The sequence below is a fragment of the Pedococcus sp. P2_D9 genome (assembly GCF_056404275.1).
Genome location: NZ_JBFUEI010000008.1, coordinates 1 through 57325 on the forward strand (window position 1 = coordinate 1; position 57325 = coordinate 57325).

The 57325-nt window shown below is 66.0% G+C and carries 49 protein-coding genes and 2 pseudogenes (1 of these 51 cut by a window edge); 17 read left to right on the forward strand and 34 right to left on the reverse strand.

The annotated features are described in order from the left end of the window. Window positions 1-184: pseudogene (locus tag AC1DXJ_RS13265) on the forward strand (hypothetical protein); the annotation flags it as partial. Between the two features lie 723 nt (window positions 185-907). Then, entirely contained in the window at window positions 908-1582 is a 675-nt protein-coding gene (locus tag AC1DXJ_RS13270; protein ID WP_477637159.1) for a hypothetical protein, read from the forward strand. 321 nt (window positions 1583-1903) lie between these two features. On the opposite strand, the gene AC1DXJ_RS13275 is transcribed toward AC1DXJ_RS13270, so the two are convergent. The 9 genes from AC1DXJ_RS13275 to AC1DXJ_RS13315 form a co-directional block, all read right to left on the reverse strand. Further along, complete coding sequence (locus tag AC1DXJ_RS13275) at window positions 1904-2974, reverse strand: glycerate kinase family protein (protein ID WP_477637160.1); 1071 nt, start codon at window positions 2972-2974, stop codon at window positions 1904-1906. Next, window positions 2892-3935 (reverse strand): 2-hydroxyacid dehydrogenase, encoded by a 1044-nt coding sequence (locus AC1DXJ_RS13280; protein WP_477637161.1) that lies wholly within the window; start codon window positions 3933-3935, stop codon window positions 2892-2894. The genes AC1DXJ_RS13275 and AC1DXJ_RS13280 overlap by 83 nt, the downstream gene beginning before the upstream one ends. Before the next feature lie 14 nt (window positions 3936-3949). Then, window positions 3950-4978 carry an ABC transporter ATP-binding protein gene (locus tag AC1DXJ_RS13285; RefSeq protein WP_477637162.1) on the reverse strand — a complete coding sequence of 343 codons (1029 nt, stop codon included), beginning with the start codon at window positions 4976-4978 and terminating at the stop codon, window positions 3950-3952. Beyond that, window positions 4975-5958 (reverse strand): ABC transporter ATP-binding protein, encoded by a 984-nt coding sequence (locus AC1DXJ_RS13290; RefSeq protein ID WP_477637163.1) that lies wholly within the window; start codon window positions 5956-5958, stop codon window positions 4975-4977. Before AC1DXJ_RS13290 ends, AC1DXJ_RS13285 begins: the two co-directional genes overlap by 4 nt. A gap of 2 nt (window positions 5959-5960) precedes the next feature. Then, a complete protein-coding gene (locus AC1DXJ_RS13295; RefSeq protein ID WP_477637164.1) occupies window positions 5961-7079 on the reverse strand; it encodes a M24 family metallopeptidase in 1119 nt (372 codons plus the stop codon). Window positions 7080-7151: 72 nt separating this feature from the next. Then, window positions 7152-7955, reverse strand: a complete 804-nt coding sequence (locus AC1DXJ_RS13300; protein WP_477637165.1) for an ABC transporter permease — start codon at window positions 7953-7955, stop codon at window positions 7152-7154. Between the two features lie 100 nt (window positions 7956-8055). Next, window positions 8056-8973, reverse strand: a complete 918-nt coding sequence (locus tag AC1DXJ_RS13305; protein ID WP_477637166.1) for an ABC transporter permease — start codon at window positions 8971-8973, stop codon at window positions 8056-8058. 1 nt (window position 8974) lies between these two features. Then, window positions 8975-10318, reverse strand: a complete 1344-nt coding sequence (locus tag AC1DXJ_RS13310) for an ABC transporter substrate-binding protein (RefSeq protein ID WP_477637167.1) — start codon at window positions 10316-10318, stop codon at window positions 8975-8977. Between the two features lie 298 nt (window positions 10319-10616). Next, window positions 10617-11789 (reverse strand): M24 family metallopeptidase, encoded by a 1173-nt coding sequence (locus AC1DXJ_RS13315; protein ID WP_477637168.1) that lies wholly within the window; start codon window positions 11787-11789, stop codon window positions 10617-10619. A 205-nt stretch (window positions 11790-11994) separates the two neighbouring features. Here AC1DXJ_RS13315 and AC1DXJ_RS13320 point away from each other — a divergent pair, with 205 nt between their 5' ends. Beyond that, window positions 11995-12759 carry a FadR/GntR family transcriptional regulator gene (locus AC1DXJ_RS13320; RefSeq protein WP_477637169.1) on the forward strand — a complete coding sequence of 255 codons (765 nt, stop codon included), beginning with the start codon at window positions 11995-11997 and terminating at the stop codon, window positions 12757-12759. A gap of 173 nt (window positions 12760-12932) precedes the next feature. On the opposite strand, the gene AC1DXJ_RS13325 is transcribed toward AC1DXJ_RS13320, so the two are convergent. The 4 genes from AC1DXJ_RS13325 to AC1DXJ_RS13340 all read right to left on the reverse strand — a co-directional run bounded on the left by AC1DXJ_RS13325 (window position 12933) and on the right by AC1DXJ_RS13340 (window position 17371). After that, window positions 12933-13898, reverse strand: coding sequence for a transketolase family protein (locus AC1DXJ_RS13325; protein WP_477637170.1), 966 nt, complete (start codon window positions 13896-13898; stop codon window positions 12933-12935). 5 nt (window positions 13899-13903) lie between these two features. After that, entirely contained in the window at window positions 13904-14764 is an 861-nt protein-coding gene (locus AC1DXJ_RS13330; protein WP_477637171.1) for a transketolase, read from the reverse strand. Between the two features lie 145 nt (window positions 14765-14909). After that, a complete protein-coding gene (locus AC1DXJ_RS13335; RefSeq protein WP_477637172.1) occupies window positions 14910-15929 on the reverse strand; it encodes a glutamate cyclase domain-containing protein in 1020 nt (339 codons plus the stop codon). Between the two features lie 86 nt (window positions 15930-16015). Next, the gene (locus AC1DXJ_RS13340) at window positions 16016-17371 is read right to left on the reverse strand and encodes an MFS transporter (RefSeq protein ID WP_477637173.1); all 1356 of its coding nucleotides are present in this window, start codon (window positions 17369-17371) and stop codon (window positions 16016-16018) included. A gap of 81 nt (window positions 17372-17452) precedes the next feature. Between AC1DXJ_RS13340 and AC1DXJ_RS13345 the strand changes: the two genes are divergently transcribed. Then, entirely contained in the window at window positions 17453-18145 is a 693-nt protein-coding gene (locus AC1DXJ_RS13345) for a TetR/AcrR family transcriptional regulator (RefSeq protein ID WP_477637174.1), read from the forward strand. Between the two features lie 203 nt (window positions 18146-18348). Here the strand turns inward: AC1DXJ_RS13345 and AC1DXJ_RS13350 are convergent, their stop codons facing one another. After that, window positions 18349-18666: a PH domain-containing protein gene (locus AC1DXJ_RS13350; protein WP_477637175.1), complete on the reverse strand. Its 318-nt coding sequence runs from the start codon at window positions 18664-18666 to the stop codon at window positions 18349-18351. 267 nt (window positions 18667-18933) lie between these two features. On the opposite strand from AC1DXJ_RS13350, the gene AC1DXJ_RS13355 reads away from it, so the two are divergent. Together AC1DXJ_RS13355 and AC1DXJ_RS13360 are read left to right on the forward strand one after the other, a co-directional pair. Then, complete coding sequence (locus AC1DXJ_RS13355) at window positions 18934-19401, forward strand: hypothetical protein (RefSeq protein WP_477637176.1); 468 nt, start codon at window positions 18934-18936, stop codon at window positions 19399-19401. A gap of 1485 nt (window positions 19402-20886) precedes the next feature. Beyond that, a complete protein-coding gene (locus AC1DXJ_RS13360; RefSeq protein WP_477637177.1) occupies window positions 20887-21984 on the forward strand; it encodes an esterase/lipase family protein in 1098 nt (365 codons plus the stop codon). 286 nt (window positions 21985-22270) lie between these two features. Here the strand turns inward: AC1DXJ_RS13360 and AC1DXJ_RS13365 are convergent, their stop codons facing one another. Continuing rightward, window positions 22271-22834 (reverse strand): HIRAN domain-containing protein, encoded by a 564-nt coding sequence (locus tag AC1DXJ_RS13365; protein ID WP_477637283.1) that lies wholly within the window; start codon window positions 22832-22834, stop codon window positions 22271-22273. Window positions 22835-22897: 63 nt separating this feature from the next. Further along, window positions 22898-23299, reverse strand: a pseudogene (locus tag AC1DXJ_RS13370) (DUF2510 domain-containing protein); the annotation flags it as partial. Between AC1DXJ_RS13370 and AC1DXJ_RS13375 the strand changes: the two are divergent. After that, a complete protein-coding gene (locus tag AC1DXJ_RS13375; RefSeq protein ID WP_477637288.1) occupies window positions 23219-23632 on the forward strand; it encodes a hypothetical protein in 414 nt (137 codons plus the stop codon). The pseudogene AC1DXJ_RS13370 and the gene AC1DXJ_RS13375 sit on opposite strands and share 81 nt — an antisense overlap. A gap of 214 nt (window positions 23633-23846) precedes the next feature. Here the strand turns inward: AC1DXJ_RS13375 and AC1DXJ_RS13380 are convergent, their stop codons facing one another. The 7 genes from AC1DXJ_RS13380 to AC1DXJ_RS13410 all read right to left on the reverse strand — a co-directional run bounded on the left by AC1DXJ_RS13380 (window position 23847) and on the right by AC1DXJ_RS13410 (window position 31769). Beyond that, window positions 23847-24623 (reverse strand): ABC transporter permease, encoded by a 777-nt coding sequence (locus tag AC1DXJ_RS13380; protein WP_477637178.1) that lies wholly within the window; start codon window positions 24621-24623, stop codon window positions 23847-23849. After that, window positions 24620-25591, reverse strand: coding sequence for an ABC transporter ATP-binding protein (locus AC1DXJ_RS13385; protein ID WP_477637179.1), 972 nt, complete (start codon window positions 25589-25591; stop codon window positions 24620-24622). Before AC1DXJ_RS13385 ends, AC1DXJ_RS13380 begins: the two co-directional genes overlap by 4 nt. Window positions 25592-25781: 190 nt before the next feature. Beyond that, a complete protein-coding gene (locus AC1DXJ_RS13390) occupies window positions 25782-27029 on the reverse strand; it encodes a serine hydrolase domain-containing protein (RefSeq protein WP_477637180.1) in 1248 nt (415 codons plus the stop codon). A gap of 561 nt (window positions 27030-27590) precedes the next feature. Beyond that, window positions 27591-28406, reverse strand: a complete 816-nt coding sequence (locus tag AC1DXJ_RS13395) for an ABC transporter permease (protein ID WP_477637181.1) — start codon at window positions 28404-28406, stop codon at window positions 27591-27593. Further along, window positions 28403-29326 carry an ABC transporter ATP-binding protein gene (locus tag AC1DXJ_RS13400; protein WP_477637284.1) on the reverse strand — a complete coding sequence of 308 codons (924 nt, stop codon included), beginning with the start codon at window positions 29324-29326 and terminating at the stop codon, window positions 28403-28405. Before AC1DXJ_RS13400 ends, AC1DXJ_RS13395 begins: the two co-directional genes overlap by 4 nt. 334 nt (window positions 29327-29660) lie before the next feature. Further along, a complete protein-coding gene (locus tag AC1DXJ_RS13405; protein WP_477637182.1) occupies window positions 29661-31052 on the reverse strand; it encodes an alpha/beta hydrolase family protein in 1392 nt (463 codons plus the stop codon). Between the two features lie 81 nt (window positions 31053-31133). Beyond that, a complete protein-coding gene (locus AC1DXJ_RS13410) occupies window positions 31134-31769 on the reverse strand; it encodes a hypothetical protein (RefSeq protein WP_477637183.1) in 636 nt (211 codons plus the stop codon). Between the two features lie 419 nt (window positions 31770-32188). Between AC1DXJ_RS13410 and AC1DXJ_RS13415 the strand changes: the two genes are divergently transcribed. From AC1DXJ_RS13415 to AC1DXJ_RS13430, 4 genes are all read left to right on the forward strand, one after another. Further along, on the forward strand, window positions 32189-34900 hold the full coding sequence (locus AC1DXJ_RS13415) for a winged helix-turn-helix domain-containing protein (RefSeq protein ID WP_477637184.1): 2712 nt from the start codon (window positions 32189-32191) through the stop codon (window positions 34898-34900). Between the two features lie 131 nt (window positions 34901-35031). After that, window positions 35032-35715 carry a hypothetical protein gene (locus tag AC1DXJ_RS13420; RefSeq protein ID WP_477637185.1) on the forward strand — a complete coding sequence of 228 codons (684 nt, stop codon included), beginning with the start codon at window positions 35032-35034 and terminating at the stop codon, window positions 35713-35715. Between the two features lie 151 nt (window positions 35716-35866). Continuing rightward, window positions 35867-36160: a hypothetical protein gene (locus tag AC1DXJ_RS13425; protein WP_477637186.1), complete on the forward strand. Its 294-nt coding sequence runs from the start codon at window positions 35867-35869 to the stop codon at window positions 36158-36160. Between the two features lie 262 nt (window positions 36161-36422). Further along, a complete protein-coding gene (locus AC1DXJ_RS13430) occupies window positions 36423-37184 on the forward strand; it encodes a DUF2306 domain-containing protein (protein WP_477637187.1) in 762 nt (253 codons plus the stop codon). A 334-nt stretch (window positions 37185-37518) separates the two neighbouring features. Here the strand turns inward: AC1DXJ_RS13430 and AC1DXJ_RS13435 are convergent, their stop codons facing one another. Then, on the reverse strand, window positions 37519-38187 hold the full coding sequence (locus AC1DXJ_RS13435) for a response regulator (RefSeq protein WP_477637188.1): 669 nt from the start codon (window positions 38185-38187) through the stop codon (window positions 37519-37521). Beyond that, on the reverse strand, window positions 38184-39308 hold the full coding sequence (locus AC1DXJ_RS13440) for a sensor histidine kinase (RefSeq protein ID WP_477637189.1): 1125 nt from the start codon (window positions 39306-39308) through the stop codon (window positions 38184-38186). The genes AC1DXJ_RS13435 and AC1DXJ_RS13440 overlap by 4 nt, the downstream gene beginning before the upstream one ends. Window positions 39309-39482: 174 nt before the next feature. On the opposite strand from AC1DXJ_RS13440, the gene AC1DXJ_RS13445 reads away from it, so the two are divergent. The 6 genes from AC1DXJ_RS13445 to AC1DXJ_RS13470 all read left to right on the forward strand — a co-directional run bounded on the left by AC1DXJ_RS13445 (window position 39483) and on the right by AC1DXJ_RS13470 (window position 44316). Next, complete coding sequence (locus tag AC1DXJ_RS13445; protein ID WP_477637190.1) at window positions 39483-40238, forward strand: head GIN domain-containing protein; 756 nt, start codon at window positions 39483-39485, stop codon at window positions 40236-40238. Window positions 40239-40242: 4 nt separating this feature from the next. Further along, entirely contained in the window at window positions 40243-40641 is a 399-nt protein-coding gene (locus tag AC1DXJ_RS13450) for an NINE protein (protein WP_477637191.1), read from the forward strand. A 148-nt stretch (window positions 40642-40789) separates the two neighbouring features. Beyond that, window positions 40790-42004 (forward strand): serine hydrolase domain-containing protein, encoded by a 1215-nt coding sequence (locus tag AC1DXJ_RS13455; RefSeq protein WP_477637192.1) that lies wholly within the window; start codon window positions 40790-40792, stop codon window positions 42002-42004. Next, the gene (locus AC1DXJ_RS13460) at window positions 42004-42543 is read left to right on the forward strand and encodes a hypothetical protein (protein ID WP_477637193.1); all 540 of its coding nucleotides are present in this window, start codon (window positions 42004-42006) and stop codon (window positions 42541-42543) included. Before AC1DXJ_RS13455 ends, AC1DXJ_RS13460 begins: the two co-directional genes overlap by 1 nt. A gap of 556 nt (window positions 42544-43099) precedes the next feature. Then, window positions 43100-43429 (forward strand): hypothetical protein, encoded by a 330-nt coding sequence (locus AC1DXJ_RS13465; RefSeq protein WP_477637194.1) that lies wholly within the window; start codon window positions 43100-43102, stop codon window positions 43427-43429. A 392-nt stretch (window positions 43430-43821) separates the two neighbouring features. After that, complete coding sequence (locus AC1DXJ_RS13470) at window positions 43822-44316, forward strand: hypothetical protein (protein ID WP_477637195.1); 495 nt, start codon at window positions 43822-43824, stop codon at window positions 44314-44316. A gap of 72 nt (window positions 44317-44388) precedes the next feature. Here the strand turns inward: AC1DXJ_RS13470 and AC1DXJ_RS13475 are convergent, their stop codons facing one another. From AC1DXJ_RS13475 to AC1DXJ_RS13515, 9 genes are all read right to left on the reverse strand, one after another. Next, window positions 44389-47079 carry a response regulator gene (locus AC1DXJ_RS13475; RefSeq protein WP_477637196.1) on the reverse strand — a complete coding sequence of 897 codons (2691 nt, stop codon included), beginning with the start codon at window positions 47077-47079 and terminating at the stop codon, window positions 44389-44391. A gap of 236 nt (window positions 47080-47315) precedes the next feature. Beyond that, the gene (locus AC1DXJ_RS13480) at window positions 47316-48185 is read right to left on the reverse strand and encodes an FHA domain-containing protein (protein ID WP_477637197.1); all 870 of its coding nucleotides are present in this window, start codon (window positions 48183-48185) and stop codon (window positions 47316-47318) included. Continuing rightward, window positions 48182-49459: a vWA domain-containing protein gene (locus tag AC1DXJ_RS13485; RefSeq protein ID WP_477633499.1), complete on the reverse strand. Its 1278-nt coding sequence runs from the start codon at window positions 49457-49459 to the stop codon at window positions 48182-48184. Before AC1DXJ_RS13485 ends, AC1DXJ_RS13480 begins: the two co-directional genes overlap by 4 nt. Further along, a complete protein-coding gene (locus AC1DXJ_RS13490) occupies window positions 49440-50639 on the reverse strand; it encodes a PP2C family protein-serine/threonine phosphatase (protein WP_477633498.1) in 1200 nt (399 codons plus the stop codon). Before AC1DXJ_RS13490 ends, AC1DXJ_RS13485 begins: the two co-directional genes overlap by 20 nt. Beyond that, complete coding sequence (locus AC1DXJ_RS13495) at window positions 50636-52867, reverse strand: serine/threonine-protein kinase (protein ID WP_477633497.1); 2232 nt, start codon at window positions 52865-52867, stop codon at window positions 50636-50638. The genes AC1DXJ_RS13490 and AC1DXJ_RS13495 overlap by 4 nt, the downstream gene beginning before the upstream one ends. Then, entirely contained in the window at window positions 52864-54081 is a 1218-nt protein-coding gene (locus AC1DXJ_RS13500) for a hypothetical protein (protein ID WP_477637198.1), read from the reverse strand. The genes AC1DXJ_RS13495 and AC1DXJ_RS13500 overlap by 4 nt, the downstream gene beginning before the upstream one ends. Next, window positions 54078-55097, reverse strand: a complete 1020-nt coding sequence (locus AC1DXJ_RS13505; RefSeq protein WP_477637199.1) for a glutamate ABC transporter substrate-binding protein — start codon at window positions 55095-55097, stop codon at window positions 54078-54080. The genes AC1DXJ_RS13500 and AC1DXJ_RS13505 overlap by 4 nt, the downstream gene beginning before the upstream one ends. Further along, complete coding sequence (locus AC1DXJ_RS13510; RefSeq protein ID WP_477637200.1) at window positions 55094-56515, reverse strand: hypothetical protein; 1422 nt, start codon at window positions 56513-56515, stop codon at window positions 55094-55096. Before AC1DXJ_RS13510 ends, AC1DXJ_RS13505 begins: the two co-directional genes overlap by 4 nt. Then, window positions 56512-57325, reverse strand: the 3' portion of a protein-coding gene (locus AC1DXJ_RS13515) for an AAA family ATPase (protein ID WP_477637201.1). 683 nt of this gene lie beyond the right edge of the window; 814 of the gene's 1497 nt are visible here — the last part of the coding sequence; its start codon lies beyond the right edge, outside the window; its stop codon occupies window positions 56512-56514. Before AC1DXJ_RS13515 ends, AC1DXJ_RS13510 begins: the two co-directional genes overlap by 4 nt.

Here is a 57325-nt window from a genome sequence, read left to right on the forward strand (position 1 = left end):
CCAACAGGTCTCCGTCGGACGCCACCGGGCCGGTGAACGCTGCGACGTCCACGTCGGCCCCGACACCCTCCAGTTCTGGATCGGCAACGAGCTGCTGCGCACCGTGCGACGCGACAGCACCGGCCCCGTCCGCAACAAACGACCCTTGGGAGGTGCACTGACCAAGACCCGCAGGACAAACTGACGTAAGGAGTGTCAAGGATCAACCGACGTAAAACCGTCAACCATCAGCCGAATGCCTACAAGGGCACATCAACCGTCAGCAGCCGGCATCATCACTGTCAGTCCGGAGCGCCCTGACTGTCCGTTGTAATCGTGGCGTGGGAAAGCGGGTGTCGACATTCTCGGCCGTTCAGGCGCGGAGGTGTTACCGGTCGACTCGACAAGGCAGGGCGGGAGCCAGAAGCCCGGACAGATGACCGTCTCCGTGTCAACGACTTTCAAGCTACCCCAAGAGGCAATGGTCAGCCGACTCGCAGTTCGGGATAGCGCCGCGAGCCGGGGGGTCCACAACGTCCAGCGCCTTGGCGGAGCACGCCGGGCCGTCTGGATTCGCTCTCACAGAGGCGCCGTGCCGTAGGCGCCTTCCTTAACGGTTCCGTCCCGGCTTCCGCGGGTCGTCTCGCGGTCCACACCAAGATCGCCCGCAGGGCCACACCGGCGGACTTTGAGGCCGACGCGGACGGGTCACCCGGAACTTCATGATGCAGGAAGCCACCACCCGAGCAACTACGAAGGGAAGCCGAGGAACCAAGCATGGAACGAACACCCCTAACCCGAACTTCGCTGGAGCGTTCCCCTGGCCTTGCTTGCCTGCTCGCCTCAGCAGGTACCGCATCTCAGCAAGGTCAGTCAGCCGACTCATTGTTGTCGACGGAGCCCTTCCAGCCAACGGACGGAGCGGACAATGGCCAACGTACGCGTTGATGCGCGGGGAATGGTCATTGAGATCAATCATGACGAGTCCACGGGTCTCATCGGTGTCATGGCAAGTGCCGATGCCGTTGCGATTGCCAAGGTCGTCGCGGCATTCGGGATCGCAACGTCGACAGCGGGTTGGATCGGCGGGGCGATCGCCCTCCACATCGCGTGGGAGTTGGTGACATTCAAAGCCACCGAAAAGGGCGACGGGCTGATCCTCTATGTCGACCCGCTGACCTTGAGCGGTATTGCACCGCTCGGCATCGTCATCGCCCACACGCGCATAACCCCCGAGAATCCTGACCCGTGGGCAACCCACGAGGATGGGGTCTTCAAGACCGCTTATGCCGACGAGATTCATTACCACATCGACCGAGGCGCGGGCGCGCAGGACGACTGCAAGTTTGTCCTGGTCAACGAGTGTGATTGGGACAAGGCGTTCGCCATGCGCATCGGCAACGACCACTACATGGTGCTAGCTCCCGGTCATGACAACGCAGAGAACGGATCATGGTTCGCCGACCTAAGCAATACCGCCATCGAGTTCATGAAGCCCCAGTTCCTCGGCAGATGGGGACCAGTCGGGCTGACACTGAGCAACTTCGACGGCCTCCACGCCGCCGACATCACCACATTTACTTGGACGAAGGACAGCACATAGAAAGTAGCCTCGCGGGTGAAGACACACGGCGGTCACGGCCTGCTGAAGGACGACAAGCAGCCGGGACGTACGCAGCGACCTCACGAGTTTCGCTACTACCTCAAGGGAAGAACGGCGGCACTGCCGCCGTTCTAGCCCTGCTCCGTGATAGGGCCCGTACCCGCCCTATCGGGCCAAACACCCTACGAGCGACTGCGCCTGAAGACCCAGTCCCGGCCGTAGCCGATCACCGTCAGTTGCACACTTTCCATTCATGGGGGGAAGCTCTAGTCCATCTTCGAGCGCCGCAGACGGAGCCTTCAGGTCCGCAAGATGGGAGAGTCACCCATCGCGGGCCGGACGCAGCCCCTGGATGATCCGCATGCCAGCATCACGCATTTCGGCCAGGTCTCGGGCGATCAGAATTTTCTCGAGCCCCGTCACGCGATCTGCGCCCTCCCCGACCGAGCCAACAACGGCATAGGCAGGCACCACTCCCTTGCGTCGTATGACGGCTTGGACCAACTTGCCAGCCGCGGTCTGACCGTCCAGTCGACCCTCTCCTACAACGACGGCGCAGCAACCCCGGAGCCGTTCCTCAAGGCCTACCGCATCAAGCACGTAGTCCGCGCCGGGGGCGATCGCGGCTCCAAACCACCCCCACATCCCGCCCGCCAAACCTCCTGCCGCACCGCCACCGCGGACCGACCGAGGGTCTCGAGGCATCGCGACCGCTGCGGCGCTCAAACGCTGTTCAAGCTGTTTGACCTGTTCCGCTGAAGCACCCTTCTGCGGTGCAAAAAGCGCGGCCGCATCGATGAATCGCGTTTCGACGTCAGTCAGAACGGTGAGTTCGGTACCCCGCAGTCCGCCAGACTCCCAAATAGCCTGCGCCGCGCCTGATCCGCCGTCGGTAGTAATGGACCCCCCAGCGGCGATAAGGACTTGCTTGGCTCCGCGCCGAATCGCGTCGACGATGAGCATGCCGGTGCCGCGTGTGTCTGCACTCACGGGGTCTCGCCTACCCTCGTGCGGGGTGCTGTAGCCGCTGGCGGCTGCGAGCTCGATCACGGCCGTCCGTGAGTTCAGGCCATAAGTGGCCGTCATCATGGCGCCCCATGGGTTGCAGGTAGATGTGGTGATGCGCTTAAGCCCAAGGTGGGGCGCAAGGACCTCGAGCGTGCCTTCACCGCCATCAGCAAGGGGCAGTTCGTCGGTGGAGCATCCGGCAGCGCGAATTCCGGCAGCCACTGCCTGTGCAACTTCACGTGCGGCGTATGTGCCTTTGAAGCTGTCCGGCGGGACTAGCACCCGACCTGGAGGGTGCGTTTCAACCACGACTTGGCGCTCGGCGTAGTGGACGCCACTCGGTGGCGGCCGATTCCTTTTGTGACCGGACGGCATTCCAAGCATCGGGGTTCACAGCCGTTGCAGGCAGTTCACCTCGTGCCAGCTCGATCGCGTTGGCAGCGCAGAGGCGGGCCATCTCCGCCCGCACGGTCTGAGTGGCACTACCGATGTGCGGAAGCAGCACGGTGTTCGGTAGGTCAACCAGTCCAGGCGTCAACGCGGGCTCATTCTCGTAGACGTCCAACCCGGCCGCTGCGATGGCACCAGTTCGAAGCGCCTCTACGAGCGCGCCCTCATCTACCAGCGCGCCGCGTGCTGTGTTGACCAGCACCGCGCCGGAGGGCATCGCCTCGAGGACTGGCGCGTTGATCAGGTGTCGAGTGGCCGTGGTTAGCGGCACGTGGAGCGACAGCACGTCCGAGGTGGCCACAAGTTCGTGCCAGCTGACCTCCCTTACGCGGCCTTCCAAGTCGGCCAGCTCAGGACCTGAAGAGGGATCGTTCGTGGGTGGCCGGGGGCAGTACTGAACATGCATGCCGAAGCCAAGCGCTCGTCGCGCTGTTGCCCGGGCAATACGTCCGAACCCGGCAAGTCCTAACGTGGCGCCTGCGATATCGCGCCCGAGTAGTAGGTCCGGCGTCCACCCGCGAAAGTGCCCACCGCGAAGGTACTGGTCTGCCTCAACACAACGTCGAGATGCCGCAAGCATCAGCAGAATTGCCGTGTCGGCCGTGGCGTCGGTGAGGACGTCAGGCGTGTTGGCAACGACGATTCTGGACCTTGAGGCGAGATCGATGTTCACGTTGTTCGTGCCGGCCGAGTAGAGCGAGACACCCTTCAGCCTTGCACCTTCAAGCGCGGCACCTGACAGATCATCACTCAAATGAGCAATCAGGACGTCATACCGACCAGACCTGCACAGGCGCCGAAGTTCCGTGGCGGTAGGCGATGTCTGATGCACCTCGACAGACCCGACATTGGCGAGCATGGTCATTCCTGGCTCTCGGATGGCCTGGGTGACCATGAACCTCAGTGGAGTCACCCCGATTCCCCCGAGCCCCGGCTCCCTACACTGGTCGGTCCTGCGGCAGCAGGCTGGGGGACGTGGTGACATGCGACCACACCGCCCGAGGCTTTCAGCTCGAGGGATGGCTCTTCGCTTGCACAAATATCGGTTGCCAGCGGGCAACGAGTCCTGAAATGACAGCCGCTTGGTGGGTTGGAAGCGCTGGGCAGCTCACCGGAAAGGATGATCCGGGATCGCGTCCTCTCCGTGGTTGGATCGGGCGAAGGAACCGCTGATAGCAACGCCCGGGTGTATGGATGTTGCGGCGAGCTGAACAGCTGGTCGCGAGTGGCAACCTCGACGACCTTGCCCAGATACATGACTGCGATTCTTGAGCTCACGTGCCGCACGACACTCAAGTCGTGCGCGATGAACAAGCAGGTGAGTGACAGCTCGTCACGCAACCGCTCGATGATGTTGAGCACTTGCGCCTGCACGGAAACGTCCAAGGCCGAGACCGGCTCGTCGCAGATGATCATCTTCGGTTCCAAGGCCAGGGCCCGAGCAATGCCGACTCGCTGCCGCTGTCCGCCCGAGAACTCATGGGGGTATCTGGAGGCCATTTCTGGGCGAAGACCGACCATGTCCAGCAGCTCAGCGACTCGCCCGGGACGACTTCGACGGTCACCGATTCGGTGGATGCGCAGGGGCTCGCTCAAGATCTGACCCACGCTCTTACGCGGGTCCAAACTGCTGAAGGGATCTTGGAAGACCATCTGGACTCGTCTTCTGGTCTCGCGCAACTCGCGACCCGAGACGGAGGCCAAGTCGCGACCCTCGAAAAGCACTCTGCCCGCTGTTGGCCGGTTCAACCGCACAATCGTTCGGCCAAGAGTCGACTTTCCACAGCCAGACTCCCCCACCAGCCCCAACGTCTCCCCCTCGGCAATCGAGAGAGATACGCCGTCAACGGCTCGGACCGTTCGTCGACCCGCGCCCGACTTTCCTCCTCCGACGACGAAGTGCGTTCGCAGATCGTCAATCTCAAGCAGAGCACTCATCTTGAGGTGACTCCTTCCGGGACATTGGTCCTGAGCCAGCACGCCTTGCTATGGCTGTCACTGACGCGTTCCAGCGTTGGCGTTTCTGTGGTGCACCGGGACAACGCGTGCCTGCATCGTTCGGCAAAGGCGCAACCGTTCAGCTGCGACCGAAGGTCGGGCGGCTGACCAGGAATGGGCTTCAGGGGCGTACCTGCTGGCCGGTCCAGCCGAGGGATCGACTCAAGCAGACCGGCGGTGTAGGGATGGCGCGGATCATCGAAGATCTCATCGACTGTTCCGGACTCCACGACGCGCCCGCCGTACATGACTTGAGCGCGATCACACGAACCGGCCACCACGCCCAGGTCGTGGCTGATCATGACGACTGCCATCCCAAGGTCACTTCTAAGCTGGCCAATGAGCTCAACGATCTGGGCCTGAATCGTGACGTCCAGTGCGGTGGTCGCCTCATCGGCGATCAGCAGCTTGGGCCGGCAAGCGATCGCCATGGCGATGAGAACGCGCTGACGCATTCCACCAGAGAACTGATGTGGATAGTCCAGAACGCGCGACGCAGGCTCGGCAATGCCGACCATGTCAAGCGCTTCAATCGCCCGTTGCTTAGCCTGTCGACGAGTCAGGTTCTCATGTATTTGCAACGACTCTGTGAGCTGACGCTCCACACTCAGAACGGGGTTCAGGGAGGTCATCGGATCCTGGAACACGATGCCGATCTGTGCGCCCCGGACCGACCTCATCTGCTTCTCAGACAGAGTGAGAAGATCACGCCCTTCGAACACCACCCGCCCTTCAAGCCGGGCGGCCTTCGGGTCAAGCAGTCGCATGACCGCCATGACGGTCACCGTCTTGCCCGATCCCGATTCGCCCACAACGCCAAGTGTTTCGCCCTGCTCGACAGAGAAGCTGACGTCACGCACGGCATGAACGCTTTCGCCGTGCCGTGACAGCCTCACGTTGAGATCCTTGACCTGAAGCATGGCTACCCCACGACCAGCGGGGTGGACCAGTCAATGGCTCGGGTGAGGACGCTGCTCCCTTCCTCAGTGATCACCACCATGTCCTCCACGTGGTAGATGCCATCGCTACCGACGACGAGCGGCTCGACCATGAAGACCATCCCTGCATGCAGAATGGTGTGATCGTTGATGTGCAGCATCGGGTTCTCGTGCAACCCCAGCCCGATCGAGTGTCCAACGTGCGGGAAGTCGAAGTCCACGCCGGCAGTCTTGAATAGCTCTTGAGCGTGGGCGAAGACCGCGCTGGCGGATACACCTGGACGCATGAAGGAGAAGATGCCTTGCTGAACACTCTCGAGTCGGGTGTACAGATCGAGCTGTGAACGGCTGATCGAGCCGACGAAGGCCGTCCTGGCAACGTCGGACAGGTAGTGGCCACCCCACGACATGCCGAAGTCGGCCCGCAGCACGTCACCAGCTGTGAGCCTGCGGTCACTTGCGCTGGCGTGAACCTTGAAGCCGTCTGTCCCTACCGCCATGGTCTGGTGAAGCAGGTTACGCGCTCCGAAGCCTTTAGCGGTCGACACCATCGTGTCTGCGACGGAGAACCCCGAGTCGCCAATTCTTGCGCCCTCAAAGGCCGCCCGGATCGCTGCGTCCGTGTTTCGGGCCGCGGCACCAAGCACGTCGATCTCCTGGGCCGTCTTCACCGCCCGCATGTTGTCGAAGATGTCATCAGCCGGCACCAACTCTGCGCCCGGAAGCAGAACGTCGAGGAGGGCCCGATCACGGGCGCACAGGTTTCGAAGCTCGACGCCAACCCTGCCCGAGCCGACACCCTTCTCCTTGAGCACCCTGCTGAGAACCTCGACCGGCTCATCCACGAACTCGGTGTAGCCCACGAGATCTGTCAGCCAGGACTCCTCGGTCGCATGCCCCTGCTCGATGGTGCAGTACACAAAGGTGGGTTCGGCACCATCCGCGACGACGAACGCTGTGCGCTGAGGGACCGTCTTCATCGTCGTGAAGTACGTACCAGAGCTGTAGCAAACGTTTGGAGGAGATGACGCGACGATGGCGTCGAGGGAGTGCTCCTGCAGCACCGCCGCGAGATTCGCACGGGCGTCCGATGCACTAACCATTTGTAGGCTCCTTGTCTGAGCCGGCGGACTCGCCGGCGGTGTCGTATGTGCGGCTGATAGCGCGTTGAATCGTCAGGCTCGCGGATTGAGTGTTCGGCGAAGCCCTTCGCCGAAGAGGTTGAGACTGCCAACGAGAAGGGTGACGGCAAGGCCTGGCAGGAGGGAGAGGTAGAAGTCGGTGTGGATGTACTTCTGACCATCGGCCAGCATCGTTCCCCAGGCGGGGTCGGTTAGCGGAACGCCAAGGCCGAGGAAGCTCAGACCGGCCTCAAGAAGCACCATGCGACCGACCTGCAAGGTTGTGATGACGATGATGGACGACATGATGTTCGGAAGTACATGGGCGAAGACGATGCCCAAGGGTCGCTGTCCGATCGAAATGGCCGCATTAACGAACTCCTGCTCGCGGACTGCCCGCACCACGTTGTAGAGGATTCGCGTGTAGGTGGGCCACGAGGTGACCGCCAGAACGATAGTTAGCTTCACGACACTGGTGCCGAACAGCGCGGCGACCATGAGGGCGACCAGGACTGGCGGCATCGATTGCATTGCGTCGACGGCCCGCATGACGAAACCGCTGCTTCGCCGGCCGCCGTATCCAGCCACCAGCGCCAGGGCGATCCCCACGACACCGGCCAGCACTGTCGACGCGCAGGCTACGCCGAGGGAGTACCTCGCGCCGTGCAGCAGCTGGCTGAGCACATCCCGCCCGAACGAGTCAGTACCCAACAGATGCTCCGATGAGCCGCCAGACGCCCAAGCCGGCGGCGTTAGTCGGGCGGCTAGGTCCTGCGTCATTGGTTCCCACTGAGTGAGCAAGGGAGCAAACACCGCCGCAAACACAATGCAGATGAGGATGCCGCCGCCCACCACCATGCTCGGCTGCGGTCTCGCTGATCCCGGCCGACTAAGGAGTCGTCGACGAGGGACCTCTGGCGGCGTGGCTAGCGCAGGTACCGCGGTCTCGATTGCCATTTCAGCTCACCCGAATTCGTGGATCGAGCGACGCACTGAGCAGATCGACCACCAGGTTAGTGACCATCACGACTACCGCCAGCAGCACGACCGTGGCTTCTACGACGGGCAGGTCTCGGTGCAAGATTGCCTCGACACCGAGCCTGCCCACGCCTGGCCAGCCGAACACAGATTCCGTGAGGACCGCACCACCCAGGAGGGTGCCGAGCTGCAACCCGATTGAGGCGATGATCGGATTTAGCGCGTTGCGGAAAGCATGTCTGAAGACCAACAGCCTGGGAGACAGGCCCTTTGCTTGAGCTGTCACCATGAACGGCTGTTGCAGAGCCTCGATCATCCCGGTTCGCGTGAGGAGCAGGATCTGGGGAATCAGGAAGGCGGAGAGAGTCAGGGTTGGAAGCACCAACGACGCAAAACTCGTGTATCCGGACGTCGGCAGAATCTGCAGCTTGACCGCAAACAACAGAATGAGCATCTGTCCGAGCCAGAAGCTCGGCATGGACTGGCCCAGCACCGCAACGGCGTTCACCATGGCATCGACAATTCCGCCGGAACGTACCGCCCCCAAGATACCTAGACCTACACCGAGGATCGTTGCAACCACGATTGACAAGCCTGCAAGCATGAGGCTCGCAGACAGCCTGGATGCAACGATCTGCGCTGCCGACTCGTGGTAGTACACCGAGAAGCCGAAGTCGCCACGCAGAGTGTTCCCAACGAACGTGAAGAACTGGTCCCACAACGGCCGGTCCAGGCCCAGCTGACGGGCAAGCTCAGCACGCTGATCGGCAGTGGCCTCTGGAGGCAGCAGCAGGTCTACAACATTGCCGGCTGACTGCACCAGAAGGAACACGACAAGCATCACCAGCAACAGGATCGCGGGAAGTCTCAGGAGTCGCTTGAGGGCGTAGTTGAACACGTCAGTTCGCTCCGCCCTTGGGCGCCACAGTCTTCAGAACCACCATCTCGTCGTCGCGCGCGGTGAATCCAGTCACCCCCTTGGCCAGCCCGTAGTACATGGCCGGCTGGGTCAGGAAGAGAGCCATGGCCTCGTCATTCATGTGCTGAGAGGCCTGCTCGTATAGGGACTGCCGCTGGGAGTCGTCGAGGGTCGAGGAAGCCTTGGCGATGAGGTCGTCATAGGTGTTGTCCGCGTAGTACTTGCCAAGCGTGGAGGAACTCGTGAACCAGGACGTCGACAGCGCAGGGTCGCCGAAGTCATACCAACCGATCAGGAACGCGGGACCAGCCTTCGTTGCACCAACGGACTGAATGAACGACCCGAAGTCGGTGAGGTTCGGCTTCGCCCTCACGCCAACGGCTTCCAACTGCGAGCAAATGGCGATTACCAGGTCACGGTCGGCTGGGTACTTCCCGATTGGGCCGTTGATGACCATGTCGAAGCCATTGGGGAAACCCGCCTCGGCAAGCAGAGCCTTCGCCTTGGCCGGGTCGTGCGGGAAGGCCTTGAGTGACTTGTTGTAACCCAGCGACGCCGGCGACTCGAGCTGGCCGTCCAGCGGGCGTTGGGTGTTGTTCAGGATGGTCGAGATCAACGACTGCTTGTCGACCGCGTAGTTGAGCGCCTGGCGTACCAGCTTGTTGGCAGTGGGTCCGCCGTGCGTCGTATCGAACTCGAGCAGGAGTGCTGCGCGACTGAACTCGTGCACGACCTGCGCGTTCTTGTTGGCCTTCACCGTGTCGATCGCAGCGATCGGGAGGTTCATGTTCACATGCACCTCTCCGGCCATGAACGAGTCAAGACGCGTCGAGTCGTCCGGGATGACACGCATCTCAAGACGGTCGGCCTTCGGCGCCCCTCCCCAGTAGCCCTTGTTCGCGGTGTACACGATCTTTTCACCCTGCGACCATGACTCGAACTGGAAAGGACCCGTGCCCACGGGCTTTGCCGGGGCCTTTCCTCCGTTGGCCGCTACATACTTGGGCGGCACGATGAATGCTTGCGTAAGTCCCAGCAGAAGCACAGGGAACGGCGCCTTCGTGTGGAATCGCACCGTGTGCGAGTCGACCACCTCGACGCTGTCCAGGCGCCCAAAGCGGGAGCGCTGGGTCGCATTCTGGTCTGGATTCATAATGCGATCCATTGTGAACTTGACAGCATTGGCGTCAAAAGCCTCGCCGTTGTGGAACGAGACGTTCTGACGGAGGACAAATTCCCACGTCAGGGGATCCACGTTCTTCCAGGAGGTAGCCAGCTGCGGAACGAAGTCGCCGTTCTCAAACCACACGAGCGTGTCGTACATCTGACGCCATGCGCGCAGACCGGGGCCGGTAATGCCAGGCCCGAGTGGGTCGAGTGACGAGGGTCCCGTCCCTTCGGCGTAGACGAGCGTTGAGCCTGCGCCTCCTCCGCTGGAGCTACCGCTGGGGGCGGCACAGGCCACTGCGCTCCCGCCCACCACGACGAGTGCTGAGCCGTAGGCCCCAAACCGCAGAACGTCCCTCCTGCTGAACTGCGATGAAGGCATTGGAAACGTCATTGTCGTCCTTCCTTTCAACTCGTCTGAGAAATGCGACAGGAAATGCAGAGCAGATGTTCTTTCACCATGCCGACTCCAACAGGACACGCGGCGACTTCTGCGTGAGGTTGATGGCGCCGTTCGACTTGACATGGATGAGGTCTTCGATGTGGTAAACCTCGGTCCTGCCGAAATACCCGAGTTCGATTTGTAGGGTTTGACCCTCTTTGACAGGCTCATGCACGTCAGGCCACAGCAAGGGCGCTTCCTGGACGGTCCGGCCGATTCCATGACCGACGATCCCCCATCGGAACTCAAGACCCAACTGGTCGTACCGCCGGCGCGCCAGCTGGGCAAGCTCGGACGCAAGGACTCCAGGCCGAACTGCCTCGACGACCGCGTCGTGCGCTTCCGAGATTCGCGCGAAGATATCCTTTTGGCGGGGAGACGCCTTACCTACGACGACGTTCCGGGCGATGTCGGATGCGAAGCCTCGCTCGCAGCGAACGCCCCAGTCGGTCCGGATCAACTGGCCTTCGGCCAGCTTGGTGGCACTCGGCAGGGCGTGCCATCCGGCGGCACGAGGACCAACTGCCAGAATGCCGTGGACCAGTTCAGTGGCGCCTTGTTCCCAGAGCCGACGAACGATTCTGCCCGACACTTCCCGCTCCGACTCCCCTGGGCGCGCAAGCGTGAGCTCGTGTTCGAGGGTTTGCGTGGTGACCTGGTTGATCGACACCACGGCCTGCACATCTGCGTCTGCCTTGGCGGTGACGATCTCGTCCAAGAAGTTGGATGCGTCGACCAACCCCAAGTCCGGCAGAGACCTTTGCACCTCGGCTGCGAAACCTTCCGGCAGGTGGTTGGCTTCGACGCCCAAGGCGCCGCTGGCGATTCCAAGTTCTTGCAGCACCTCCGTCACGGTTCGGGCCCCGGCCAGCCCTTCGCCGTCATATGGCCTGACATCGGCGATTGACGACGTGCCGTCCTCTGGCCCCACGAAGGTCTTATCTCCCTGACCGACCCAGTTCAGCGCGCGCGGTGCGGGCACCACAAAGATGGGCTCCCCCTTGGCCGGCCACACGACGATGTGAAGACGCTTGGGCACGTAGCGGAGATCTGGGTGGTAGAAGCCCGACAAGTAGCCAACGTTGTCGGGTCCGGCGACTACGACAGCCGCTAGATCATGACGCCGAAGGGTTGCACTGATCCAGGAGGCCCTGTCCCTGAGCTGGATGTCGGCCGTCAATGCCATGCCACTCTCCTCGGTCGATACGTTTGTTCTACAAAGTTGAACTTTAAGGAGGGCCGTCGGTGGTGTCAAGGGTTGCGCTCCAGCCGTGTCGTCGTATCCATTCGGGCCCACTGGTGATGAGCTCAAGGGGGTCGCGCCTGTCACCGGATGCGTCGCGACGTCATCTATAGTTAAATACAAGGAACTTTTAGGAGGTGGCATCGCGATGGCTCTTGACGGCTTGACGGGGAGTCGGTTCGACGTGCTGGGCGGGGCGCCGGAGCGGACGGCGCGTGACCGCGTACTGGCCCTTCTCGTGGACGCCATCCGTGCCGGCGTCTTCGAGGTAGGGGACCGCCTTCCGAATCTTCGCGACCTGGCGGACGAGCTCGGTATCAGTCATGTCGTGGCCCGCCAAGCTATTGAGGTGCTCGTGGAGTGTGGCGTACTTGATGTGCGCCCAGGTCGCGGCGGTGGCGTCTTCTTGATTAGCTCGACAGGTCTCGCGCAGGCTCTGCGCGAGATCTATGAGGTCCCTACTAAAGACGAAGCCCGGAACCTGCTCGAGGCCCGGTTCGTAGTGCAGAGGGCAGTGGTGCGAAGGGCTGTCGTCCACGCAGACGCTCGTGATCTAGCCGAGTTGGGCGCCCTTGTCTCACGCATGCGGCACACGACCATGTTCCAGGAGTTCACCGAGCTCACGGTCCGGTTCCACCTTCGACTGGCCCTGACCGCTCGCAATGTGATGCTCACCAGCTTCCTGCGCGAAGTGCTCAATCGAATGGCGCTTTACGGCATGAACCGTGCCGGACTGTTGCTGGAGGACCAGATCATTGCGCGTGGATGTGTGCTGTATGAGCAGCTTTACGCGATCCTGATTCGTTCAGAGGTTGACGCCGCAGACGCGTGGGTGGACCAGCACATTCAGTTTGTGCAGGACCTTTACGACTTTGAGGTCGACAATTCGAGGGGACTGCTCACTGCGACGTAGCCATGTGCCCGCGTTCAGTGATTCCCGAGAGCCGGTGTGGCGGCTCTTCGCTCCGGGTGCCAAAACGTCGCTCTTCCTCGACCACGGGCGATGGCTGGTTCGCACAGCCAACCGACACGGGTCGATGGTCCGCTGGTAGCGCCAGGCAGCAGGCAGGCCTCGGATGGACCCGATCACGTCTCGATGAAGGCCCGGATACGGTCAGCGATCTGACTGCCGGTCAGGGAGAAGGCGTGCAGAAGCTCGCGAGGCGCACCGCTCTCGCCGTAGCGGTCATTAACCCCAAGGCGCAGAACTCGGGTGGGAAGTTCCAGGCTGAGCAACTCCGCCACCGCTCCGCCCAGCCCGCCCGCGATCTGTGCCTCTTCGGCTGTCACGACCAGACCCGTCTTGCTGGCACTTGCAAGGATGGCCTCCTTATCAAGAGGCTTGAGCGTGGGGACGTGCAGCACCTCTGCGGCGATGCCCTGCAAAGCGAGCAAGTCTGCCGCCACGAGTAGTTCGTGCGTGAGAGTCCCCGTCCCGATCAGAGAGATGGTGTCACCCTCCCGAAGTCGGTAGGCCACCCCCAGCCGGAATGATGAATCAGGGCTGGTGAAGACGGGGGTGGCGTCGCGTGCTAGACGCAGGTAGACCGGTCCGCCTGATTCGGCGATGGCCAAGGTGGCCTTCTCCGCCTCAACGGCATCCGCTGGAGCAACAACAGTCATGTTGGGCATGACCCGCATGATCGCGATGTCCTCGAGCATCTGGTGCGTGGCTCCGTCGTACCCCACATTCAGGCCCGCATGGGAACCTACAATCTTCACCGGCATGTCGTTAAGCGCGGCGGTCGTCTTGATCTGCTCCCAGTTGCGTCCAGGGCTGAACGCCGCGTAGCTCGACGTGAAGGGAATCTTCCCGGCCCGTGCAAGGCCACTGGCGACGGTGACCAGATTCTGCTCGGCGATTCCCACCTCGACGAATCGGTCGGGAAATGCCTGTTGGAACAGATGCATCATGGTGCTCTCGGTGAGGTCGGCGCAGAGCGCGACGATGCGCTCATCGCGATGGCCGGCGGCAAGAAGACCGCGCCCGAAACCTGCGCGCATCGGCTGCTGGAGTCGGGGGGTGGCAGCCTGGTCGATGCCTTGTGGCACGGACATCAGTTTCGCGCTCCGATCTTGTCTTGAAGTGAGGTGATTGCAGCCCGGGCCTGCTCCTCGGTCGGCGGCTTGCCGTGCCATCGGTGGTCGTATTCCATGAAGGCGGCACCCTTGCCTGGAACGGTGTGCGCGATGATCATGCTCGGCTGCTGGGCGACCGCCTTTGCCTGATGGATGGCGTCAACCAGCATGGAGGGGCTATGGCCGTCGACCTCCAGGACGTGCCAACCGAATGCTTCCCATTTGCCGCGCAGATCACCTAGCGGCATGACATCCTCGGTCTGGCCGTCAATCTGAATGTAGTTTCGGTCGACGATGCCAATGAGCCGCCCGAGCTTGTACTTGCTCGCGAACATCGCGGCCTCCCAGATGTTCCCTTCGTTCAGTTCGCCGTCGCCCATCGTCACGTAGACGAACCTGTCAAGCTGCCGGTCGAGGATCTGGCTCGCATACGCGTATCCGGCAGCTTGGGAAAGTCCACTGCCAAGGGGGCCACTCGTGTTTTCCAGGCCAGGCAAGGCGTGACGCTCTGGGTGACCTTGAAGCCGTGAGCCAAGACGCCGCAGGGTGGTCAGTTCCTCCACCGGAAAGTAGCCCGCGTGCGCCAAGCTTGCGTAGAGGACGGGGGCGACGTGCCCGTTACTGAGGAAGAAGACGTCCCGGTCCTCCCACTCCGGATCGATCGGATCATGCCTCATCACATGCCGATACAGCACCGTGAGGATCTCAGCCATCCCTAGAGAGCCAGCGCTGTGCCCGCTCTGCGCTGCTGCCAGCATCGTGAGAATGGATATCCGCACCTGGTCAGCGGCGTCCTGTAGTTCACCCACCGGCAGGGGCTTCAGGTGTCTGGCGTTCATCGTTTCCTCTCAGCGGTGCCCTGGGCGCCGCAGCTGTTTCGGGATGCATGGGCGGGAGTCGAGTACCGCCCCCGCTGCGGCACAAGGGGATCTCTTTCAATAAGCGTGTGTGCCCGGCCTAGCCAGCCAGAGGCGCGCTGGATACCTAGTGCGAAGGCGAGTACGTGTGCTTGAGCAGCGCCTGCGTGACAGCGGTCTGGATCAGCGTTGCTGCAGCGCGCTGCGCGGCGAGTGGGACGCCGTCGTCACACAGCACCGGTCGCGCATACCACCCGCACACCACTCCAGCGTCGACGGCGGCACGCAGAATTCGCTCTACATAGTCCGCGTCCGCAACGAGATCGGGCCGTTCGAGCAGGAAAGCAATCATGCCGGTGACGCCGTATCCGCCCCAGTCCGAAATGGCGGCCGTGAGGACCACGTCAGTGGGGATGGCAGCTGCCATGCCCCCATTGCATTCACAGCGGCAAGTCCCTCCAGCGGGCTGAATCGTCGCGATCTCGGTAACGGACCCGAATCCGACCTCATTGCCCGCGTCTCCGATACCGCAGGTGAGGATGCCGGCCCGCTGCGCCTCGGCGAAGAGGGTCGCAGCATTGAAGTGAACGTCGTGCCAGGGGTTGCCTGTGGCGCCATGGATGATCCCGTGTCGGTTTGGCGACAGCTTCTCGATGGCGATGACCGCCGAGGGGGTGAGTTCGCGAAGGAGTTCGAGCGAGAAGGCGGCCCCCTCTTGATCGTCGACGGGGCTCTCGTGAATCACGACCGAGTCAGCCCACGGGGGGCTTCCTGGCTGTCGAACATTCAGCTCACCCGCCCGCGCGACCGCAACGAGCGGAGCAAGGAACCTCTCTTCAACTGCGAAGTGAACCTCCGCGCCGACGCCCTGTGTGAGCGCCCGAGCAATAGCAACGCCACCCAAGAGTCCGTCGATCTCGCCAGTCGGCAGACCGGGGTCACCCCCGGCACCGCACACGATGACTACGCGATCACCTTGATGGACGTTTTGAATCAGCGCCTGAGCCATCGCGTAGCTGAGCGGCAGGTCGCTCTTCGCCCGCACGGCGTCGTACAAGAGGTGTGCTACTCCCCGCGGCAGGTTGCCGATCGGTCGAAGTTCGGTGGTCATGATTTGGTCGATGTAGTGGCCTATGACTTCAGGCATTACTGTTCCCGCTTTCGTCCTTCGTACTATCAGTGGTCTGTGCCCGAACTGCCGGTGGGCGAGTTTCGGGCTGATGGAGTGGGCTCTTAGAGGTGGCCCTTACTGGTGGGCTGCGTTCCCGCGGGCAGGCGGGTGAACTCTGGACGCTTGGCGACAGCGGCCGCCAGTGCGGCGGCCAGAATCATGACTCCGGAGACGAACCACATGCCGGCTTTGAAGTCGCCCGTGGCGTCCTTGAGCGCTCCGGTGATGTAGGGAGAAATGAATCCCGCGACGTTGGCAAGCGAGGCGATGATGCCCATGCCAGTCGCTGCTGCCGCATCCGTCAGAAAGCGTGGCGGCAGTTGCCAGAAGATGGGAATGATGGCATAGCTTCCGGCCGCAGCAATGGAGATGGCCACGATCACCGCGATCGTCGATGGCAGGTAGAGCGCGATCCCTACCGCGACAGCCCCGAGCGCTAGAGGCACCGCAATGTGGGCCATACGCTCGCCTGTTCGGTCTGAGTTCCTGCCAACAAACCAGATCGCGACGGCCGCTGCGCTGTACGGAATAGCTGTAATGAGGGCTGTCTGCATCAGGGAGAACTGGGTGCCGAAGGTCTCCGATAGTCCAGTGATGACCTGGGGCAAGAAGAAGCTGAGGGCGTACCCGCCGATGTTTGCCGCGAAGCCGAAGGCGGCCACGACATACACGCGCCAGTCTCTGAAGGCGGCGCTCACTGTCCCTAGCCCGTGAGACTCAGCGAACTCGTTCTCCTCGGCCAGCTTGCGATTCAGCGCTGTGCTTTCTTCGGAGCTCAACCATTTGACGGTCTCGGGACGATCGGGAAGGAGGAACAGCACGAAGATGCCCAAGACGATGGCTGGAATGCCTTCCGCGAGGAACATGAACCGCCAACCCTGAACACCTAGCGTCTCCGTTCCGAACTGGATCAATCCGGCCGACAGGGGTGCGCCGAGTACCACAGCGAAGGGGATCCCCATCAGGAAGGCGGCGGTGACTCGCCCTCGTACTTCCCGGGGAAACCACAGGGTAAGGAAGAAGACAACCCCGGGAACGAATCCTGCTTCTGCGATGCCAAGCAGCACCCGCAGCGTGTAGAAGGACCACTCGTTGTGAACCAAGGACATGGCAGAGGCAACCGCGCCCCAGGTCACCATGATGCGGGCGAGCCATCTTCGAGCGCCGACCCGTCGGAGGATCAGGTTGCTTGGCACTTCCAAGAGTACGTATCCGACGAAGAAGAGGCCCGCGCCAACTCCATAGGCGGTGGCTGAAAGTCCCAGATCAGCGTTCATGGTGACGGACGCGAATCCGACGTTCACGCGGTCCAGATAGCTGACGATGTACATGACCATGATCAGCGGCACGATCTTGATTACGGCTTTGCGCGTAGCGACATCGAGCGGTGCTTGTCGAGCCAAAGTTGTTGACGACACTGTCAGATCCTTCCGGAGCAATCCCTACACCGTATCGGAATTCGATACAGCGTATAGTCGAGTGTCGTGTACGGTACTCAGATGCAAGCCACCCGTCAAGAAGGCGAGTTGAAGTCAGGTGACCGGGCCCGTTCGAAGTCCTCCCTGACCCGAACGAGCGTCCTGGACGCAGCAGTGGCCATTGCTGATGGGGAGGGTCTGGACGCCCTGTCCATCAGAGCCATCGCATCGCGCATCGACATCTCCCACATGAGCGTTTACCGGTTCGTCAGTTCAAAGGACGAACTCCTCGACCTCGTGGCGATCCACATCATGGATCTCTTTGAGCTGCCTCAGGTTTTTGAGACCGATTGGAAGGAACGGATCGTCCATGTGATGTCCGTGTGGCGGGACCTACTCGTGGCGCACCCAAGCGCGGTCCAAATCTTGGCAAACCGTCGGGTTTCGGCCGGATCTGACGGCTTGGCACGGCTGATGGAGAACGTGCTTGCCAACCTCAAGTCCGCGGGCATCGTCGGCGTGCCGGCCGTCCGAGCGTTCTGGGAGATCTTCACCCTCACTTTTGGGAACACTGTGTTCGAGCTTCCCCGCTCGACCACAGGCGACGCCGACGACATGGCAGCGGCTCGTTCTTTGCGCGAGGTGGCCGAGACTCGTGGCTTCGAGATCGTCAAAGATCTCGCCGAACCATTAACGATGCTCGACACGCGCGCATCGCTGGAGGACTCCATCAGGGTGCTCTTGGACGGCATCGCCCTCAACGCTTCGCCATAGGCCTAGGCCAGTCCCGTCGCCAATGGTGACTGTGACAAAACCTGCTCGACTAAGATCCTTTGACCCAGCGAGCATGTCGTCAGCAACTTGCGCGCCTTGAGAACGAAGCAATGCCTGCACAGGAACCGCTGCGCGTCGCCGCACTTGGCCCTTGCGCCGCGCGATGCACTGCTTTGTGGCCTACTTCACGCCACCCTCGACTCCTAGATCGTCCGAGCGGGACCGCGCCCGGCGACGAGGTGACGAGGTGACGAGGTGATGCCTAGGTCCACTTGATGGGTGTCGTGCGGGCGGCGTCCTCCGTGCGTCGACTTGCACTGGGCAACCGGCCCGGCACCAGCGCGTACGCGGAGATGACGATCACTCGCATGTCCCTGAGCCACAACGACACGCCCCCGTCGTACTCGAACCGGTGAAACTTCCGCCCAGGGAACGCGATGCGTGCGCACCCAGTTGACCACCCGGGTCTCGTCTTGATCGATCACGACCCTGAGAAACCATGTGCGCAATCCCACGACCACTGCAGCGGCCGCCGCTGCAGCAATAGGTCAGCGGGCGACTCACATCAACGTGGCGCGGGTAACCGTCCTCGGTGGTTCGGTCCGACTCTCCACAACGCGCCACCTGACGATCTGCGACCTCACCGTCATCACTGCGCCCACCAGCGAGCGAGCGGTGCTCAACGTGGGGAACGACAACGACGACGTGCGCCTCGAACGCCTTCACTTGGTCAGCGACGGTGCAGGCGTGGCCGGGCGAGGCCCTCAGCCTTCAATGGGATCCGTGTCGTGGCTGGTGTCCACGACGCCAACAGGGGCAGCCTCGACCAGCTCCGGGTGGTGAGTCACCGGGGCAGACTCCGTTCGGCCGTCACCATCGCGGCTCACAAGGGACGAAAGATGCAGGACGTGAGGGTATCCGACATCGTCTCGGCCGGATCGGCGACGACGGGGCTCTACATCTCCTACCACCCGGAGGCGGACGCCGACCGGTCGCCCTACATGGTCGGACTCGACAACGGAGGCGACGAAACCTGGCGGCAGGTAGACCAAGGCGACAACCCAACAATCGACTTCGTGTGCCCCGTGGTCGGCGGCAACCGCCACCATGTCTGCCACATGGTCGGACAGGTGCACCCTGAAGGCGTTGCCAGCGCCGTGCCGGGCTCGATCTACACCCTGGAGAACGTCAACCCGACTCAGCGCTTCGTCAAGGCCACCGGCGTGGGCAGCACTGGATGGTCGGCGGCCCTGTAATACGCTCAGCCGGCGCGCATGGACTCCCACCAACCGCGGTGCTCAGGGTGCCTGTTGCCGCCGTCGCAGACGACCATTGCTGGTCAACCACTCACGAAACCGCAACAGCACCGGGGCCCGGCGACGCTCCGCGGTTGTGGCACCACAGACTTCTGGACGAGGGCCGAACGCTCGGGCTTGCCGTACTCCTAGTCGCTCACGACCCGCCGGCTAACTAAGGAGCACTACCGAGTGGGCCAAAGAGAGGATGCGACCAGAGCGGCGACGGTCTTGCGTCATATCAGCCGCCTGTGACGTGAGTCTTTTCGGCGCAGGTGGGCTTCAATGGACGTGCACTCATGATCCGCCCCGGGAGGTGCCGATGACGAGCCCTTATCCGGGCTCACCGAGCGGGTCACCTTCGTGAGAGGGCTGGCGGCCAGCACCAAAATGTAGGTACCGGAGAGGTACCTACAGCCCCAGAACCAACCCGAACGTTTAGGTAGTCTTGATCGCATTTCCGTTGCTGCACAAGGGAATCCGATCACGTCCGTCGACCTTAGTCGGCCTCCTAAAGCGGCTGTCGCCGGTTCGAATCCGGCCGAGGGCACTTCAGTCGCCAACACTCGGTACCAACGGAGGCCGTTGGGCCTTCAGGTGCTGGGCTGTGATCGTCGTGCAGGAAAAAGCGGGTGTCATCGCCGGTGGCCGTGGAGCCAAGGGCGCTCGTCCACTCATCAGGATCACAGTCATGCCAATCCACTCGAGGCCTCGCTAACAGGCTGGAACGGATCACCCGCACGGCGCACCCACGGCTAGCCAAGAGGTCCCGAACGAGGCTTCGCGCTGACTTTGGAGTGGTCATCTCAGCAAGCCAAGGCGGGCGACAATCCCGAGGATGCCTCGTGTCTCATTGTGAGCGCGAAGCCGGGGTCATACTCTGCGTAAATGTATGTCGGCAGGTACGAGGGATACGGCTTCGCTGACGGATGGGGCCTGGCTCCAGTCGTGACAGTCCGAGGCTCACACAATGAGAATGAGCAAGCCCCGCTCGTGGTGAGCGAGAACGACCTTCGCGACTACGTGGAGTCCCAAGGTTTCGCCGGCGAATTGAGTGGTCTCCTTGACAGCACCTGGCGTTCCTTCGAGATCCCGAGGGGACTGGTAGACCACGCAGTGCAAGAGGCTGTGCAGTCCGACTTTCTCAGTGGTGACGCCCCCGAGAATTGGAGCCCGCTAGGCCCTGTGCGTCCAGACCGGCTCGAGACCTGGGCTGGTCCTCCCGCTGATCCCCAGGTGTACGGGACTCGAGGGCCTGAGTCTGGACTAAGGCGTGCATTCTGGAACTACGGGTCTAGTGGTGCGGTCGTTGGGTTCAGGGAAGACGGCATGGGCATCGGAGCCATCGGTGTGTGTCTGGACGGCTTTATTGCGCCATGGCCGTCGTGGGCAGACTCGATACAGGTCCGATTTGAGGAGGGCGTCTCACCGGGCCGCCTCCCAGACGTGAGTGACCTGTTGGCCGCCGCGCCGCTGGGCGAACTCGATGAGCTCATCTACTGGCGGATATACACGGGAGACAACTCGTGGATCCGAGACGTCGTGACCAGCGCAAAGGACGGTGCGCATCGCCTCGTAAGAGCCGGGCTCGAAGGGGCGGGACTCGTCGTGGGTCGCGTCTTGCGCGTGTCGGCGGGGAGACTTGACTCATCGAAGGGCGATCCCCTTGCCGGAGGTCGCCGTGGAGAGGCAGAACGCCGCAACGCTGACCTGGCGCGGACGTGTTCGGATCTGGATGACTTCGTTCAATCCGTGGAAGCAGCCGTGGTCGTCGTCCACGGCACCATGTCGACCGGGCTCCAACTCGCCGGCGCCATCTCTCGAGAAGAATTGACGGATGCTGGAATCTATGTGCTGCGCTATGAACACGACACGTGGTTGCCGCTGGAGCGCAACGCCCAGGATCTGGCACATCTCGTCACGCTCCGCATCTCTGACAGAGTCCTCTTTGTCGCGCACTCGCGCGGTGGACTGTTAGCGACGAGGGCTGCACAAATCCTGCGGGAGACACATCCGGAGCTTGTTCACGGCGTTGTGAGCCTCGGCACCCCCTTCTGCGGCACTCCGCTGGCGATGGGGGCCAACGTCGGTTCGAACGCCCTGCGCGCCTTGTTGGGGGGGCTGCGAGCAGTCGGCGGGCCGGTTGTGGATGCTGGTTCGCGTTTCCTTGGTTTGGCACTTCGATATGACCCGCCGCCCGGGATCACGATCATGCAGCCGTCAAGCGCCGCACTGCCGCCGTTGCGGGCCTTCCTACATCCGAGGACCAGCATGATTGCCGGCGACGTGCACATGGGGACCGCCGATGCCGTTGGCGTTTCCTTGGCGATGCAGGGTGTTGGAAGCGGAGCGTTCGGCATGGAGCCGCATGACCTGGTCGTATCGGTGAAGTCTGCTCTCGCTGATCGAGCGCGCGGGCTCGTTGCGGCCTGCGATCACTTCTCCTACCTGGATGACGACGAGGTCCAAGGCGAACTCGCAGTCCAACTCGGCAGTTTCGTGCAGGCGTGCAGTCGAAGGCCAGACACAGATTTGCGGTGGTGATCAGTCTGTCCAGTGGGCAGGCGCTACTCGCCCAGATCCGCGAGCCGTGTCCACACTTCGGCGTCAGATGAGGGTCGACGGGTTGACGAGGCAGGTGGTGCCTGTCGCGCCGGTGAGCGAACCAGTCCGAATCATCGAGCGAGCGATAGGGGTTGTTGGCGCTACTAGGAGACCTTCGTCAGGGCTAGCCGGAATCTGGTCGACGACCGAGATGTTTGCCAGATCGCCAAGTCCTTGTCGACCCAGCGTCTTTCCGCCCCCTGAGTCTCACTCAAGATGCAGGGCCTCAGAGCTCCATCGCTTCCGGGATCAGAATTGTGACCCGAGCGCGAACCATACCGGCGCCGTCGTCCTTGGCCCAGATGCGGCCGACGCCGGTGACCAGGTGTCCGCCCCGGGCGATTTCGGCCAGCGGTCCGGCGTACTCCTCGGCGAGCTCTGCGGGAAGATGCCCCACCTGCAGCCCATCTACAGCAACAGCTACGGCGTTCGGATCGTGCGGGTTCCAAGGCTCAGGGATCAACACACACACGGCCTCGCTAATCTCGATGCCGACGGTAGGAATGGGCAGTCCACGCCCCCGAAAGACCCTCTTGATCCCGGCGATGTTGAACGTTTCGCCGACAACCTCGACCTGCTCGTCGAGAGGGGTACGCAAAGGCTCAAGCGCGAGTTCGTCGAGCATCTGAGCAATCGACGGAGCCTTGCCCTGATGACTTGATTGCACGGCACGTTGTGGCTTGGGCGTCCGAAGGTTCGCCTTCAACATCGCATTTGCCTTCGCGCGAGCGACCAAGCGCTCTGCTTTCGCCTCAGCGCGCTCGTCCTTGTTGCCGACAAGCTCTCGCATGAACCTGCTTCGAGCCTCCGAGTGGCTGGGCTCCAGTGCCGCGGATTCTTGCGCGGCGGTGGTCGTGCGCGGGGCGTACTGCTCGGTCCATCGAGCACCGTCCCACCAGCGCCACTGACTCTCGTCGTGTGGGTCCACAAACCATTGGGCGGGAGGGAGTGGACTGCCTTCACCTGTCACGTCTCGGAGCGTATTTGAAATCTGACTCTGTCGCGGACGTGTTGGGTAGCACTCTCCCTTGACGCTTGGCCGACCCCGGTTGATGCTCGGCGCCCCATTTGGGCGCAGCCCCACGAAAGCGCGCCATTTCGCCGCCAGCCGGACGCGGGGCGGCCACCGACAGCGACGGGTCGGCCTGCCGGTCGACTGCGTTAGTTTGGCTTGGTGCTGCTTGAAGATGAAGTAGTGGACGCCGTCGTGGCATTCATTGTGGCGAAGGGTTGGACGATCCAGTCCACCGCGCACGCCAACGAGCTCGGCGACGACATCGATGCGCTCAAAGACGGCCAACGCCTTCTCGTGGAGGCGAAGGGGGCGGGCAGTTCCAAGGCCACCACCAAGCGATACGGCCAGCTCTTCACCGGCAACCAAGTCGGTTCACACATCGGCGTCGCTGTCGTCCGAGCTCTCCGCTGGGTGTCCAGCGGCATCGATTACCCCACCCTGGCGTTCCCCAACAATCAACATCACCGCGACCGCGTTGACGCCATTGCCCCAGCACTCGCACAGGTGCGAATCGGCATCTTCTGGGTCTCGGACAACCATGAGGTGACACTGCAGGCACCTTGGGATCTCTAGACCGCCCTCTTGTGCCTGAGCGAGCTCGTCACCAACGCAGTGATTCACACCGACGCCGGGTGCGAGCGTCGTCGTCGACCCGAGCCACGTGCGAGAGGACCCACTGGCCGTCCACGGTCGCGGGCTGCTGCTCGTGGACGCGTTCTCCGCTAGGTGGGGCTCGCAGTTGGACGCGGGCGGGCTCCATGCAGGATGAGGCAGGTGCTGTCGCTGCCTACGAACGAGGCTCCCATCGCATCGATCGTCTCGCGAGGACCGTTGCCAGCACAGCCCAGACGGCCAGAACCAGCAGCGGCTCGCCAGCGGCCGCCCAGGTGTCGCGCAGTGCCAGGGTCCGGTCTGCGCTGCCCGTGCCGAACCCGAACCAGCTCCCGCGCACCAAGTCGGTCATTGCTGCGCCTGGCGTGAGGTCGGTCCAGCGGCGAACGTTGTCTGGAAAGGCGGTCGCCACCTGACCGAGGACGACCAGGACAATGACCGGCATGCTGGTGAGCTGCGCAGCCTCCGCGTTGCGCGTCCATGCGGCCGTCCAGCATGCGAAGGCTACAAACAGCAGCAGAGTCACACCCACGGTCAGGGCGTACAACAGCGGGTTGAGCGGACGCTCCTGCCCGAGGGCGACCGCGATCGGAACCGCCAGGGCTGAGGTAGTGACTGCCACGACCAGTCCGGGCAGCGCAAGGGAGACGATGATGTCGGCGTCCGTGCTTTCCCCGGTACGTAGGCGTTTGAGGACGAGTTCGTCGCGGCGCGTCACGAGCTGGGAGAGCAGGTTTGCGTAGACGGGGAACAGTGCGGCCATCATCAAGGCAGTGATCACTGCGTTCGCGCCAGCCTCTTTGGAGCTGTTGTCGCCGACCAGAAGGAGTCCGAGTGGCAGCAAGGGCAGTACGACGGCGTAGGTGAACGTCAGCCGGTTGCGCGCCACCAAGGTGGCGTTGGCGCGGGCCAGCCCTGCGATGCGCCGCGGCGAGATCTCGAGAAGGGTCATCGGGTTGCTGCTTCCATTGCGCTGGTGGATTCTGGAGCGTTCTCGCCTGCGGCGATCGCGAGGAAGACGGACTCGAGCGACGCGTGGCGGGCTTCGAGGTTGGACAGGCGCACGTCGCACTGGTCGGCTTGTCCGAGCAGAGCGTGCAGGGTGCTATGGAGGTCATGGGTGTGCACCGTGGTCATACCGCTTTGTGTCGTAACCCGGATGGTGCCCGGCAGGTCGTCGAGCCCGACCAGGGCAGGGGCGCCTTGGAACCGGATGGTCGCGGGCTGGTCGGCACCGAGCTGGGCAGGCGTCCCCTCCCGGACGATCCGACCGGCGTGCATGATCGCTACCCGGTCGGCCAGCTCCTCGGCCTCCTCGAGGTGGTGGGTGGTCAGGAGCACCGACCGGCCCCGATCCCGCAAGGCTGCGATGAGGTCCCAGACCCGGCGCCGACTTTGGGGGTCGAGTCCGGTGGTCGGTTCATCGAGCAGCACGACGTCTGGATCCCCGAGCAGGGCGCAAGCCAGGTCGAGGCGCCGCAGCTCGCCGCCCGACAAGCTTCGCACCCGCACGTCGGCGCGGGCGGCAAGATCGAGCTCGGCCAGCGCATCGGTGACAGGGCGTGCCGATGTCATGGTCGAGGCCCACATCCGCAGAGTCTCGGCGACGGTCAGGTCCGCCGGGAACCCGCTGGTCTGTAGGAGCACGCCCGTTCTTCGCCGTACTTCCGCGCGGTCAGTCACTGGGTCCAGACCGAGCACGCGAACCTGGCCGGCTGTTGGCTTGGCCAGTCCTTCGACCAGTTCGAGGGCTGAGGTCTTGCCCGCTCCGTTCGTGCCGAGAAGTGCAACGATGGTGCCCGCTTCGACGACGAGGTCGATGCCCCGTACGGCCTCGAAGGCTCCTTCGCCGGTGCCGTAGACGCGGCGAAGGCCGCGCACCTCGATGTGGTTAGTGTCGCTCAGCACCGTTGACTTCACGTGTTCGCCTTTCGGATTCTGGGTTGTTGCAACGTCCCCATGGGGAGAGGCTTTGGGTGGTGGACCGACTGCGGTCGCTTACTTGATTGACGCTCGTACCCCGTGGCCGAGACCGGCCCAGAGCGGGAGCAGCCAATTCACTGCAGAGACAGCTGGATGCTCCCGCTATGGGTAGTCACGGTCCCGTGGGTCAGGGGGCCTTGGCTTTGGCGCACAGGGCGAGGTCGGTCGCTGTGGCGAGGGGGGCCTCGGCGGCTGCGGGCGCGAAGAACATGGTGCTGGCGATGATGACGGTCCGACCCGTGCGCTCGTTCCAGAAGGCCAGCCCCTGATACCCGTAGATGGAACCGCCGTGTCCCCAGTTGGCGCCGCAGGTGTCGTTGACTCTTTGCAGCCCTAGGCCGTAGCTGAAGGTCGTGTTCGGGTCGGTGGGATCCTCGGCAACGGTCTTCTTCATTTCCCGCAGCAGGGGCTGGCTGAGGAGCCGCCCGCTCATGAGGGCCTTGTAGAAGTGGGACAGGTCCTCCGCGTTGGACACGATGGCCCCGGCGGCCCAGGCGTGAGAGGGGTTGTAGCCCGTGACGTCGAGGGGTTGACCGTCGGGGGTCGGGGCGGTTTCGGTCGAGATGTATCCATGGGCGTAGTACCCAGCCAGACGCCCGGTCGCCACCGGGAAGGACGTGTGGTCCAAGCGCAAGGGGGAGAAGATGCGGCGCTGCAACTCGCGCGCCAAGGAGCGGCCGGTGACCGCTTGGATGAGCAGACCCGCGACGATGTAGTTGGTGTTTGAATATCTCCAGGCGCTGCCGGGCGCAAACACCTGCGGGCGCTTGTCGGCCATGGCCACGAGCTCCTGCGGTTTCCACACGCGGTTTTGGACTATCCCGGCGAAGAGCTGCGGATCTTCGATGTAGTCGGGCAGCCCGCTGGTGTGGTTGAGGAGTTGTCGCACCGTAATCGGGGGTCTGTTCGAGAGCAGACCGGGCAGCCGTTCGGCGACGGGCTCATCGAGCCGGAGGCGTCCTTCGCCGACGAGTTGCAGGACGATCGTGGCGACAAAGGTCTTGGTGATGCTCCCGACCCGGTACCGGGCCGTGGGCCGTAGCGGGATGCTGGTCGCGAGGTCACCCACGCCGGCGGCGTAGTTGCGGGCGGCTTGGTGGGGGTCCGTGACCCGAACGATGACGCCTGGGACTCCGGCCGCCACTACGTCGTTCAGAGCAGCGTCAAGTTCGGTCCCTACAGCGTCCAGGTTGGAAGGTGCCTGCAGGGCTGCGGCACTGGCCGAGCTGACGCCAAACAGCAGGCTCGACAGGACCGTCGCAGCAATGGCAAACCGCGTCGCCATCCGCGGACGCCGGTTGAGGCCGGCTCCTCGCGACTGGAGGCTCGTCGTTCGTGCCGTGGTCGCGCGGTGCTGTGCGGCTGTGGAATTCATGACATCTCCAGGGGTTGTCGACGTGTCTTGGGATCGGTTGCCGGAGCAACCGTGGCGGAGCGCCAAGGCCGGATTCGGCCAGCAGGGATGGTCACGTCAGCCTCCAAGGCTTAGACAGCGTTGTCGTGTTGTTGTAGCTCGATGTGCGTGTCGAGCCCGTGACGCAAGGTAGGCGCCCAGTGGCTGAGCGAGCGTCACATCATTGGATGATCGTTGGGATGATCCTGACCGTGGTACCGAGCGACGGAAGGTCCGCCCGTCGGAAGGCGGGCGCGGTCCGCGGAGTCGAAAAGGCACGCCTGTCAGATGGCTGCCCGAGCCGCGACCAGTGCCGGGTGGCGACAGCCGGTTCGGCGTTGGGGCGAGACAAGATGGTCCCTCGGCAGTAATTGGGACATGCTTCTGGGGTCGTGTGGGGTTCCCTGCGGAAGCCCGCCGGGTCGCGAACCCCAACGGGCCCTCACTCGGAGCGCCGTCGTGCACCAACCTCTTGGTTGAGATGCCGGAGGCCCACGTCTCGAGGTCACGTTGGGGCGTACTCGGTCCTCGCTTCGTGGTTCGCTACTTGACTTCCGCCCGAACTACGACGGCGAGGCCCACGCTCAGCGGGGCGATGAGCCAGATGGCGCCAGAGACCCCCAGGTGAGCCCACTGCTGGGCGGATACGATCCCGTCGACCAGGGTTCCTTGCGCGTCCTTGAAGTCGACCCAAGGCTGCAAGTCCCTGAACCACGTTTGCTTGGCGGCGAGCAAACCCAAGAGGGGGGACACCACAAACGAGTAAACGAAGTAGGCCACGATCGCCCCGGCGGAGCTTCGAATCAGGACTCCGAGCATGAAGCCGATCAGCATGGCGATCACGTTGCCCAACCCGATGGTGAGCATGTTCGACACCGTCAGGCCCCAGACTGGCTCGACGCCGGCGATCCTTGTCGCGGCCACGTTCCCCAAGGCGCCGACGGCGAAGGCGAGGGGAATGGTGACGACAGCGATGCTGATACACGCGATGGCTTTGGCAGCGATGACCCGGCCGCGGTGTGGGACCAGCGTGAACGTGGTCAGGCCGCTTCGCTGGCTCCATTCACTGGTCACGGACAAGGTCGCGATGATCGGCAGGACAACGGTGAGGGGATAGCTGGCCGCGAAGGCGAACGCAGAGTATGTCGTCCATTCCTCGGAGGAGAACGCAATCACGGCCAGGGTCGCGAGCAGGGCCAGGATTGCGCTGCTTGCGATCAACCAGAACCCGGACCTGGTGGTAAATATCTTGCGCAGTTCCGTGGTGGCAATGCGGCTCAGCGGAATGGCGTGGCCACTTCTAGGGACGCCCCCAGCGGGCCCGGGTTCGGTGATGAGCGTGCCGGCGGGAGTGGTCATGGAAGGTGTCCTTGCGGTCGGGCGTCAGGGGTTTTGTCGCGTTGGGTCTCCGCGGTGAGCTGCAGGAACATTTCCTCGAGACCGGCGCCCTCGGCCGGTCTCAACTCGATAAGCCGTACGCCAGCGGCGAAGGCAATCGGCCCGACCCGTCCCGCGTCCGCGTGCGCGAGGAGCCCATCCCCATCCACGGGAGAGGAGGTGATGCCCGCGTCATGCAAGGCCCGGACTACCACCTCCCGGTCGAGGGTGCGGATCAGCGTGCCGGCCGTCTTGAGCAGGTCGCTCTTGGCCCCCTGTAACAAGATCCGGCCGTTGCCAATCACCACGAGGTCATCGGCGACGACCTCGATTTCGTGGAGCAGATGGGAAGACAGGAGCACCGTCCCGCCCCGGTCGGCGTAATCGCGCAGCATTGCCCGCATCCAGCGGATGCCCTCCGGATCCAGCCCATTGGCCGGTTCGTCCAGGATCAACATTTTGGGCTCGCCGATGAGGGCGGTCGCTATGCCGAGCCTCTGCCGCATTCCCAGCGAGTAGTGGCGGACTCGCCGTGATGCCTCCTGAGGTGTCAGGCTGACTAGGGCGAGCATGTCGTCGACGCGAGACCGCGGGAGGCCCATGATCCGCTGGGCAATGGTCAGAGTCTCTCGGCCGGTGCGCCCGGCATGTTGGGCTGACGCATCCAGCAGGACGCCGACCTGGATACCCGGGTTGGGTATATCGCCAAACCGACGTCCACCCAGGGTCGCCGTTCCCGACGTAGCTGTTGTAAGTCCGACGAGGATGCGCATCGTGGTGGACTTCCCAGCGCCATTCGGGCCGAGGAATCCGGTCACGCGGCCCGGTCGGGCGGTGAAGCTGACGTCGTCGACCGCGGTGAAGTCGCCGTAGGTCCTGGTGACGGACTCGATGGTGATGATGAGGAACTCCTTCAAGAATGGTGTCTGCGGGTCTGGTGGGCGCCGACCGGGAGAACCGGCAAGCAGTGGAGCTCGTTGGGGTGATGCACCGCCATGGGCGTTCACGGCCCCGCACGACGGATGCTGCGCTATACGTCGCGGGAAGCAAGCAGCGCGCGATAGCGGCGACGATCAGAGCGACCACGGGTGGGCAGTCTCAACCCGAGGGCGTGAGCCAGGTTGCGGTCTGACGATGACGCTTCGACCCGGGGGCAGGGGACACCAGGGCCGAAGCGCCAGTCATCGGGTCAGCCCGCAGCAGTCCGGGCTGAGATTGGCCACGAAATGCCAGCGGTCAGAGGTTGCACGTGTTGATCAGGTCAGCTGAGGCGTCGCGTGCGATGAAGTGGCTCGGCGGTGGGGGTGTCCCGTCCTGGGTCCAGTCCTCCAGGGCGTCGAAGGCGTTGCGCACGCATGGCATCATGGGTCGCAGCAGACCGGGAAATGCGCCGTAGGTGGCTTCGAAGTGGTTGCCACCTTCGATCTGGTACACCCGGGAAAGTCCTTGGCGACCTGCAGCCTTGATCATGGATGCGTAGAGCTGGGTCTCGCGGGGCGTGACAGCCGTGTCTAGCGTTCCTTGAAGGGTGAGCAGGGGCTTGCCGATGCGACCGGTCAGGGCGATACGGGAGAGCGCCTCCGTGACCTGAGCGGGTCGTTCGCTGAGCACGTAGTCGGCGTCACAGTCCGGCGTGCCGGTAGCACAGGCTGGGTGCCCGGCCTCGAGTTCGCCGTCGAATGTGGGGTCCAGCTCCTCGCGCAGTGTGCGCTGGATGGGGTCCCAGAAGATGCGATGGGACAGGCCCCACGTGGGTTCGGACCCAGCCGGGAAGCCAGCCGCCAGGATGTTCTGGTGCGCCTGCTCCGACCCGGCTGCGAAGGCGGGGTAGTTCTTCAGCGCAGTCGGCAGGTAGGTGAGCAGGTTCCGGTCTGGGGTCATGAGCAGGCTGTTCCACTCGACGCCGCCGTCGTACAGCTCAGGGCGATTCTCCAGCTGCCAACGGGTCAGGTACCCGGCGGCGGAGTTCCCCACGATGTAGGTGCGGCGCGGCCCGTGGTCGTACCGCTGCTTGACTGCCTTCTTGGCTGCAACCGTGAGCTCGGTGACTCGCGAGTGCCACTCGGCGATCGCGTCGCCGGGCGCCTTGCCGTCCTGGTACAGGGTGTTGCCACTGTTGCCCTTGTCGGTCGAGGCGTAGGCGTAGCCCTGCGCGAGAACCCAGTCGGAGATGGTGAAGTCGTTCGCGTACTGCCGACGGACACCGGGCGGGCCGGCGACGACCAGTCCACCGTTCCAGTGCTGGGGCAAGCGGATGACGAACTGGGCGTCGTGGTTCCAGCCGTGGGCGGTGTTGAAGGTGGACGTGTCGGGGAAGTACCCGTCCAGCTGGATGCCGGGCACACCGGAGGGATTGACTGCGCCGGGGATGCTGAGTCCGGCTCCGTCGGTCGGGTCGGTGTGTCCGGAGGCGACCGTGCCGGCAGTGGTCAGGTCCGTCAGGCAGGCTGCTTCAAGGCGTTCCGCGCCCGGCACGCGGAGCTTGTCGATGCCGCGGCAGGGGGTCGGGCCGCCCTTCTTGGCGTCTGCGGCGGAGGCGGGGGCGGTCAGCGCAACGGCACTGAGGCCGATGCTTAGGGCGGCGGCAGTTGCGGCTGCCACCAGGATGGAGCTGTGTGTTCGTTTCATGGCGTTTCTCCAGTTCAGGGTCGTGGCGTTGTCGCCACGGGTGCGGTTGGTTTGGTTGCTGATTCGAAGTTGTTGCCTGGCTCACAGGCGCCCTCCGACGGTGCGGGCGGCGGCGGGCGTGCGGTGGGCCGTGTCGACGGCGCTCACGCGCCCGGAGTGCTGGAGTAGCCAGGCGGCCAGCCAAGCCAGACCCACAGCCAGCATCACCAGGCCAAGGTCCAGGGCGACCTCGGGCACGAACGCGCGAAACGCGACRGGAATGGCGCCGACGCCGTACAGAGCGAGCGCGACGACGGGCAGCTCGCGCGCCCGGGCCACGGTCGCGATGAAGAACAGGGAGCCCACGAGGAACAGGACCGACGCCACCGTCAGTGCAGCGCCAAGCGGTCCGGCCCGCAGGGCCTCGATCGTCTCAGGAGGCAGCTCGCGGAAGACGAGGTTGATGACGAACTCGACGCCCACCAAAGAGGTCAGGGCAAACGCGTTGAGCAGGAACGCGACCAGGCCGACCGTGCCTGTGCGGCGGCCGACGGCGAAGTACAGGCCAGTGACCGCGGCAGCGGCCATGATCTGGGCCAGTGGAGCGACCAGCTGGGTGAACGCCGAGGTCGGGATGACCTCGGCGCGTTTGGCGGCGTTGATGAGCAGGACTACGGCGCTGCCGAATCCTGCTACAGCCGCCACGCGGTAAAGCGTTGCCGGGGCGGTGGTGGTCATGGTCTTCTCCTTGGTGAGATGGGTGGGTCGACAGCGCGAGGGCACGGCCGTGTTTGGCGGTCTGGAGGGCAGACGCGCGTTGGCGTCGAACGACGGCTGCGGCGTCCGAGGGTGAAGGCGCCTGGTAGGCGCTGGCGTCACTGGCAGCTTGTTTGGCCGACCTCTTGCGAAGCGTGTGACGATCTCCGACGGGTGCCGGACGATGACCCTGAAGGTAGGGAGCGGTTGGATGAGCCGGCGTCACGCAACGATGTGACTGGGTGGATGAGATTCAGTCGCGGCTGCGGGGCACCGCACAGCGGGCAGCGGCCTGGTGTGGTCGCAGGCTGAGCGCACGTCTGTCGTGCCGCCTCGCGGGCAGTACCGTGGGTACGGCACACCCTTGATCTCACGGCTGTGCACCTTCAGATGGGGATGCCATGGCTGGTCAGGTGATCGCGACCAAGCTGTTTGCCCCCAGGCTGCGCCCCCAGCTGGTGCCGCGCCCTCGACTTCAGGAGCGACTTCAGCAGGCGGCACGGTCACGTCTCACACTGGTGTCGGCGCCTGCAGGGTTCGGCAAGACCACACTTCTGGCCGACTGGATGGCCGTGACTGCCCAGAGTGGTGCTGCCACGGCCTGGCTTTCCCTGGACCCCACTGACAGCGACCCCGCAACCTTCTGGACCGGCGTCGTCTCCGCGCTCCAGGCAGCTGTGCCCCTGGCCGGGCTCAGCGCACTCAACCCTGTGGACGCCGGTCACCTTCCGGCGCAACGCCTCCTGACAGCCCTGCTCAACGACCTGCACGCATCACCGGGCGAGGTGTGGCTCGTTCTGGACGACTTTCACCGCGTCGACAGCCGCGACGTCGACGACAGCTTGGCCCTCTTCCTGGAGCGGTTGCCCTCGCACGTGCACGTGCTCATCAGCTCCCGGTCCGACCCGGGATTGCCCCTTTCACGGTGGCGAGCCCGCGGCGACTTGACCGAGGTCCGGGCATCGGAACTGCGCTTCACATTCGACGAAACGACCACATACCTCAACGAAGTCGCTGGTCTCGAGCTCAGCACCCAGGCCATCAGCAGGTTGGAGGACCGCACCGAGGGATGGATTGCGGCTCTGCAGCTGGCCGCCCTGTCCATGCAGGGACGAGACGACGTGGACGGCTTCATCACCCGGTTCGCAGGCGACGACCGCTACATCGTCGACTACCTCGTCGAGGAGGTGCTCGCTCATCAACCCCCACCCGTCCGCAGATTCTTGCTCGAGTCCGCCGTACTCGACCGGCTCACCGGCCCGCTGTGTGACGCCGTGTCGGGTCGTGGTGACGGCACCGCGATGCTCGCCGAGCTCGACCGCACCAACCTGTTCATCGTGCCGTTGGACGACCGACGCCGCTGGTATCGCTACCACCACCTGTTCGCGGAGGTCCTGCGTGCCAGAGCGCTCACCGAGCAGCCGGAGGTGGTGCCACAGCTGCACCGACGTGCCGGTCGCTGGTACGAGCGCCATGACATGCCAGAGGAGGCGGTGCGGCACGCCCTCGCCGGAGGCGACATTGACCGGGCCGCGTACCTGATGGAGGCGGCCATGCCGTCCATCCGCCGCCGGCGACAGGGAACGCTGCTGAAGAGCTGGCTGGAAGCGCTGCCGGACTACGCCGTCCGCCGCAACCCCGTCCTCAGCGTCTTCTACGGCTACACCAGACTCGTTTCCGGCAACCTCGACGAGGTCGAGCCGCGGCTCCACGACGCCGAGCTTGCACTCGAAGCCGGGCCCGACCCCACGGGTCCGGGTTGGGCCGACACGCAGGAGCTGAGGACTCTGCCGGCGACCATCGCGGTCTATCGGGCCTCCCTTGCGCAAGCCCGGGGTGACGTACCGGCCACGACGGAGCACGCGCGTCGAGCGCTCGACCTGGCAGGTCCAGAAGACCACTTGGCCCGCGCCAGCGGCGCCGGCTTCCTGGGCTTGGCCGCATGGGCACACGGAGACGTGTCCACCGCCCTGAAGACCTTCACGACGGCTGTGGAAAGCATGCACGCAGCCGGCGCACTGGTCGACGAGATGAGCAGCAGGGTGGTCCTTGCGGACCTGTGGGTGGCCGCCGGGAACCCCGGCTCTGCACGCCGGCTCCTCCTGGACGCACTGCAGGTCTGCCAGAGTCACGGCGAGGTGGTCCTGCTCGCGACACCCGAGCTCCACGTCGCCCTGAGCGAACTGGATCGAGAAGCGGGAAATCTGGGCGCAGCAAGGGCTCACGTGGAACAGGCGGCCGGCATCGGCGAAGGTGCTCCGATGGCTGAAAGCCACTACCGGTGGTTCCTGGCTTCGGCACGTATCCGCGAGGCACAAGGCGACCCCCAAGGTGCTCTGGAGCTGTTGGGCCAAGCGCAGGCCCTGTACAGGCCCGGCTTCTTCCCCACTATCCGGCCCATCCCAGCCATGAAGGCCAGGGTCTGGATCTCGCAGGGCAACCTCGAAGCAGCGGACGACTGGGTGGCGACTGAGGACGTCGGCGTGGACGACCCCATGGACTACATGCACGAGTTTGACCAGTTGACCCTCGTCCGGTTGCTCATCGCCCGACACCGAATCGATGACGATGCCGATGGGAACGTGTCGGCATTGCGGCTGCTCGGGCGGCTGCATGAAGCGGCCCAAGCCAATGGGCGCGCTGGCAGCGTCATCGAGATTCACGTACTGCAGGCCCTGGCTCTGGATGCGCAGAAGCGGCTCGATGAGGCGATGCACTGCCTCCAGCGGGCATGGGACGACGTACCTGACCCGAACGGGTACGCCCGCGTGTTCCTAGACGAGGGACCGCCGATGCTGCGACTTCTGCATCAGGCGGCCCGCGGCGGTGTCAGCGACCACGCCACCCGGCTACTGCGGCTCGCCCAGGGTCAGGAGGGCAAGAAGCCGGGTCTTAGCAGGGGTGCGACCGGCACATCCGCCGACACGCTCAGCCAGCGCGAGCTACAGGTGCTGCGGATGCTCGACAGCGAACTGAGTGCGCCCGGAATTGCCGAGGCCCTGTTCGTCTCTCACAACACCGTGCGAACTCACACCCAGCACATCTTCACCAAGCTGGACGTGACCACCCGACGGTCAGCCGTCCTGCGTGGCCGGGAGCTCGGCCTGCTGTAGCAAGCCGGTTCCCCCGGTTAAGTCGGGAATCATCCTGTGCTTCACATCCTTGGATGACGCGCACGACCCCTTGGCCTCCATACGTTCAAGCCGTCCGGACAACCGTCCCGGCATGAACTAAGGAGCAGGCCATGACCACCACCACGAAGCTGACCCGAGCGGCAGCCGTGTGTGCTGCCTTGGGTGGGTTGCTGTTCGTCACCGTCCAGATAGCGCACCCAGCGCTGGACTTGGCGCTCCTAACCACCACGGAGTGGACGGTCCGTCAGAGCATGAAGGTGCTCATGGCGGTCCTGTCCCTGGCTGGCATCACCGGCATCTACCTTCGGCACCCGACCCAGATGGGGAAGCTGGGCGCACTTGGATACGTCGTCTTCGCCTGCGGCTACGTCGTCGTGACCAGCGTCGAGCTGATCGCTCTGTGCGTCCTGCCATCCATTGCGACCACCTCACCTGCCTTCGTCAGCGACGTGCTGGCCCTCGCTGGCGGGGGTTCGGCGGGCGGTGACCTCGGCTGGTACCAGACGCTCACCCAAGTCGGCGGACTCGCCTACCTGGCTGGCGGGCTCATCTTCGGCATCGCCATCCTCCGCGCCCGCACGCTGGTTCGTTGGGCGGCCGCCCTCTTGTCGTTGGGTGCCCTGTCCACGGTCCTCATCACCGCCCTGCCGGATCTGAACCCGAGAGTCTTCGCGGTTCCCACAGGCATCGCACTCATCGGTCTTGGGTACTCGCTGTGGCGCCAAACAACTCGCCCCGACGGCCCGAGGACCGAGTCCCTGCGCTCCACCTTGAACCCTCTGAGCGCGAAGTGAGCTTGCGTGGGCTGGGCCGCCCGACCGTTTCGACTAGGTCGGTCGACGTGCCGTGCCGGGGCGACCGTGTGAGCAGGGCCGCCACCAGCCGCGGTGCCAACAGTCAACCGCGGCGGGGTGCGGGGTCCGCCTTCATCGGGAGGCGATTGACGTGACGCCCCGGTCGCCGCAGCACGCACCGGGCACGTATCAGCTCCGTGTGGCGGGACACCTCGACGACCACTGGGCCACCTGGTTCAGCGGGATGGTGCTTCAGCGTGAGATCGACGGGACCACCACCGTGACCGGGCCGGTCGCGGACCAAGCACAGCTGCACGGGCTGCTGGCCCGGATCCGAGACCTGGGGGTCACCCTCATCTCGGTGCAAGCGCAGGCAGCCCCAGCGATGGCGGACGAGTCCACGGCGCCGGACCGCCACCCGGACGACGACGGGAGCTCGAAGTGACATTCACCAGCGCGGTGCGTGTTCCGGCAGACCCCGCCGGAGCTGAGCGGGCCGCTGGCAGCTGCGGCATCCCGGTGACTGCCATCACTCGGGCGTGCGTGAAGGCAGGTGCGCGATGACATCGTCCGCAGACACGGCCCAGGGACTCCTGCGAGTGCCCCCTTCCAGCAGCGGCGGGGGCCCGCCCAGCTGGCCCATCATTGCCGGACTCGTCGCCCTGGTCGCGCTGCCGGCTGTGGCCAGCGTGCTGCGAGTCATCGAGGTGGCCGGCGGTCCGCAACTGCTGCCCGAGAACCCACGGATCACCTCATCGCCAGCACCGTTGGTCGTGCACGTCATCGCAGCCGTGTTCTTCGCTATCGCTGGCGCGCTGCAGTTCACGCCGAGGCTGCGGCGGCGGCACCGGGGCTGGCATCGGCGCGCCGGCCGAATTCTGGTCGGGGCAGGGCTGCTCGTTGCGGTGACCGGCCTGTGGTTGACGGTGTTCTACGTCGACGCGCCAGGCGGGGCGGCGTTGTGGACGGTGAGGCTGCTGGTCGGAACTGTTACCGCCGTGAGTCTGGTCCTCGGCTTCGCGGCTATCCGCCGCGGCGACGTGGGGTCACACCGGGCGTGGATGATCCGTGCTTACGCCCTCACCGTGGGGGCGGGCACCCAGACTGTGACTGAGGGTGTCAGCCAGTCCCTGCTCGGCTTCAACGACCTCAGCAAGTTCCTCGGCACCACGGCGGGGTGGATCATCAACGCAGCCGTCGCTGAGTGCCTGATCCGCCGTGGCGTCAACGGCCCGAGACGGCCACGGGCCGCCACCCCAATGGGCGGTTGTCAGAACGACACCCTCTCGGCCGGAACATCGCCCAACCAAGACACCATGCGCATCGACCCTGACTCAGGACATGTCGCTCGCATCGCCACAACCTCTCGAACACCGTTGGTGAACCTGCGTCACGCGGACGGCCCGGGGCTGGAACAGATTGTTGCGGCTCTCATCGCAGAGGGCCAACGAGGAGGGTCAACAGCATGAACCTGCCGCTCAGGCCACCAGCAGCGCCAACGCCGACGACCTCGTCCCCCGATTTGGGTCCATACGTGTTCGGTAACCTGCGCGGCTCCGCCTTGGCTCGAACCAATTCCGCACTGCGTGGAACGGCGTCGCCATCCTGAGCCCTGAATGCGTTTCACTGTGACGTGGTGGGTCGCGGGACTCAGCTCCAAGCCTGCGTCATTCCGGCCGCGTGTCGGTAGCCTGCGTACGTTCTCTCATGACTTGCCGACAACGAAGTGCGGCACGCGCCCCATCGAATGCGCATTGGACTGACCATGACGTCCTGCGCGCTTGCTCGTCGCGCCGGGCCGTCTCACTGCGCCTGGTGGTCGAACAGGCCGGCTTCGTGTCCGAGGATGGCGGCCTGGGTGCGGTTGGTGATGTCGAGTTTGGTGAGCAGCCGCGATACGTAGGTCTTGATAGTGGTCTCGCTGACGAACAACGACCGTGCTGCCTGTGCGTTCGACTGTCCCCGGCCGATGAGAATCAGGACCTCAAGTTCACGGTCAGACAACACGCTGAGGCGCTCGCGAGCCTTGTCGCGGGCCGGGCGCGAGTGGCCGGCGACGTAGTCGGTGATCAGCTGACGAGTCACCGCAGGCGACAGCATCTCAGTACCGCCAGCTACAGCCCGCACGGCGGCAAGAATCTGGTGCGGTGGCGTGTCCTTGAGCAGGAAACCGCTTGCGCCGGCCTCAAGGGCGGGCAGTACGTACTCGTCGAGATGGAACGTCGTCAGGATGGCCACGGCCGGGGGATCAGTGGTGGCCAGGATGCGCCTGGTCGCCTCGAGCCCATCCATGCGCGGCATCCTGATGTCCATCAGGACGACGTCGGGATGTAGGTCGGCTGCCGCCGCAACGGCTTGGAGGCCATCGGCGGCCTCGCCGACCACCTCGACGTCCTCACTGCTGTCCAGGATCGTCTTGAGCCCGAACCGAACCAGCTCCTCGTCGTCAACAATCAGGACGCGGATGCTCATGTCGGGAGCACGGCTTCGACATCGAAGCTACCATCGAGCCTCGGGTCAGCCCGAAGGGAGCCGCCGGCTGCCTTCGCGCGCTCTCGGAGCCCGATGAGGCCGTGACCGGTGCCCGGGACGGCGTTGGCGGCGCGTGTGCCGGGCCGGCTCACCACCGACACGGCCAGCGCATCCGGGCGGTAGTCGAGAGTGACACGGACCTGCCCCCCTGGAGCGTGTCTGCCGGCGTTGGTAAGCGCCTCCTGGACGACTCGATATGCGGTGCGCTCGATCACCTCGGACACGATGCGAACCTGACCACGTGGCTGAAGCGTGACGTCCATCCCCGCCCGGAGCGACTCCTCTATCAGTTCGGGCAGATCTGCCAGGGTCGGCTGCGGCGCAAGCGGCACATCCTCGCTCTGCGCCTCCGTGCGCAGCAAGCCGACCAGCTGACGCAGCTCCTCCAGGGCCTGCCGTCCCGCGGTCTGCATCTGGTCGGCAAGCTGGCGCACCTTGGTGGAGTCCTCCGCGGCCATCTCGGCAGCGCCGGCCTGCAACACCATCAGGCTGACCCGGTGACCCACCACGTCATGCATCTCGCCGGCGATCCGGACCCGCTCTTCGAACACCGCGCGTTGGGCGTGTAGCTGCTCGGCGCGCTCCGCTCGCTCGGCCCGCTCCGTCGTGGCCAGGATCAGTTGGGCGCGCGCCGGGACATAGGCGCCCAGGGTCGCCGGCCACAGCACGAAGCAACAAGTGACGACGACCGCACTGTGGAAAGGCCATTCGCCGCTCATCACGGCGAGGACAACGCCCGAGGCAATCACCAAGGCCGAGATCCGCACCGACCAGCGCGGGTGGTAGGCCGTGACCGCGTAGGCAGCGATGGGCAGAGCCGCAGACAACTGGCCCTGCAGCACCACATCGCCCACAGCCAGCACCATCGCCAGCAGCGGCAGCCTGCGTCGGAACAGCATCACCGCGACGATGACGGGGATGCGCACGGCGTGCAGCGGCAGAGACCAGTCCATCTCGACCGAATGCAACTCGATGGCGACCTCGAGGACCACCGCGGCGGCAGCGAGGAAGAGGTCGGACGTCAGAACCTGCTGATCGGGCCACCCTCGTCGTCGGCTCACTCTCGCGAGCGTATGCCCATCCGCCTACCCCGTCGTCGTCCGAAAGTTGACGGGACTCCGTCCTCGCCGACGACACCCGGTGTCACATCTGGCGACGCGGGCAACGTCGATGTCGCGACAAGGTCGACCTACTGCGGCCCACACATCGATCGGGGCGCCGAATGAACGGAACAGATGATGGCGCACCACCGCACAACCAGATCTCCCAGAATCGGCAAATCGGCAGCAGTCGCCACCGTCGGGCTCGTCATCCTGGCAGGAACCCTGCTGAGTGGCTGTGGCGACGACGGGGCACTCGCTGACCCCGGACCGACCGCGACCGAGCTGCGACCCGCAGACGGCATCCACGCGGTTGACTTGCGCACCAGCGGTGACTTGACAATCACCATCGGGCCGACGCCGAAACTCAGCATCACTGCCGGTCGGACGACCCTCCGCAACCTGACCTCCAGCCGCCAAGACGGCACCGTTGTCCTCGGCAGCCGTGCAGGACACAACGCGAGCGGTGACATCCACTACGAGCTGACGCTGCCCACGCTGGACGGCCTCGTAGTGGCCGGCTCGGGCAGCGCGCATGGCTCCGTTGTCGCGGACGGCCCCCTCACCGTGGCCGTGTCCGGATCCGGCTCGGCCACCCTCGACGGCCTTGCGGCGACCACAGTCACGGTTGAGCTCTCCGGCTCCGGCGACATACACCTCACAGGCACGACGGACACACAGTCCGTAAAGCTGGCCGGGTCGGGAAACTACGTCGCCACCGAACTGATCTCCCACACGAGCGACGTGCAGGTCGATGGCTCTGGAAACGCCCATGTCAACGCACTTGAAACGCTCGACGCACAGCTCAGCGGCAGCGGGAACATCAGCTACACCGGGACGCCCGCGCTCACCACGCATATCTCCGGCAACGGCACCATCCGTGCGAGCTGACCACATGGCCACCGACGACTTGAGCTCCTTCCCCCTTGGCTCCCAGCGGTACGTGGCCAGCGGTCCAGGCGAACCGCTGGGACCGATCACCCTCAAGCAGCTCCGTGCCATGGCAGCGGCACGACAAATCAGGCCTACGACACTTGTCCGCAACGCCGCCGGCGGACGGTGGTTCGAAGCGAAGGAGCTGCCCTGGCTGTACTCCGACAGAAACTGGGTGGTCGCGGTCGTCCTCTCCGCCTTCCTGGGGGTGTTCGGGATCGACAGGTTCTACCTCGGCTACACCGGGTTAGGGCTTGCCAAGCTCCTCACGATCGGTGGGCTCGGAGTCTGGGCACTCATCGATGCCGTCCTGATCGCCGTCCGTGTCGTGCCGGATTCGGACGGCCTTCCCCTCCGGTGACGCACAGTTCGCCCGTCGCGCAGAGCGGGCGTCAGAGCGCCGTCAGCGACCCGGAACACCGTGAGCACATTCCCACGACGCATCCAGCCACCGGCCGAGGTTCGGCCGACAGACCCGCACCCCGCAAGTAGCACGAGAGGAAGCCGCAATGTTCTCCAAACGTCCGAAAGACCGTAACGCCCCGCTCGCGCCGCCACGCGGAACATCAATCACCCAGCAACTGGCTCGCGCGGCAGCCATGCACCATTGGCGCGTCCTGGCAACGTGGGGCACTCCTGAAGTGGCAGTGCCCATCGCGGGCCCCTCCCGGCGCGCGACGATCGCCGTGGCGACCGTGCTTGCCCTAAGCGTCGCTCTCATTGGCACGGTCTTCCGGCCAGTCCCGCCGTCGCTCTCCACTAAGGTGACTGGCGACTCCAAACTGGCCGCTGTGGCACTGCCACACCTGGACGGGGCACTCGACCGGGTCAGCATCGCGGTCGTGGACGGCGACAACGTGTCGTATGCAAACTTCGGGGCCGACAGCGACACCGTGTACGAGATCGGCTCGGTGACCAAAACCTTCACCTCGCTGCTGCTCGCCGACGCCATCGAGCGGGGCGAGGTGACAGCCGAATCGACGCTGGGTGCACTTCTGCCGCTGGCGGATGCACCCGCGGCCGACGTGACGCTCGCCGAGCTTGCCAGCCACCGCTCCGGCCTGCCGCGTACCGCAAGACTCAGCTTCCAAGAAGAGTTGCTGTTTCTCGCAAACCCTCACCGTGACCCCTTCGTGCAGGACGTCGACGAGGTCATCGCACAGGCACGGACGGTGACACTGAGCCAACGCGGCACGGTCCACTACTCCAACCTGGGCGCCGCACTGCTCGGGCAGGCGCTCGCAGCGCGCAGCTCAATGACCTACGAGGAACTGGTGCGTCAGCGCATTTTCGGGCCGCTGGGCATGGCTGCCAGTACCGTGCCCGTCACCACCGAGAACCTGCCGAGCCATGTCCTCACCGGCTACAGCGAAGACGGCAAGCACGCACCGGCCTGGACGCTGTACGGGTCGGCTCCCGGAGGCGGCATCCACTCGACCGCCGAAGACATGGTTCGGTATGCGCAGGCACTGCTTGACGGCACCGCACCCGGTATGGACGCGCTAACCCCACGATGGGATGACGGGTATGGCACACGGATCGGATACGCCTGGAACACCAACACCGTCGCCGGACATACAGTCACCAGCCATGGCGGCGCCACCGGAGGGTTCTGTGCCGCCATCGCCCTGGACCTGGCCAACAACCGGGCGGTCGTCATCCTCTCGAACACGAAGGCGTCCGTTGAACAAGCCGCGCTGACACTGCTCGTCGGGGAGCACTGATGGACGTCATTGTCCTAACCGTCATCTTCTCAATGCTGCTCGGCGCACCGACTGGCGTCCTTGTCGGTCTCGCGGTAGCGCTCATTGCCGCGGTACTCCGCTCGAAGGGAGGGCTTCGTGAGCGAGCACGAGCGGTGCTGAGGACGCGGTTCCTCTGGGCCAGTGCCACCTTCTCGCTTGCAGCGCTGCTGCTCGAGGAGTGGCAGTTGGTCGCGATCCTCTGGCTCCTCTCGGCGTTCACGATCAACGCCTGGGGCAGGCATGGCCCGGCGACAGATCGTGACCGCTCCCGCATGCTCGCGCGCTTTGCCGCGGCGCTCACCGGGGTCGCCATGGCGTGGGTCACGGTGAACTGGGTCACCATGCCCATTGTCGCGTGGTTCGTGGGGGTCGCGTTGCTCGCAGCTGGCGTGTTTGGGATGGTCCGGCACTGGCCAGCGCTTCCCTGGTTCGCGGAGACCTTCTCACCGCTGCGTGCACTCGGCCTGGCAACCACATTCGGGATGTGCACGCTGATAATCGCCGTGCCCTTCACTTAAGCCTGGACCCGCCGAGGGCACACTTCGGGCATCGACCGCATTTGCGTCGCGACGTCTCCAACAGCGATTCATGCTCAGCCACTCCAGGTGACATGGGCTCGCAGGTGGCTTCAAAGCCCTACCTGAATCGTCTAGTAGCCGCCTGTGACGTGAGTCTTCGGGCGCAGGTGGGCTTCAATGGACGTGCACTCATGATCCGCCCCGGGAGGTGCCGATGACGAGCCCTTATCCGGACTCACCCGAGCGGGTCACCTTCGTGAGAGGGCTGGCGGCCAGCACCAAAATGTAGGTACCGAAGAGGTACCTACAGCCCCAGAACCAACCCGAACGTCTAGGTAGTTTGGATCGCATTTCCGTTGCTACAGAAGGGAATCCGATCAAGTCCGTCGACCTTGGTCGGCCTCCTAAGGCGGGTGTCGGCGGTGCGAATCTGCTCGAGGGCCACAGCCCAAGGTCGCGAATCAGACATTGATTCGCTCCTCGCCGTCTAGTCGCGAGATGTAATGAGCTCGCTCTGCGGGACAGTGAAGAACCCCGATCGTCGAAAGGTTGCGAAATGCAGGTCTATAGCGACATGGTTCGCGACGCACTCGGCGAGCTCGCCGACGGGGAGCACCAACGCCAACTCTGGTCCAGCCTGACTCCGTCCGGACAGTCCTCGCTCGAGGAATGCTGGGAGCGGCTGTTCGACGACAGCGGCTTGGGCGACGCCCTCGATGGGGAGACCGAGGTGTTCGGGGATAGAGCGGACCAGTGCCTGCGCGAGCTGGATGCGGCCTTGCGCTTGGTACCGACGAATGCGGCCACCAATGACGTCATCGCGAGTGACGAGATGGTTCTGGTCCGCAGCCTCGCCAGCAGGGCTCTCGGCCTCCTTTCGGATTAGCCCTGCGTGAAACTGCAAACACGCTCACACTGCAAGTCATGGACGTGAAGCGCGTGACATGCCGTCTCGTGGGCCACCGATGGAATCATCACCGGTTGCCGGATCACACGGTCAAGTCGACGTGCCAGCGGTGCGGCCTGGTCGAGTTCGGCGACGGCGAGCCCGATTCGCGGGCCCAGTACATCGTCGGCGGCGGAGGCCCGAGCGGCCCAGGTTAATAGGACAACCTCTTGGCGCTCCGCAGCCAAACCGAGGAGCAGCCTGAACGTCGCTATGTCACGTGGTTCGCTCCACGCCGTGATTACGCCAATTGGAGGAAGCCGAACGCGTCCGTGGGTAGGAGGGTGTTGATGTAGGCAACGCCCTCAAGCCCAAGCAAAGGCAGGTTAACCATGTCCCGCAAGACTTTCGCGCGTGCCACCTTCGCTGTCCTTTGCGCCGGGGCCGCGCTCTTGGCCGCACCCGCAGCCAGCTACGCCGACAGCTTCTCACTGCCCCAGGGAGAAGCCTGCGCAGACTTCCCCGTGACGTTCACCGTCTCTGGTGGCAATCAGAGCGTGCGACCCGCCAACGGCCAAGGCGGCAACCCGAGTCGCGTCATCGTCGCCGGGACGGGGAGCAACGTCACCGTCACCAACGACGACACCCAGCAGGCCGTGTCGTTCCAGTCCAACGGAGCAGTCACTCGCACCACGACCCGCGCGGACGGAAGCCAGATCGTCAACGCCACCGGGCACTACATCATCATCTTGTTCTCCACCGATGTCGGAGGGCCGTCCACCACGCTCTACACGGGACAGGTGACCTACACCGTCTCGCCAAGCGGAGTCTGGGAAGTACAGAGCCACTCCGGATCGGCGCTCGACCTCTGTGCAGCGCTCAGCTGAGCCCGTTCTCGCCGCCAACCGCGAGGAAACTCGGGCGACGAAGGAGCCGGCCACGCGGCATACCCAAGGTAGTTAGTCCGGCAGGGCGGCGGGGACTCCGGCGAGGCCGGCCAACCGGGTGGAGAGCTGGATCAGGTCGAGACGGCTCTTGGAGGCCACGAACTCCACGCGCCCCTTGAGCCGGCGCCGATCGGCGGCCGTGAGCGTTTTGGCGGTGAGCACGACGATGGGGATGCCTTGCGTGTTCGGGTCGTGGTGGAGCGCGTCGATGACCGCGAAGCCATCGGTGTCCGGCATGAGCAGGTCGACGAGGACCACGGCCGGCGACTCGCTGCGCACGACCGCATGGGCCTCCGCGCCGTGGGCGCAGGTCCGCACGTCCCAGCCGAGTGGTTCGAGGGTGACCTGCACCAGCTCGAGCGCTGCCGGGTCGTCGTCGACCACCACGATCCGCCGGTGCGCCACCTGGTGGGGCCGGCCCACCCCCACCCGGCGCAGGGCGGCGAGGAGGTCGTCCCTGGCCACCGGCTTGACGAGGTAGTCGGAGGCGCCGAGCGCGAAGCCGCGGCCGCGTTCGGGGAGCACGCTCACGACGACGACCGGCGTGTCGGCCGTCGAGGGCTCTGCCTTGAGCGCGCCCAGGACGTCCCAGCCGTCCATGCCGGGCAACCGGATGTCGAGGATGACGGCGGCCGGGTGCATCGAGCGCACCGCGTCCAGTCCCTCCTCGCCGGTCCCCACCGCCACCGGCCGAAGACCGGCCGCGCGGACGTGCACGGAAACCAGCTCCGCGGAGTTCTCGTCGTCCTCGATGATGAGGATCGCCGGCCGGGAGTCCTCCCCGTCGCGACCCCAGTCGGCGCCAGCGTCGGCGAGAGTGTCGGCGTCTGCCTCAGCGTCAGCGTCGGCGTCGGGCACCAGGCGCGGCTGGGCGCTCAAGGGGATCCGGAACCCGAACGTGCTGCCGACCCCGAGGGTGCTCTCGAGCCACAGCGTCCCGCCATGCAACTCAACGATCCGGCGGGTCAGCGTCAGACCCAGGCCCGTGCCCTCGGCAGACGAGCTGGATCGACCGCCCTGCTGGAAGGAGTCGAAGATCCGGGCCTGGTCCTCCGGGGCGATGCCCACGCCCGTGTCGGTGACGCTGACTTCGAGATCCCCTTCGACCCGGTGCGCGACGACGCGCACCCGACCTCCGTCGGGCGTGAACTTCACGGCGTTGCTCAGCAGGTTGAGCATGATCTGCTTGAACCGCAGCTGGTCGGCCCAGATCGTCCCCAGCTCCTCCTTGGACGCGTCCACCGTGACCTTGATCCGGTGTTGAGAGGCCCTTTCGCGGACCAGCAGGTGCGCGTAGTCGAGGGCCTCGGCCACATCGAAGGAGGTCCGGTCGAGCTCCATGTGACCTGCCTCGACCTTCGACAGGTCGAGCACGTCGTTGATGAGTGCGAGCAGGTGGCGACCCGCGCTGTGGATGTCCTGGAGGTAGTCGGCTTGACGCTCGTTGAGCTCGCCGAACATCCGCTCCAGCAGCACCTCCGAGAAGCCAATCACCGCGTTGAGCGGCGTCCGGAGCTCGTGGGACATGCTCGCCAGGAACTCGGACTTGTGCCGGCTCGCATCGGCCAGCTCGGCGCTCTGCCGCTCGAGCTGCTGGTAGAGCCGGGCGTTCGTCAGCGCGATGGCCGACTGGCTGGCGAACGAGGACAGCAGCTCGCACGTCTCGTCGCTGAACACACCGGGCTGCTTGCGCCGCACGACCAGCGCGCCGACGATCCGGTCGGCCCGGGTGAGCGGGATCGCGACGAGAGAGCGCCAGCCGGACTCGTGGAGCAGGGTCAGGTGCGGGTCGAGGTCCTGGCGCTCGGACAGGTCGGGGATCTGAGCCACCGTGCGCGAGGCGGCCGTCCGGCCGACGAAGGTCTCGTCGACGTGGATGCGGGACTGCCGAAGCCGCTCGACCACGTCGCGGCTGGTGCCGTAGGTCGTGCGCACCCCGAACAGCCGGGTCTCCTCGTCGTACTCCATCAGCGATCCGCCGTCGGTCTCCGAGAGCTGGACGGCGTGCTTGACGATCGTCGTCAGCACCTCGTCGGGGTCCAGGGACGAGCTGATCGCCTCACCGACCTCAGAGAGCGCCTCGAGCTGCTCGACCTTCCACGACAGCTCGTCCGACCGGCTCTCGAGCGCCCGAAAGAGGCCCACGTTCCGCAGGGCCAGGGCTCCCTGCGCCGCGAACGTGCTGAGCAGGCTCCTCACCCGGTCGTCGAACGGGTCGACGATGGTGCGCCACACCGACAGCACCCCCACCACCTCGTCCTCGACGATCATGGGAGCGCCCATGATCGTCCGGATGCCGCTCTTGCTCTGGAACTCGGGGCGGTCGTAGTCAGGGTCGGCGAGCACGTCGACGATCTGCTGGGTCCTGCCGTCCAGGCCGACCCGGCCGACCAGCGAGGTGCGGTCACGCGGCACCGGTTTGCGAGTGGCCAGCTCCAGGTAGTCGGGCCGCAGGCCGACCGAGTGCACCATGGTGAAGTTGTGCTCGGTGGCGATGTGGATCGTCGCGGCATCGGCCCAGCACAACCGGCGAGCCCGCTCCACGATCGCGTCGAACACCTCGGCCTCACCCGACGCGGACGTCCCGAGCACAGCCAGGATCTCGCTCGTCGCGGCCAGCTGCTCCTGCGTCTCGGCCAGCCTGGCCTGGAGCCGCGCCACGGCCGCGGCGCTCGCTGCAGACCTGTCCTCGGACTCGGTCACGTGCGCCTCCGATCGCGACATCACAGCTGGCGTGCGGTTCCAGCACCCTCAGTCGTGCGGTGCCGGCACCCTCAGCGCGCCCACCGCCTCAGGTATGCCGTTCCAGCACCTTCAGCAGTCTGCCCCCAGATCAGGACCCATGCCTACCTCCAAAGGGTGACGCTGCCTGTGGCCGCGCAGGTTTGCGTGGGCCGGCGTCGGTGCACCTGCCGACGACCTCGGCACCGTCCGGTAGGTCAGAGTGCCTGTTCCTCCGCCGTCGCGCGCCGCACGACAAGCCGGGTCCACGCCCCGACATAGACCCGGTCGCCCTCGGCGAGCTCGCGACGCTGGCCCGGTGTCACCGGGTTCTCGGGCAGCGGGCCGCTCGCGGAACCGACGTAGGTGCCGTTGGAGGACTGCAGGTCCTCGACCCACCACCGCGAACCGTCGGTCGTGAGCTGGGCCTGCCGGCGGCTCACCCCGGGGTCGGAGGCGAGGTCGATGTCGGGGTGGATCCCTCGGCTGACCGACGGCCTGCCGATGAGCAGGCTCTGCCGCCGCAACGGCAGAGTCTCCGGGAGTCCGGGCGACGGGCACGGGTCGTCGCTCTCCTGGGACGCGTACCAGTCAGGGTCGACCCACACCTCGACCACCCAGCCGACGGAGACCTCGGGCGCAACGGGCGCCTGCGGGTCGGGTGCCGTCGCGTCAGGTGCCTGCGCGTCAGGTGCCTGCGCGTCGGGCGGCGGGCCGGCAGACCCCACCCCGGCGCCCAGGTCGAGAGCAGAGGTCGGCGCGACCTCCGCCGGCCGTGGCATCGTGCCGGTCGTGAAGTCGTAGCCGCACGCCTCGCAGAACAGGGCGGCCGAGTCGTTGTCGGTCCCGCAGTTGGGGCACTCCTGCGTCGCCGCCTGCCCGCTCGATGCCCCACCGTCAGGAGCGGCGTCAGGAGCGGCGTCAGGAGCCGCGCCATGAGCCGCAGCACCGCTCGCTCCCCCAGCCGCTGACGCGCCGGCGGACGGGCCGGCCGACGCGGCACCTTCCTGCGCGATGGGCGCCCCGCAGACGTCGCAGTAGTCCGTCGCGACGGACTCGTGCCCGTTCGGACACCTGACGGCGCTCATTTCCTCACCCGCGTCGTCTTGGTCGAGGCCGTGTCGAGCGCCATCTCGTCGAGCTTGCTCACCGCTCGACGCAGCCGGACCGTGCCGGTGTCCGCGTCGTCGATCTCGACGATCTTGCGCAGGCGGCTGGTCGCCTCGTCGTTGCCGGTCTGCGCCGCGAGCTGGACCGCCCGCCCGAGCTTGGCGGTCGCCGTGGTCGTGTCACCCGCTGCCTTCGCGGCGAGGCCGTCCTGGATGGCCTCGGCGAGCTCGGCCTGCCCGGTGTAGTGCGCGACGGCGGGGTCGATCCGCGCCGTCAGGGTGTCGTCGTTGGACCACAGCGCCTTGACCAGGCCCTGGGCCACCACGGTGTCACCCACGGCCAGCTGCACCCTCGAGGCGAGCTGTTCCTGTCCCACCGACTTCGCGGGCAGCCGCACCGCCACGTGGTAGTCCCGTGCCTCGTCGCCCCAGGAGCCGGTGGGATAGCCACCGGTCAGCGGGTTGACCTCCTGCCGACGTGGCGTGAGGTCCTCGACGGTCGGCGCGACCTGTCTGACGAACAGCACCTCGGCCCCCTGCGGCGCCCACACCCGCAGCGACGCCTCCGCGACACCGCGGCCCATCGCCTGACGCATGATCTGCTCGAAGTCCGCCGCCATGTCCTCGGGGCGGGCGATCAGGTCGACGCTGCCCAGCAGTGCTGTCGCGATGCGGCGGACCTCGGCCACCTGCCAGTCCTCGCCGACGCCGCGGCAGTCGCACTGGAAGAGGCCCCTGGCCTGCTCGATGGCGGCGCTGAGCTCCTGCGGTGACTCGTGCTGGTTGATGCCGTCGGTCAGGAGGATCGCGTGCCTCTGCGCGAGCGTGGGCACCGACGCGAACACCTTGGTGGCCAGCCTGAGCCAGGTGCCCATGGCGGTCCCGCCATCGGCGAAGAACGAGCCGACCGCTGCCTTGGCCTGGGCCCGGACCTGTGAGTCCATCCGCACCATGGCGGGCTCCGGGGTGACGGGGAACGCCAGGCGTGGCAGGTGGCTGCCCGCGATGACGGCGAACCAGACACCGTCGAGCACCTGGTCGAGCGCCGCGGCGGCAGCCTGCTGGGCGGCGACGATGTTCTCGCCCTTCATCGAGCCGGAGGTGTCGACGATGACGATCTCGCCGGCCTCGCCCGAGTCCGTCTGCCCCGCCTCGCCCGCGCCGGAACACGTCACCGTGACGATGGCGTGGACGTCCGTCCCGCCGTCGGGCAGGAACTCGTTCTGGAACACCTCAGCTGAGAACGTTGCCATCTGGCGTGCCTTCCTGTTGGTATGCCGCCTGCGCCGGCTCGGGAGTGGTGCCAGCTTCCGCCGTGCCCGGCGCCGTCGAAGTCGGCGTCGTCGACACGGGCGTCGGTGGACCGACCCGGGCGAGGGCCACCGTGATGTTGTCCTGGCCGCCCTGGGCATTCGCCCAGTCGACCAGGCCGTCGGCAAGGTCGAGCGGGGCGTAGCCGGTGGTCGAAGCAGTGTCGCGCAACAGGACTGACATCGCCTCCCCTTCGGAGCAGTAGTTCCAGAGGCCATCGGAGCACACCATCACCCACCCGGGCTCGGTCAGGTCGAGTGAGGTCGTTCGCGGGGTGTGGTCCGGCGCGTCGATGCCCAGCCACCGGGTGATGGCATGCGCCTGTGGCCCGTTCTCCGCATCCGCGCGCGCCACCCCGGCGGCAATCTGCTCCGCAGCGAACGAGTCGTCGACGCTGAGCAGCTGCCCGGCACCCGCGTCGGGCAACCAGTAGGCCCGGCTGTCCCCGACCCAGCCCACGACGAGCTGGGACTCCTGGATGACCGCGGCGACGAACGTGCACGACGCCGGGTTCCCAGGGCCTGCGGTGGTGTTGCGGATGACCGCGTCGTTGGCGGCGTCGACGGCGACCTCCATGGCCCTCGCCGTCGCGTTGCGCCGGGTCGCCGCGGTGCCGAGCGCCTGCGGGCGGGAGACGGTGAGCAGGTCGCGCGCCGCCCGCGCGGCGGCGAGGCTGGCCACGTCGGAGTCGGTGGAGGACGACACCCCGTCGCAGACGACGAGCACGGCGTGGCTGCCCGGCTCGGCCCCGGCGTGCAGCGCCATGGCGTCCTCGTTGCGGGAGTGGCGGATACCGCGGTCGCAGACCGCGGCAACCCACGGGGCAGGTGTCTCGACGAAGTGGTCGCGCTCGCTGACGGCCTCGGCACCGCACTGGGTGCAGTAGCCGTCAGGGGCGACCACGCCGCCACATTCGTGGCACGCCCTGGCGACCGCCACGGGTGCCGCCTGCGGCGGTGGTGCCACCGCAGGAGTCAGCTCGGCGCCGCAGGCTTCGCAGAACCGGTCGCTCTCGCCGATCGGAGCCGAGCAGGCTGGACACGAAAGCGCCACGTCCACCAACGGCATACCACCCTCTTCTCGGGTGGCCTCGGCGTCCACGCCACTCCCGGTCCCTGTCATCGCAGCGTCCACCGGCGCACCGAGTTGGCCTGGTCGACGAGCCGGACGCGCTCCTGCTGGCTGGGAGCGTGCGTCGCGAGGTCGCGGTACGCGGACTCGAGCCCGTCGCGCAGCGCGGGCTCCGAGGCAGGATGACCCGCGAGGGAGACCGTCGGGTCAGCGCCCTGCGTGGTCACCACCGACAGGGCCGCCTCGAGCACATCGACGCGGAAGCGGGAGCGGTCGACCGGGTCGATCGTCAGGTTGTCGATGCTCTCGAGCGCCGCGGCGAGGGCCGGCAGCCCACCACCGGACTCGGCGAGGAGCCCGGCCCGTCGGCGGCGGGCCTGCGTGAAGGCACGGCTCGTCGCCGGCACGAGGTCGAGGGCACGGACCGCGCCGTCGACGTCACCACGGCCGGCGCGGATCCGGGCCAGGCCGAACGCCGCCGGCGCGATGTAGTTGGCGTCGGTGCGGACACACGTGACGTAGAGGGACTCGGCCACATCGGCCTCGCCGCCGGTCTCGCAGGCGAACGCGAGAGCCAGCTTGGGGGCGAGCTCGCCCGGCACCTGGCCGTAGACGGCGTTGAAGGCACTCTGGGCATCTGCCGTCCTGCCGCGGGCGAGCGCGACGAGGCCGTCCATCCAGACCGCGCGCCACTCCCAGGGGTCGTCGGTCAGCAGGGCCTGTACGGCTTGGTCCACCCGGTCGTAGTCGCCCGCGTGCAGGGCTGCCTGCGCGGTGGCCAGCAGGACCTCGGGGCTCGTCGCCGGCGCGCCCTCCAGGGCCACCAGCCGCTGGGCGGGATCGTCGATGCTCACCGTCCGCAGCCAGGACGCCTGGGGATCGCCCTCGTCCCGGCGCAAGGTGGGCAGGTGCTGCCAGGCCAGGGAGTCGTCCGAGACCGTGGGCACGTCGAAGAGCAGGGACGAGGTCGAGTGCTCCGCAGCTCCCTCGCGCTCGAGGGCAACGACCTCTCGCAGCACCCCGAGGAGCTGGACGCGCAACTCGTCGGCGCTGACGAACCGGTCGGCAGGATCGGGCGCACAAGCCTTGAGCAGCAGCCGGTAGAGCGAGTCGTGCTTCTGGAACAGGGGTGTCTCGTCGATCGGCGGGAGCGAGGCGACGTAGGTGCTCTGGTACCCGCGGAACTCGGTGGTGAGGACCATGAGCGCGCGGCCGATGGTGTAGATGTCCGAGGCCACGGAGGGCCCGACCTGTGGCACCTCCGGCGCCTGGTAGCCGGTCGTGCCGTAGATCGCCGAGTCGACGTCGTCGAGCCGCCGCACCCCACCGAGGTCGATGAGCTTGACGGCATCGCCGACCTGGATCACGTTGTCGGGCTTGAAGTCGCAGTAGACGAGGTTGAGGTCGTGGAGGTACTGGAAGGCCGGGAGCACCTCGATGACGAAGGCGATCGCCTGGTCCACCGGCAGGGGGCTGTAGGTGCCGCCCGCCTTCTTCATCCGGTCCTTGAGCAGCTGCTTGAGCGAGGTGCCGCCGACGTACTCCATGACGATGTAGCCCGCGCCCTCGTGCGACACGAAGTTGTAGATCTCGACGATGAGCGGGTGCTCGACCTGGGCCAGGAACTGGCGTTCGGCGATGGCCGCGGCCAGCGCGTCGGGGTCGCCCGAGTTCAGCAGGCCCTTGAGCACGACCCAGCGGTCGGACACGTTGCGGTCGCGCGCGGCATAGATCCAGCCCAGTCCGCCGTGGGCGATCGCGCCGGCGACGACGTACTGTCCACCGACGACGTCGCCCTCGTGCAGCTTGGGGGTGAAGGAGAACGGGTTGCGGCACGTGGGGCAGAAACCCTCGGTGCGGCCGGGGCGGCCGTCCCGGGACCGGCCGACGGGAGACCCGCACGACGGGCATGTCCGCCGCTCCTCCGGAACCATCGGGTCCGCCAGCACCGCCTTGGCCGCGTCGACCGTCGGCACGGGTGGGATCGAGGTCAGCCCTGCCCCGAGCCGGGCCCCGCGCAGTCGCTGTGAGGACGTGCCCAGCCGGCGGGTGACCTTGCTACCACTGGCGTTTCGGGCCGACCCCAGGGCCGTGGAGGCGAGTCGGTTGGAGGCCCGCGACACCATGGACGGGGTCTGGTCGATGCCGGCCGGCGCCGTCGGCACCGACATGTCCGGGGACGCGGCAGCAGTGGCGCCCGGTGAGCCGCACACGTCGCAGTACCCGTCGAGAATCGTTCCGGTGCAGCCCGGCTGGGTGCACGCGACGGTCGTGGTCATGATGCTGCTCCTGAACCGGGCCGGCCGGTCTGGCGTGGCGTGCTCTGGGCGCTGCCCAGCGCGGCCCCGAGATAGGCCTGGTATGCCGCGACGAGGGCTCTCGCGCGCGCCAGGTCGGCCGGGGTCTGGTCCAGCACCTCGAGGGCGCGGGTCTCGAGCTCCTCCAGGTCTCGCGCCCGCCCCGCGTCGACCCTTGCGTCCGACGGTGAGGCGGCGAGAGCCGCAGCCTTCGCGGCATACGCCCCGAGGCGCCCGCGCAGCTCGTCGCGCTCGGACAACGCCGCGGCATACGCGTCCTGCGCGACGGTCATGGCGCGACGGACCTTGTCCAGGCGCACCAGGTAGGCGTCGACGGCCGCGGGGCCGCTCGGCACGGGCCCCAGGGTGGACACGTCGGGCACGGCGAACCGAGGGGGCGACACCACCTCGGCGACGCACCGGGCCGCGAGGTCACGCAGTGCGGCGCCCTGGGCCTCGAGCTCGGCACGGAGGGCCTGGGCCCGGGCTGCGTCACGGGAGTCGGCCGCGCGCCGCGAGGCCGCGACGATGAGGTCACGCTCGGCGCGAGCGGCGTCGTGCTCCAGGGGACCCAGCAGGCCCCCGACGTCCGCACCGCGCTGGAAGCGGGCGCCGAGGTCGTCGACGCGCGCCGAGAGCCGCGCCAGCGTCGACGCGGTGGATGACGTGGTGGGTGACGTGGACGACTCCGTTGCGTCGGTGGAGGAGGGCGCGCCGTCGACGAGGTCCCTGATGCGCTCGACCGCGGCGCGCAGCTCACGGAGCCGGGTGGTGACGTCGGCCTGCGACGTGTCGAGGCCCAGCCGGGCGCGCAACGAGGTGGCCAGCGCATCCGAGAGGCGGCACGCCTCGGGCAGCGAGACCGCGAGGGTGGCGTCGACCCTGCCCCAGACGAGAGTGGAGAGTCGCTCCAGCTCCGTCGGGCCCGCGCGCCCCGAGTCCCAGGTGGCCGTGAGCAGGTCGTAGCGGTCGGAGACCGACTTCCAGAGGGCCATCGAGAGCAGCAGGTCGCCCGTGAAGGCTGACTGGTCCGGAGCCTCGAGCGCAGCCTCGTCGAGCAGGTCGAGCTCGGCTTTGCGCTGGTCCCGCCAGGCGCCCAGCGCCTCGAGGTAGCGCAGGGCCTCCAGGGCAACCAGGGGCGTGCCGAGCCGTCCCGGTGCGACGGGAGCCGAGGCGCTGGCCATGGTGGCAGTCACCGGGTCCGTCCGTACACAGCGACCGGGATCGGCGCCGGGCCCAGCGCCGGGGCCAGCCAGGAGTTGTAGCTCTTGGTCCACCGGCCGTCCGCCCGCATCTGCGCCAGCACACCGTTGACGAACGCCACGAAGTCGACGTTCGCCGCGTTGAACCCCAGACCGTACGGCTCGGCGGTGAAGGTGGGGCCCTTGACGACGAGGGCGTAAGGGTCCTGGGCCACGAGACCCGCCAGCACCGTGGCGTCACCGATGATGGCGTCGACCTTGCCCTCCTGGAACAGCACCAGGCAGCCGGTGTGGGTGTCCGCGCCGACGGGCACGACGCCGGTGAAGGTCCGGAGCTTGTCCATGCTCGTGGTGGCGTTGGGTGCGCACACCTTCTTGCCGACCAGGTCGGCCATGCCGGTGATGGGGCCACCGTTCTTGGACGTGTCCCCTCGGCGGACCAGCACGTTCTGTCCGGACCGGTAGTACTCGCTGGAGAACGCGATCGTCTTCCAGCGGACACAGGTGATGGTCATGTTGCGGGCCACGATGTCCACAGTGCCAGCCTCGAGCACCGGCAGACGCTGCCCCGAGGTGATGACACGGAACTCGATCTTGTCGGGGTTGCCGAAGATCGCCTGCGAGACCGCGTGCAGCATGTCGATGTCGAAGCCCACGATCTTGCCCGTGACGGGGTCACGCGAGCCGAGCAGCAGGGTGTCGGCCGAGACCCCGGCGATCAGGCGACCGCGAGCCTGGATCCGGGCCATCGTGCTGCCCGCGGGCATCTGTCCGGGGCTCGGAAGCGTCGCCGGCGGGGCGTAGGACGGCAGACAGTTGGCGGCCACGACGTCGGGGTTCGTCGGCGTCGGCGTCGTCGTGGTGGGGGGCGTTGTCGGAGTCGTGGTGGCGCTGACGTGGTTCTTCGGTATCGGCGTCTGCTCGTAGGCGCCCGCGTTGGAGCACGATGCCACCGCCAGGCACGTCACCACCGTGACGGTGGCCAGCGCCGCTGCGCGCAGGCGGCTCATCGGTACTCCTCCAGCCGGAGCGAGAAGCCCCGCCAGGCCAGGGCCGCGGCCAGCAGCCCGGCCAGGACACCCAGCGCGCCGCCCACCGGGAGCCAGGCGCCGGCCCCGTCGAGGCGCGAGGCGACCTCGGCGTTGAGGCTGGACAGTTGCCGCGCCGACGCGGTGTCGAACTGGGCGAAGGACCCGTTGCCTGCCTTGGCCCCGGTCCCGGTGGCGAGCTTCACGGCACCGTCCCAGTCCCCCTTGGCGTCGAGGGTGCGGATCTGCCGGTGCACGCTCACGTACCCGGGCCACGGCAGGGCGCCCGACCCGGCGTACGCAGGGTTGCCCGCGAGGTGTGAGAGCTCGGTCCGCACCGCGGCATCGGAGTCCTTCCAGGCCTTCTCGAAGGCATCGCCGGAACCACGGGCGATGAGCGTGAGGCTCTCGTTCGACTTGGCGTCGAAGGCGGCGATCCGGGCCTTCGCGGTCGAGAGCGTCGCGGCATAGACCCCGGTCCGCACCGTGTCGACGGAGCGTGCCACTGCCGTGAGTGCCACGACGCCGACCACGAGGGCGACCAGGACCAGGACGGCGCTGGCCGCGAGCGGGACGTTGAGGTAGCGCCTGGTCCGGCGAGCCAGCCAGACCAGCTCGAGCGCCAGGACCACCAGGGCGAGCAGCCCGACGATGACCAGCCACAGGGCTGCCCGTCCGGCGTTGTCGAACTCGGCGTCGACCCGCTTGTCGTTGGCGTCGACGAGGTTCTTCAGGATCGGCCGCGCGTCGGCTCGCAGGTTGGCACTGGCGTCCCTGAGGTACTGCGCGCCCACCGGCAGCGCCTGGCGGTTGTTGGCCCGGGCGCGCTCGATCTGGCTGGCGTAGGCGACCAGCGACTGGTTCAGGGCGCCCAGGGCCGGACCGTCGGCCGGCTGGTGCTGCGCCGCCTCGGCGATCAGCTCGGTGGCGGACCCGACAGCCCTGAGGTAGTCGGCGCGCTGGGCGGGCGGTTCCAGCCCTCCGACGAGGAAGGCGTTGGTGGCGTCGGCGTCGGCCTGGACCAGGTTGGTCTGGATGGCCTGGATCCGCACGAGCTGGTCGGTGTTGGCCCCGGCCCTCTCGAGGGCACCGCTGGCGGACCGGAAGGCCTGCCCGCCGGCGAGCCCGAAGGCCAGAGCAGCTGCCACGCCCAGCGCGGCCAGCCAACGCATCCGACCGGGGGTCTCCTCCAGGCTCGCGCGGAGCCGCACGAGCAGCGCGGAGGCCCGTCCGGCGAGCCCGGCCGGGGTGGCGGATCCGGGGTCGGAACCGGCGGCGGGACCGGTGGCGGGACCCGGGGCGGAACCGGGAGCCGGGCTGGAGGTGGCGCGGGCACCGGGCACGGGAGCGGTGCTCACGGGGGCAGGCGTCGCCGCAGTCGCGGTCGCGGGGGTCGTCACGGCATACCTCCAAGGGGGCGGTCACGGGGTCCCGGATCCGCAGGGGTCAGCACAGGCTCTGACGCCGATGGACCGCCGGCGGATCCGTCCTCGAGAGGCTCCTCGTCGAAGTCGCGCGCCACGAGCTGTCTGAGCTGGTCGAGGGACGGGGCGTCGACTTCGCGCAGCCTCCAGGCGTGCGCGCCGATGGCCGCCTCGAGGGCGTTGCGCGCGAACCTGCCGTTGCCGAAGCTGCTCCCGCGGGGAGTGCGGCCGAGCACCTCGCGGAACCGCTCGGTGGCCTCGGGCAGCAGCTCGTAGTCGGCACCCCGCGCGAGCTTCACGAGGATCTCCACCAGCTCGTCGTCGCTGTAGTCCTCGAACTCGATGGTCGTGCGGAACCGGCTGGCCAGCCCGGGGTTCGCGTCGATGAACGCCTCCATCGGCGCCGGGTAGCCGGCGACGATGACGACGAGGTCGTCGCGCCGGTCCTCCATCTCCTTGACGAGGGTGTCGACCGCCTCCTGGCCGTACTGGTCGCCCTGGGGCCCGGCACCGGTGAGGCTGTAGGCCTCGTCGATGAACAGCACCCCACCCGCCGCGGACTCGACGACCTCGGCGGTCTTGGTGGCGGTCTGGCCGAGGTAGCCGGCGACGAGCTCGGACCGGTCGACCTCGACGAGCTGGCCGCGGGACAGCAGGCCCAGCGCCTGGTAGATGCCGCCCACCAGTCGCGCCACCGTCGTCTTGCCGGTGCCGGGGTTGCCGGTGAACACCAGGTGCCTGGTGATGGAGGGACTCTTCAGGCCTGCGTCGGTGCGCAGGCGCTCG

What these genes read in the sequence shown, in the direction of transcription:
- AC1DXJ_RS13270 (WP_477637159.1), top strand. Translation starts at nt 908, where the DNA reads ATGGCCAACGTACGCGTTGATGCGCGGGGAATGGTCATTGAGATCAAT.
- AC1DXJ_RS13275 (WP_477637160.1), bottom strand. Translation starts at nt 2,974, where the DNA reads ATGCTTGGAATGCCGTCCGGTCACAAAAGGAATCGGCCGCCACCGAGT.
- AC1DXJ_RS13280 (WP_477637161.1), bottom strand. Translation starts at nt 3,935, where the DNA reads ATGGTCACCCAGGCCATCCGAGAGCCAGGAATGACCATGCTCGCCAAT.
- AC1DXJ_RS13285 (WP_477637162.1), bottom strand. Translation starts at nt 4,978, where the DNA reads ATGAGTGCTCTGCTTGAGATTGACGATCTGCGAACGCACTTCGTCGTC.
- AC1DXJ_RS13290 (WP_477637163.1), bottom strand. Translation starts at nt 5,958, where the DNA reads ATGCTTCAGGTCAAGGATCTCAACGTGAGGCTGTCACGGCACGGCGAA.
- AC1DXJ_RS13295 (WP_477637164.1), bottom strand. Translation starts at nt 7,079, where the DNA reads ATGGTTAGTGCATCGGACGCCCGTGCGAATCTCGCGGCGGTGCTGCAG.
- AC1DXJ_RS13300 (WP_477637165.1), bottom strand. Translation starts at nt 7,955, where the DNA reads ATGGTGGTGGGCGGCGGCATCCTCATCTGCATTGTGTTTGCGGCGGTG.
- AC1DXJ_RS13310 (WP_477637167.1), bottom strand. Translation starts at nt 10,318, where the DNA reads ATGTACGACACGCTCGTGTGGTTTGAGAACGGCGACTTCGTTCCGCAG.
- AC1DXJ_RS13315 (WP_477637168.1), bottom strand. Translation starts at nt 11,789, where the DNA reads ATGGCATTGACGGCCGACATCCAGCTCAGGGACAGGGCCTCCTGGATC.
- AC1DXJ_RS13320 (WP_477637169.1), top strand. Translation starts at nt 11,995, where the DNA reads ATGGCTCTTGACGGCTTGACGGGGAGTCGGTTCGACGTGCTGGGCGGG.
- AC1DXJ_RS13330 (WP_477637171.1), bottom strand. Translation starts at nt 14,764, where the DNA reads ATGAACGCCAGACACCTGAAGCCCCTGCCGGTGGGTGAACTACAGGAC.
- AC1DXJ_RS13335 (WP_477637172.1), bottom strand. Translation starts at nt 15,929, where the DNA reads ATGCCTGAAGTCATAGGCCACTACATCGACCAAATCATGACCACCGAA.
- AC1DXJ_RS13345 (WP_477637174.1), top strand. Translation starts at nt 17,453, where the DNA reads ATGCAAGCCACCCGTCAAGAAGGCGAGTTGAAGTCAGGTGACCGGGCC.
- AC1DXJ_RS13365 (WP_477637283.1), bottom strand. Translation starts at nt 22,834, where the DNA reads ATGCGAGAGCTTGTCGGCAACAAGGACGAGCGCGCTGAGGCGAAAGCA.
- AC1DXJ_RS13380 (WP_477637178.1), bottom strand. Translation starts at nt 24,623, where the DNA reads ATGACCCTTCTCGAGATCTCGCCGCGGCGCATCGCAGGGCTGGCCCGC.
- AC1DXJ_RS13390 (WP_477637180.1), bottom strand. Translation starts at nt 27,029, where the DNA reads ATGAATTCCACAGCCGCACAGCACCGCGCGACCACGGCACGAACGACG.
- AC1DXJ_RS13395 (WP_477637181.1), bottom strand. Translation starts at nt 28,406, where the DNA reads ATGACCACTCCCGCCGGCACGCTCATCACCGAACCCGGGCCCGCTGGG.
- AC1DXJ_RS13405 (WP_477637182.1), bottom strand. Translation starts at nt 31,052, where the DNA reads ATGAAACGAACACACAGCTCCATCCTGGTGGCAGCCGCAACTGCCGCC.
- AC1DXJ_RS13415 (WP_477637184.1), top strand. Translation starts at nt 32,189, where the DNA reads ATGGCTGGTCAGGTGATCGCGACCAAGCTGTTTGCCCCCAGGCTGCGC.
- AC1DXJ_RS13420 (WP_477637185.1), top strand. Translation starts at nt 35,032, where the DNA reads ATGACCACCACCACGAAGCTGACCCGAGCGGCAGCCGTGTGTGCTGCC.
- AC1DXJ_RS13435 (WP_477637188.1), bottom strand. Translation starts at nt 38,187, where the DNA reads ATGAGCATCCGCGTCCTGATTGTTGACGACGAGGAGCTGGTTCGGTTC.
- AC1DXJ_RS13445 (WP_477637190.1), top strand. Translation starts at nt 39,483, where the DNA reads ATGATGGCGCACCACCGCACAACCAGATCTCCCAGAATCGGCAAATCG.
- AC1DXJ_RS13450 (WP_477637191.1), top strand. Translation starts at nt 40,243, where the DNA reads ATGGCCACCGACGACTTGAGCTCCTTCCCCCTTGGCTCCCAGCGGTAC.
- AC1DXJ_RS13455 (WP_477637192.1), top strand. Translation starts at nt 40,790, where the DNA reads ATGTTCTCCAAACGTCCGAAAGACCGTAACGCCCCGCTCGCGCCGCCA.
- AC1DXJ_RS13460 (WP_477637193.1), top strand. Translation starts at nt 42,004, where the DNA reads ATGGACGTCATTGTCCTAACCGTCATCTTCTCAATGCTGCTCGGCGCA.
- AC1DXJ_RS13465 (WP_477637194.1), top strand. Translation starts at nt 43,100, where the DNA reads ATGCAGGTCTATAGCGACATGGTTCGCGACGCACTCGGCGAGCTCGCC.
- AC1DXJ_RS13470 (WP_477637195.1), top strand. Translation starts at nt 43,822, where the DNA reads ATGTCCCGCAAGACTTTCGCGCGTGCCACCTTCGCTGTCCTTTGCGCC.
- AC1DXJ_RS13480 (WP_477637197.1), bottom strand. Translation starts at nt 48,185, where the DNA reads ATGAGCGCCGTCAGGTGTCCGAACGGGCACGAGTCCGTCGCGACGGAC.
- AC1DXJ_RS13485 (WP_477633499.1), bottom strand. Translation starts at nt 49,459, where the DNA reads ATGGCAACGTTCTCAGCTGAGGTGTTCCAGAACGAGTTCCTGCCCGAC.
- AC1DXJ_RS13490 (WP_477633498.1), bottom strand. Translation starts at nt 50,639, where the DNA reads ATGACAGGGACCGGGAGTGGCGTGGACGCCGAGGCCACCCGAGAAGAG.
- AC1DXJ_RS13495 (WP_477633497.1), bottom strand. Translation starts at nt 52,867, where the DNA reads ATGACCACGACCGTCGCGTGCACCCAGCCGGGCTGCACCGGAACGATT.
- AC1DXJ_RS13505 (WP_477637199.1), bottom strand. Translation starts at nt 55,097, where the DNA reads ATGAGCCGCCTGCGCGCAGCGGCGCTGGCCACCGTCACGGTGGTGACG.